The sequence below is a fragment of the Rhizobium leguminosarum bv. viciae genome, from assembly GCF_012276115.1.
Lineage (GTDB): Bacteria > Pseudomonadota > Alphaproteobacteria > Rhizobiales > Rhizobiaceae > Rhizobium > Rhizobium leguminosarum_T.
This window is the reverse complement of record NZ_WIEU01000029.1, coordinates 1-55,995: the sequence shown is the minus strand read 5'-3', so window position 1 is coordinate 55,995 and position 55,995 is coordinate 1. Positions and strand designations below refer to the sequence as shown.

51 protein-coding genes and 9 pseudogenes (1 of these 60 only partly in view) are annotated in these 55,995 nt (G+C 60.7%); 22 read left to right on the top strand and 38 right to left on the bottom strand.

Annotated elements, in window-relative coordinates; all coding sequences use genetic code 11:
- On the top strand, positions 1–262 hold the 3' portion of the coding sequence (locus GFM02_RS31690) for a WGR domain-containing protein (protein WP_432444458.1). Its footprint begins 8 nt before the window's first position; only the last 262 of its 270 coding nucleotides appear in the window; its start codon lies beyond the left edge, outside the window; it ends in the stop codon at positions 260–262.
- 203 nt (positions 263–465) lie between these two features.
- On the opposite strand, the pseudogene GFM02_RS35320 reads toward GFM02_RS31690, so the two are convergent.
- The 5 genes and pseudogenes from GFM02_RS35320 to GFM02_RS31665 all read right to left on the bottom strand — a co-directional run bounded on the left by GFM02_RS35320 (position 466) and on the right by GFM02_RS31665 (position 4,099).
- A pseudogene (locus GFM02_RS35320) lies at positions 466–722 on the bottom strand (antitoxin of toxin-antitoxin stability system).
- 195 nt (positions 723–917) lie between these two features.
- On the bottom strand, positions 918–1,289 hold the full coding sequence (locus tag GFM02_RS31680; protein ID WP_348644002.1) for a hypothetical protein: 372 nt from the start codon (positions 1,287–1,289) through the stop codon (positions 918–920).
- A gap of 146 nt (positions 1,290–1,435) precedes the next feature.
- Entirely contained in the window at positions 1,436–1,720 is a 285-nt protein-coding gene (locus GFM02_RS31675; protein WP_168323870.1) for a DUF1778 domain-containing protein, read from the bottom strand.
- An 81-nt stretch (positions 1,721–1,801) separates the two neighbouring features.
- Positions 1,802–2,743: a DUF2493 domain-containing protein gene (locus GFM02_RS31670; protein WP_168323869.1), complete on the bottom strand. Its 942-nt coding sequence runs from the start codon at positions 2,741–2,743 to the stop codon at positions 1,802–1,804.
- Between the two features lie 318 nt (positions 2,744–3,061).
- Positions 3,062–4,099, bottom strand: coding sequence for a DUF7146 domain-containing protein (locus GFM02_RS31665; protein ID WP_168323868.1), 1,038 nt, complete (start codon positions 4,097–4,099; stop codon positions 3,062–3,064).
- Between the two features lie 330 nt (positions 4,100–4,429).
- Here GFM02_RS31665 and GFM02_RS31660 point away from each other — a divergent pair, with 330 nt between their 5' ends.
- On the top strand, positions 4,430–5,620 hold the full coding sequence (locus tag GFM02_RS31660) for a DUF1173 domain-containing protein (RefSeq protein WP_168323881.1): 1,191 nt from the start codon (positions 4,430–4,432) through the stop codon (positions 5,618–5,620).
- Between the two features lie 169 nt (positions 5,621–5,789).
- On the opposite strand, the gene GFM02_RS31655 is transcribed toward GFM02_RS31660, so the two are convergent.
- The 10 genes and pseudogenes from GFM02_RS31655 to GFM02_RS31610 form a co-directional block, all read right to left on the bottom strand.
- Complete coding sequence (locus tag GFM02_RS31655) at positions 5,790–6,233, bottom strand: DUF3846 domain-containing protein (RefSeq protein WP_168323867.1); 444 nt, start codon at positions 6,231–6,233, stop codon at positions 5,790–5,792.
- A gap of 247 nt (positions 6,234–6,480) precedes the next feature.
- Positions 6,481–7,671 carry a DUF932 domain-containing protein gene (locus GFM02_RS31650; protein WP_168323866.1) on the bottom strand — a complete coding sequence of 397 codons (1,191 nt, stop codon included), beginning with the start codon at positions 7,669–7,671 and terminating at the stop codon, positions 6,481–6,483.
- Positions 7,672–7,786: 115 nt separating this feature from the next.
- Positions 7,787–9,934 carry a ParB/RepB/Spo0J family partition protein gene (locus tag GFM02_RS31645; protein ID WP_168323865.1) on the bottom strand — a complete coding sequence of 716 codons (2,148 nt, stop codon included), beginning with the start codon at positions 9,932–9,934 and terminating at the stop codon, positions 7,787–7,789.
- Positions 9,935–10,212: 278 nt separating this feature from the next.
- The gene (virB11, locus tag GFM02_RS31640) at positions 10,213–11,292 is read right to left on the bottom strand and encodes a P-type DNA transfer ATPase VirB11 (RefSeq protein WP_168323864.1); all 1,080 of its coding nucleotides are present in this window, start codon (positions 11,290–11,292) and stop codon (positions 10,213–10,215) included.
- An 8-nt stretch (positions 11,293–11,300) separates the two neighbouring features.
- Positions 11,301–12,389 (bottom strand): annotated as a pseudogene (gene virB10 / locus GFM02_RS31635) (type IV secretion system protein VirB10); the annotation flags it as partial.
- Positions 12,388–12,870 (bottom strand): annotated as a pseudogene (locus GFM02_RS31630) (transporter); the annotation flags it as partial. The pseudogenes GFM02_RS31630 and virB10, both read right to left, overlap by 2 nt.
- Positions 12,863–13,201 carry a type IV secretion system protein VirB3 gene (locus GFM02_RS31625; protein ID WP_168323863.1) on the bottom strand — a complete coding sequence of 113 codons (339 nt, stop codon included), beginning with the start codon at positions 13,199–13,201 and terminating at the stop codon, positions 12,863–12,865. The pseudogene GFM02_RS31630 and the gene GFM02_RS31625, both read right to left, overlap by 8 nt.
- A gap of 4 nt (positions 13,202–13,205) precedes the next feature.
- On the bottom strand, positions 13,206–13,505 hold the full coding sequence (locus tag GFM02_RS31620; RefSeq protein ID WP_168323862.1) for a TrbC/VirB2 family protein: 300 nt from the start codon (positions 13,503–13,505) through the stop codon (positions 13,206–13,208).
- Positions 13,502–14,164 carry a lytic transglycosylase domain-containing protein gene (locus tag GFM02_RS31615; protein ID WP_168323861.1) on the bottom strand — a complete coding sequence of 221 codons (663 nt, stop codon included), beginning with the start codon at positions 14,162–14,164 and terminating at the stop codon, positions 13,502–13,504. Before GFM02_RS31615 ends, GFM02_RS31620 begins: the two co-directional genes overlap by 4 nt.
- A gap of 3 nt (positions 14,165–14,167) precedes the next feature.
- Positions 14,168–14,707, bottom strand: a complete 540-nt coding sequence (locus GFM02_RS31610; RefSeq protein WP_168323860.1) for a hypothetical protein — start codon at positions 14,705–14,707, stop codon at positions 14,168–14,170.
- A gap of 91 nt (positions 14,708–14,798) precedes the next feature.
- On the opposite strand from GFM02_RS31610, the gene GFM02_RS31605 reads away from it, so the two are divergent.
- Positions 14,799–15,152 carry a MarR family transcriptional regulator gene (locus tag GFM02_RS31605; RefSeq protein WP_168323859.1) on the top strand — a complete coding sequence of 118 codons (354 nt, stop codon included), beginning with the start codon at positions 14,799–14,801 and terminating at the stop codon, positions 15,150–15,152.
- Between the two features lie 391 nt (positions 15,153–15,543).
- On the opposite strand, the gene GFM02_RS31600 is transcribed toward GFM02_RS31605, so the two are convergent.
- Positions 15,544–15,834, bottom strand: coding sequence for a hypothetical protein (locus GFM02_RS31600; RefSeq protein ID WP_168323858.1), 291 nt, complete (start codon positions 15,832–15,834; stop codon positions 15,544–15,546).
- Between the two features lie 371 nt (positions 15,835–16,205).
- On the opposite strand from GFM02_RS31600, the gene GFM02_RS35315 reads away from it, so the two are divergent.
- Genes GFM02_RS35315 through GFM02_RS31580 form a run of 4 tightly spaced genes read left to right on the top strand, consistent with a single transcriptional unit; the run spans position 16,206 to position 18,470 of the window.
- Entirely contained in the window at positions 16,206–16,391 is a 186-nt protein-coding gene (locus tag GFM02_RS35315; protein ID WP_246792518.1) for a hypothetical protein, read from the top strand.
- Positions 16,392–16,420: 29 nt separating this feature from the next.
- Positions 16,421–17,407, top strand: a complete 987-nt coding sequence (locus GFM02_RS31590) for a UbiA family prenyltransferase (protein ID WP_168323857.1) — start codon at positions 16,421–16,423, stop codon at positions 17,405–17,407.
- Positions 17,404–18,108, top strand: a complete 705-nt coding sequence (locus GFM02_RS31585; RefSeq protein WP_077980774.1) for an HAD family hydrolase — start codon at positions 17,404–17,406, stop codon at positions 18,106–18,108. Before GFM02_RS31590 ends, GFM02_RS31585 begins: the two co-directional genes overlap by 4 nt.
- On the top strand, positions 18,105–18,470 hold the full coding sequence (locus GFM02_RS31580; protein WP_168323856.1) for a GtrA family protein: 366 nt from the start codon (positions 18,105–18,107) through the stop codon (positions 18,468–18,470). The genes GFM02_RS31585 and GFM02_RS31580 overlap by 4 nt, the downstream gene beginning before the upstream one ends.
- A 489-nt stretch (positions 18,471–18,959) precedes the next feature.
- On the opposite strand, the gene GFM02_RS31575 is transcribed toward GFM02_RS31580, so the two are convergent.
- Genes GFM02_RS31575 through GFM02_RS31555 form a run of 5 tightly spaced genes read right to left on the bottom strand, consistent with a single transcriptional unit; the run spans position 18,960 to position 25,288 of the window.
- The gene (locus GFM02_RS31575; protein WP_168323855.1) at positions 18,960–20,192 is read right to left on the bottom strand and encodes an amidohydrolase family protein; all 1,233 of its coding nucleotides are present in this window, start codon (positions 20,190–20,192) and stop codon (positions 18,960–18,962) included.
- Between the two features lie 9 nt (positions 20,193–20,201).
- A complete protein-coding gene (locus GFM02_RS31570) occupies positions 20,202–21,551 on the bottom strand; it encodes an 8-oxoguanine deaminase (protein ID WP_020047925.1) in 1,350 nt (449 codons plus the stop codon).
- Positions 21,552–21,587: 36 nt separating this feature from the next.
- Positions 21,588–22,784, bottom strand: coding sequence for an amidohydrolase (locus GFM02_RS31565; RefSeq protein ID WP_020047926.1), 1,197 nt, complete (start codon positions 22,782–22,784; stop codon positions 21,588–21,590).
- An 18-nt stretch (positions 22,785–22,802) separates the two neighbouring features.
- Positions 22,803–23,840 carry a questin oxidase family protein gene (locus GFM02_RS31560; protein WP_168323854.1) on the bottom strand — a complete coding sequence of 346 codons (1,038 nt, stop codon included), beginning with the start codon at positions 23,838–23,840 and terminating at the stop codon, positions 22,803–22,805.
- Positions 23,837–25,288: an NAD(P)-binding domain-containing protein gene (locus GFM02_RS31555; RefSeq protein WP_168323853.1), complete on the bottom strand. Its 1,452-nt coding sequence runs from the start codon at positions 25,286–25,288 to the stop codon at positions 23,837–23,839. The genes GFM02_RS31560 and GFM02_RS31555 overlap by 4 nt, the downstream gene beginning before the upstream one ends.
- Positions 25,289–25,506: 218 nt before the next feature.
- Here GFM02_RS31555 and GFM02_RS31550 point away from each other — a divergent pair, with 218 nt between their 5' ends.
- The 3 genes from GFM02_RS31550 to GFM02_RS31540 all read left to right on the top strand — a co-directional run bounded on the left by GFM02_RS31550 (position 25,507) and on the right by GFM02_RS31540 (position 28,700).
- Positions 25,507–26,793, top strand: a complete 1,287-nt coding sequence (locus tag GFM02_RS31550; protein WP_020047929.1) for an ABC transporter substrate-binding protein — start codon at positions 25,507–25,509, stop codon at positions 26,791–26,793.
- A 150-nt stretch (positions 26,794–26,943) separates the two neighbouring features.
- Entirely contained in the window at positions 26,944–27,885 is a 942-nt protein-coding gene (locus GFM02_RS31545; protein ID WP_026264731.1) for a carbohydrate ABC transporter permease, read from the top strand.
- Positions 27,882–28,700, top strand: a complete 819-nt coding sequence (locus GFM02_RS31540; RefSeq protein WP_168323852.1) for a carbohydrate ABC transporter permease — start codon at positions 27,882–27,884, stop codon at positions 28,698–28,700. Before GFM02_RS31545 ends, GFM02_RS31540 begins: the two co-directional genes overlap by 4 nt.
- Positions 28,701–28,713: 13 nt before the next feature.
- On the opposite strand, the gene GFM02_RS31535 is transcribed toward GFM02_RS31540, so the two are convergent.
- Positions 28,714–29,862 carry an ABC transporter ATP-binding protein gene (locus GFM02_RS31535; protein WP_168323851.1) on the bottom strand — a complete coding sequence of 383 codons (1,149 nt, stop codon included), beginning with the start codon at positions 29,860–29,862 and terminating at the stop codon, positions 28,714–28,716.
- 46 nt (positions 29,863–29,908) lie between these two features.
- Positions 29,909–30,694 carry an SDR family NAD(P)-dependent oxidoreductase gene (locus GFM02_RS31530; protein ID WP_168323850.1) on the bottom strand — a complete coding sequence of 262 codons (786 nt, stop codon included), beginning with the start codon at positions 30,692–30,694 and terminating at the stop codon, positions 29,909–29,911.
- Positions 30,695–30,858: 164 nt separating this feature from the next.
- Between GFM02_RS31530 and GFM02_RS31525 the strand changes: the two genes are divergently transcribed.
- From GFM02_RS31525 to GFM02_RS31510, 4 genes are all read left to right on the top strand, one after another.
- Positions 30,859–31,710: a DeoR/GlpR family DNA-binding transcription regulator gene (locus tag GFM02_RS31525; protein WP_168323849.1), complete on the top strand. Its 852-nt coding sequence runs from the start codon at positions 30,859–30,861 to the stop codon at positions 31,708–31,710.
- Positions 31,711–31,780: 70 nt separating this feature from the next.
- Positions 31,781–32,581, top strand: a complete 801-nt coding sequence (locus GFM02_RS31520; protein ID WP_168269417.1) for a BtpA/SgcQ family protein — start codon at positions 31,781–31,783, stop codon at positions 32,579–32,581.
- Between the two features lie 15 nt (positions 32,582–32,596).
- A complete protein-coding gene (locus GFM02_RS31515; protein WP_168323848.1) occupies positions 32,597–34,078 on the top strand; it encodes an FGGY-family carbohydrate kinase in 1,482 nt (493 codons plus the stop codon).
- 72 nt (positions 34,079–34,150) lie between these two features.
- The gene (locus GFM02_RS31510; RefSeq protein WP_168323880.1) at positions 34,151–35,710 is read left to right on the top strand and encodes a gamma-glutamyltransferase family protein; all 1,560 of its coding nucleotides are present in this window, start codon (positions 34,151–34,153) and stop codon (positions 35,708–35,710) included.
- A gap of 437 nt (positions 35,711–36,147) precedes the next feature.
- Here GFM02_RS31510 and GFM02_RS31505 read toward each other — a convergent pair.
- Positions 36,148–38,108 (bottom strand): annotated as a pseudogene (locus GFM02_RS31505) (elongation factor G).
- Between the two features lie 170 nt (positions 38,109–38,278).
- Between GFM02_RS31505 and GFM02_RS31500 the strand changes: the two are divergent.
- A pseudogene (locus GFM02_RS31500) lies at positions 38,279–38,512 on the top strand (hypothetical protein); the annotation flags it as partial.
- Between the two features lie 165 nt (positions 38,513–38,677).
- Here the strand turns inward: GFM02_RS31500 and GFM02_RS31495 are convergent.
- The 5 genes from GFM02_RS31495 to GFM02_RS31475 all read right to left on the bottom strand — a co-directional run bounded on the left by GFM02_RS31495 (position 38,678) and on the right by GFM02_RS31475 (position 44,063).
- A complete protein-coding gene (locus GFM02_RS31495; RefSeq protein ID WP_168269424.1) occupies positions 38,678–39,859 on the bottom strand; it encodes a Fic family protein in 1,182 nt (393 codons plus the stop codon).
- A 563-nt stretch (positions 39,860–40,422) separates the two neighbouring features.
- The gene (locus GFM02_RS31490) at positions 40,423–41,853 is read right to left on the bottom strand and encodes a pyridoxal phosphate-dependent decarboxylase family protein (RefSeq protein WP_168323847.1); all 1,431 of its coding nucleotides are present in this window, start codon (positions 41,851–41,853) and stop codon (positions 40,423–40,425) included.
- A 305-nt stretch (positions 41,854–42,158) separates the two neighbouring features.
- Positions 42,159–42,794 (bottom strand): NrsF family protein, encoded by a 636-nt coding sequence (locus GFM02_RS31485; protein WP_168323846.1) that lies wholly within the window; start codon positions 42,792–42,794, stop codon positions 42,159–42,161.
- Positions 42,791–43,348: a sigma-70 family RNA polymerase sigma factor gene (locus tag GFM02_RS31480; RefSeq protein WP_018069676.1), complete on the bottom strand. Its 558-nt coding sequence runs from the start codon at positions 43,346–43,348 to the stop codon at positions 42,791–42,793. The genes GFM02_RS31485 and GFM02_RS31480 overlap by 4 nt, the downstream gene beginning before the upstream one ends.
- Positions 43,349–43,454: 106 nt before the next feature.
- Positions 43,455–44,063, bottom strand: a complete 609-nt coding sequence (locus GFM02_RS31475) for a TetR/AcrR family transcriptional regulator (RefSeq protein WP_168323845.1) — start codon at positions 44,061–44,063, stop codon at positions 43,455–43,457.
- 158 nt (positions 44,064–44,221) lie between these two features.
- Here GFM02_RS31475 and GFM02_RS31470 point away from each other — a divergent pair, with 158 nt between their 5' ends.
- The 4 genes from GFM02_RS31470 to GFM02_RS31455 all read left to right on the top strand — a co-directional run bounded on the left by GFM02_RS31470 (position 44,222) and on the right by GFM02_RS31455 (position 46,823).
- Positions 44,222–44,875, top strand: a complete 654-nt coding sequence (locus tag GFM02_RS31470) for a peroxiredoxin-like family protein (RefSeq protein WP_168323844.1) — start codon at positions 44,222–44,224, stop codon at positions 44,873–44,875.
- A 35-nt stretch (positions 44,876–44,910) separates the two neighbouring features.
- Entirely contained in the window at positions 44,911–45,717 is an 807-nt protein-coding gene (locus tag GFM02_RS31465; RefSeq protein ID WP_168323843.1) for an SDR family NAD(P)-dependent oxidoreductase, read from the top strand.
- A gap of 14 nt (positions 45,718–45,731) precedes the next feature.
- Entirely contained in the window at positions 45,732–46,034 is a 303-nt protein-coding gene (locus GFM02_RS31460; RefSeq protein WP_168323879.1) for a putative quinol monooxygenase, read from the top strand.
- Between the two features lie 84 nt (positions 46,035–46,118).
- The gene (locus GFM02_RS31455; RefSeq protein WP_168323842.1) at positions 46,119–46,823 is read left to right on the top strand and encodes a glutathione S-transferase family protein; all 705 of its coding nucleotides are present in this window, start codon (positions 46,119–46,121) and stop codon (positions 46,821–46,823) included.
- A gap of 122 nt (positions 46,824–46,945) precedes the next feature.
- On the opposite strand, the gene GFM02_RS31450 is transcribed toward GFM02_RS31455, so the two are convergent.
- Positions 46,946–47,644, bottom strand: a complete 699-nt coding sequence (locus GFM02_RS31450) for a DUF1223 domain-containing protein (protein ID WP_168323841.1) — start codon at positions 47,642–47,644, stop codon at positions 46,946–46,948.
- A 107-nt stretch (positions 47,645–47,751) separates the two neighbouring features.
- On the opposite strand from GFM02_RS31450, the gene GFM02_RS31445 reads away from it, so the two are divergent.
- Positions 47,752–48,597 carry an alpha/beta hydrolase gene (locus tag GFM02_RS31445; RefSeq protein WP_205930547.1) on the top strand — a complete coding sequence of 282 codons (846 nt, stop codon included), beginning with the start codon at positions 47,752–47,754 and terminating at the stop codon, positions 48,595–48,597.
- 60 nt (positions 48,598–48,657) lie between these two features.
- Here the strand turns inward: GFM02_RS31445 and GFM02_RS35305 are convergent, their stop codons facing one another.
- Positions 48,658–48,984 carry a redoxin domain-containing protein gene (locus GFM02_RS35305; RefSeq protein WP_348644001.1) on the bottom strand — a complete coding sequence of 109 codons (327 nt, stop codon included), beginning with the start codon at positions 48,982–48,984 and terminating at the stop codon, positions 48,658–48,660.
- Between the two features lie 410 nt (positions 48,985–49,394).
- Here GFM02_RS35305 and msrP point away from each other — a divergent pair.
- Positions 49,395–50,289 (top strand): annotated as a pseudogene (gene msrP / locus GFM02_RS31435) (protein-methionine-sulfoxide reductase catalytic subunit MsrP); the annotation flags it as partial.
- A 48-nt stretch (positions 50,290–50,337) separates the two neighbouring features.
- On the opposite strand, the pseudogene GFM02_RS35300 reads toward msrP, so the two are convergent.
- From GFM02_RS35300 to GFM02_RS31415, 5 genes and pseudogenes are all read right to left on the bottom strand, one after another.
- Positions 50,338–50,493, bottom strand: a pseudogene (locus GFM02_RS35300) (ABC transporter permease); the annotation flags it as partial.
- Positions 50,494–50,602: 109 nt separating this feature from the next.
- Positions 50,603–50,869: a hypothetical protein gene (locus GFM02_RS31425; protein WP_168323840.1), complete on the bottom strand. Its 267-nt coding sequence runs from the start codon at positions 50,867–50,869 to the stop codon at positions 50,603–50,605.
- A gap of 24 nt (positions 50,870–50,893) precedes the next feature.
- Positions 50,894–51,838 (bottom strand): AraC family transcriptional regulator, encoded by a 945-nt coding sequence (locus GFM02_RS31420; RefSeq protein WP_168323839.1) that lies wholly within the window; start codon positions 51,836–51,838, stop codon positions 50,894–50,896.
- A 268-nt stretch (positions 51,839–52,106) separates the two neighbouring features.
- Positions 52,107–52,265, bottom strand: a pseudogene (locus GFM02_RS35295) (alpha/beta hydrolase); the annotation flags it as partial.
- Positions 52,266–52,378: 113 nt separating this feature from the next.
- On the bottom strand, positions 52,379–53,335 hold the full coding sequence (locus GFM02_RS31415) for an NmrA/HSCARG family protein (RefSeq protein WP_168323838.1): 957 nt from the start codon (positions 53,333–53,335) through the stop codon (positions 52,379–52,381).
- Positions 53,336–53,452: 117 nt separating this feature from the next.
- On the opposite strand from GFM02_RS31415, the gene GFM02_RS31410 reads away from it, so the two are divergent.
- Positions 53,453–54,346 carry a LysR family transcriptional regulator gene (locus tag GFM02_RS31410; protein ID WP_168323837.1) on the top strand — a complete coding sequence of 298 codons (894 nt, stop codon included), beginning with the start codon at positions 53,453–53,455 and terminating at the stop codon, positions 54,344–54,346.
- 43 nt (positions 54,347–54,389) lie between these two features.
- Here the strand turns inward: GFM02_RS31410 and GFM02_RS35290 are convergent.
- Both GFM02_RS35290 and tnpC read right to left on the bottom strand, forming a co-directional pair.
- Positions 54,390–54,647, bottom strand: a pseudogene (locus GFM02_RS35290) (hypothetical protein).
- Positions 54,648–54,700: 53 nt separating this feature from the next.
- On the bottom strand, positions 54,701–55,995 hold a 1,295-nt coding region (gene tnpC / locus GFM02_RS31400; RefSeq protein ID WP_168323836.1), incomplete at its 5' end, for an IS66 family transposase.

Genomic DNA, 55,995 nt, shown 5'->3' with positions numbered 1-55,995 from the left:
AATGTCGTTCCACTTCCATTGCCAGCGCATCGATGCCAACCGCAACATGGCGCGCTATTACACGCTTGCAATCGAGCCGACCTTGTTCGGCGAAGCCGCGGTCTTGCGCAGTTGGGGACGGATCGGCAGACGTGGCGGCGAGAGGACCGACGCGTTCGGGACCGAGGAGGAAGCCGTCGCGCATTTTCTTGATCTTGCACGCCGGAAGCGCCGGAAGGGCTACAGGCCGACCAAGGCTGCGATGCCGCCGGTGATGGCCTGATGCGCGCGAAAACAGCGCGGCGATCGCCGCGCAAGGGGTCGTCACGTCCCAGACGCGAAGTCTGTACCACAGGCTTCGTGGAGCTGGCTCGCCGGTGAAATGGAGCGCGGTCGGCGAATACGCCGGATGCGCCCACACCCTGCTCACGCTTGAGGCGGATACCACAAAACTATTGCCCAGGTGGGGCTGGCGAAATTGAAGCTTCACCTTCCGTCTTCCAGCGCTTTCAGGACGACTGCGGGCAGGTTATCGAAATCGTCGGAAACTTTGATCTTGCTGCGCAAAGCGCCGGGTTGTGCACGGCCACGTCAACTGACGGCGGGCCGATTTCGGCAATGGCTTTGTGATGAGACGTCAGAACGAACCTCTGTCCATCCTGAACCTGCTTCAGGAAGGATGTCAGATTGCCGCGAAACTCCCGCACGCCCACACGGCGGGGAGATGATCGAGGTTCAGACATTGAATGGCTCCATGTTCGGCGGACTTGTGTACACAAGTTCATCGAAATGCCAGCTTTCTGTTCTCCGGATAGGATGAATTGGCCGACCGGAGGCTGCGATGTTGCCGGCGATCCGACAATATCGCTCGACGCGGAACGTCTATGCATAATCCTTCTCTCACGCATGATGGGACCGAGCTGGTCGCATGGCAACACTCAGACGGAGGCGCGGTCGGTCGAATAGGAGACCATCCATGCTCTGATGTCCGTCATCGGCCTCAGAAGGAGGGACTGGTTGTCGAGGGACGGAATGAAGCCCCAGCTCTGCCAGAAGCGCTCCGCCTCTTCATCGACGGCGCGAACGACGATCGCTCGCCCGCCGACCAGATCGGCGCCGGCGACGCAGCGACGAAAGACATACTTGGCAAGCGCCGTGCCGACACCGCGACCGACCTGGCGGTGATCAACGGCAAGCTGACCGATGAGCAGACACGGGGATCGGTTGGGCGACCCGTTCGGATCTTTCGGGTCACGACATTGGCGCGATGCGGGCAAGTCCCTAATAGCCGACGACCACGTCGTCGTCATGGATGACGAACACCCTCGTAAAATTATGCTGGTGGTTCGATCGGGCAAAGGTCGCAAGCCAGGCGTCGAGGGCAGGCTTGCTACAGCTGAACGACTCCAGGCGATGACGCTCCGCAAGCGGCTCGATCTGCGACAGGCCCAAAGCTTCAATGTTCCCAGGGTGCTTGACGCCGCAGGCGCTCGGCCACCTTGGCTGGCGCCGCGACTGACGGCGCTTCAATCGCCGCAACAAAAGCTTCGAAGGCATCAGTGGAAACGCGAATGACACTCTCGTTGAGGATCGCCGTCTGCGCCCCCTGCACCGCAGCCCGGCGGATGAACTCGGTTCGGGATAACCCAGTCAGGGCCGCTCCCATATCGATGATTGCGAGATCATCATCGCGGAAGCGTATGGAGACGGGCGTTTCCTTTCGAGCACTGGTAGCGGCCATGTTGGTTTCCTTGCTAGATGACGCAGAATGTAATGCAGAGCGCATTACTTGCAACGGTCGTCAGGCACAGAGAAGCGGCGCTCACGCGCCATCCTCCGCAGCCTGCCAGACCGGGATACCGAGCCGACGGGCCTTGTCGGCGAGATTGCCGGTGATGCCGGAGCCGGGAAAGATGACGACACCGGTCGGCATGACCGAGAGCATTTCGTCGTTGCGGCGAAACGGAGCGGCCTTGGCGTGCTTCGTCCAGTTCGGTTTGAAGGTGATCTGCGTCACCTTGCGGGCTTCCGCCCAGCAGGCGGCGATGCGTTCGGCGCCCTTCGGTGAGCCGCCGTGGAGCAGGACCATATCCGGATGTTTTGCATGGGCTTGATCGAGCTTCGCCCAGATGCGTTCGTGATCGTTGTAATCCATGCCGCCCGAGAAGGCGATCTTGGTCCCGGTCGGGATCAGCACCTCGGTCTCGGCGCGGCGGCGCGCAGAGAGGAAGTCCCTGGAGTCGATCATCGCCGCAGTCATGTTGGCGTGGCTGACCTTGGAGCCGGTGCGCGGCCGCCATGCCGATCCGGTCTGAGCCTCGAAGAGGTCGGCCGCGTAGTCGCGCATGAACTCGAAGGCGTTGCGGCGTTCGAGAAGCGTGATGCCTTCGGCGATCAGGCGCTCGAGTTCGACGCTCTTGACCTCCGAGCCGTCCTGCTCCCGCTGTCCGGTACGTTGTGCGTCCTCGTTGCGTTGCAGCTCGCGCTGGATGCGCTCGCCGGCCCGGTGGAAGAGATTGACCGTCGACCAGAGCAGATCTTCGAGATCAGGTTCCAGCCGCGTGTCGCCAAGCATCTCGAATAGCGCGTCGAAGATCGCAGTCAGCGCCGACTGGACGACCGGCTCTTCCGGGAGCGGCCGGGGGTCGGGCTCGTCCTGAAAGGGGCGATGGCCGTGGATCTGCATTTCGTAGATGAAGCGGTCGGTCGGAGAGGAGGCGTGGTGGGGCTCGTGAGCGTCGTCGATGGGAAGGGTCAAGTTCATGATGGTCTCCGTCGGTTGCGGCCGCGCCTCTCGCGGCCTGACGGCGAACCTGCTCTCGCGGAGAGGGGCCGGAACCGCGGCGCGAAGCGCTGCGGCCCAGCGCAGCGCCGGGCGGCGGAAGGAAGGTTTCTTGACCCGCGAGGAGCGCCGGCAAAGCCGGCGCGGGGAAGAAACCTGACTGACCCGCTGAAGGCCCGGTCGCCGCGTGATAAGGGTCGCTTCTCGGCAGGCCCGCGGGCGCGCCCACTGGGAGGAAGTGCCCATGGAACGGACTTCCCAGCTGCGACGACCGCCACTATTGCCGGCCGTTTCGCCCATTCACGCCGGCAGAAAAGCCATCGCATCTTCCGGAACGAGTTGAGCCCGCAGGCTCCCAATCAGCCGCTCCGGGCCGAGCCAGCGCAGATCCTCGTTGAAGTCGCCGAGCTCGGGGGCGAGCACGAGCGGCAAGATCCCAAGCGCTTGCGCTCGGCGGCTCAACCCCTCGATCCCATGCCGACCGGCGGCATCGGCGTCACCGGCGATATAAAGGCGTAGACACCCGACCGGAGGCGATAAAGCCCCGAGGTGGTTGGCGGTGAGTGCGGCAGCCATAGGCAGGCCGGGCATCACGTGAGACAGCGAAAGCATGGTTTCGAGGCCTTCGCCCGCCACCACGAGCGGCACAGGTCCGTTGATCGGAAAATGAAGGCGCACGGCGTTGCCGAGAAGACCGCCAAGGGCGCGGCGGGGGTCCTCGACCTTGGCCTTTCCCTCGCCGCCAGGATCCAGCCAAGTGCGGTGCACGCCGGTGATCTGCCCATGAGGATCGGTGACGGCCGCGATCAGGGCTGGATAGCTGGTCGTTCGGGAGGACCCCAGATCCCGATAGTAGCAGGACGGATGGAAGCCAAGCGCCGCATGCGTCGATGCCTGCAGGATGCCCCGCTCGCGCAGATAGGCATCTGCAAGGGTGCCTGCCAACGGCTGCGTCATGGCGAACAGGCGCCTCGCGCGTTCCGCCGCCGGTTTCTCGACCGGCGGATAGTCGGGGGCGCCGCCCCTGCGGGACGTCGCCGGTTCGGATTGCGGAAGGCTCAGGAAATGCCGTGCTTCATCGGCAACATCGCGAAAGTCGACAAGACCGCAGGTTTCCCGAACGAGATCGAGCAGATCGCCATATTGTCCGGTCGCCGCGTCCGTCCATCTGCCGGCACGAGGGCCGAAGAGGTAGACGTAAAGCGATCGGCCTTTGCTGTTGGCGACATCGCCAACAATCCAGTAATTGCCGGCCCGACGGCCGGCGGAGAGGTAGTGGCGGCAGACCGCCTCGGCGTCGCGCGCGAGACGGTCCGCCAGCTCGGAGGCGGATAACATCGCAGAAAATCCTAGCAAGAGTGAGAACGAACCGACCTGCCCAGGCGCTCTCCAAGCGCTGCCAGGTCAAGCCTTCCCAGCCGCTCTCTCGCTCTTCCGCCAAGCCTACCGCCGATTCCTCCTGCAACCGACAGGTTCCTGACCTCCAATTATCATGTCGAATAGTTCCAATTTTCAGTAGGCAGAAACGGCAGCCTATTCGCTTCCTGCCGATGCGAAGCGCCGCAGCCAGCCTATTATACTGATTAATTTACGCTAGTATTATCCCGCGAGTTTGTGCTACGTCCTATCCGGCTTGATCAGCGTTCGGTGACCGAAGCGAGGGACGATGTGCGACAATTTTTGATCGGCAAAGAGCCGTTGGACGAAACCACTCCAGAGTTTCAGTCGCAGCTCGAACGTGCTTATGAACAGAAGCTCAGGCCACTTTGCAGGTGCAAGGAACCGCCGGTTCCGATGTACATCGCTCGGGTCGACGGTCAATTTCTGGTCAAGCGAATGCCGTTTTCCGGACGTGATCATGACGCGTCCTGCCCGTCCTACGAGCCGCCCTACGAGTTGTCGGGCCTCGGCCCTCTCATTGGAAACGCCATTCAGATCGATGCGACCACGGGCTCGGCAGTCTTGAAACTTGACTTTTCGCTATCGAAACGGAGCAATCGAACGGTGGCGGCATCGCCGACGGAACCCTCCGAGAGCGTCCGCAACGAACCGAAGAAGCTGTCGCTGAAGGCGATGCTTCATTATCTGTGGGATGTCGGGGAACTGACGGAATGGACGTCGTTATGGGCGGGAAAGCGCGGATGGGGCCGGGTTCGCAGCGGCCTGCTCAGTGCCGCGCGGCAGATGACGGTCCGCGGCAACCTACTCTATGACGTCTTGTTCGTGCCGGAGGTGTTTCATCAGGAAGACCGGGAGAAAATAGCATCCCGCCGGGCTGCAGCACTCGCCGGCGCCCAGGCATCCGCTTCAGGACCGCGGCGGCTGATGATCGCCGTGGCTGAGGTCAAAGAGTTCGCTCCCACGCGAGATGGACAGAAAATTATCGTCCGCCACCTGCCCTTCCCCTTTGTGGTCGAGCAAGGGACGTGGAAGCGACTGAGCGCCAGATATGAGACGGAACTCGAATTGTGGCGGTCGAGCGATGGACTCCATTTGATCCTGATTGCGACATTTGGAATTTCCGGCGCGGGAATCGCCGCGATCGAGGAAATTGCGATGATGGTCGTCAATGAGAACTGGATTCCGTTCGAAAGCGTTCATGAGCAGCGTCTCCTGGAGAGGCTGTCAGGTTTGAGACGCAAGAGCGTCAAAGGCTTGCGTTTCAATCTTTCGCGAGAGCAGCCGATCGTATCCGTGACACTGCCTGAACAACGACCTGCACCGGTCGCCATGTTTATCGTGCCGGCATGCTCCAATGGCGAGTACGAGGCTGCGCTGGCCGAGATGATCGAAGGCCGCCCGGAGATGACGCCGTGGATTTGGCGTGTCTCCGCGGGCGATATGCCTTCCCTGCCCTGACGGAGCCGGGACACCCGCAACCGGTCGCACAGAAGGCATTGATGAAACCCTGCAGGTCATGACGACGGTGATTGCCATCGCTCGGCAATCACCGTCGAAGCCAGGTATCGTGCTGGATCCGCGACAAGGGTCGCAAACAGAAAGCCCCCAGCTGAATTGTGCAATGAACTCAGTGGGTCGCCTCATCGATAACGGTTGGTCGCCGGTGCTCGAGGCGCACCTCCATAGCGCTCAAGCGTGTGCCAAAGATGCGGGGACCGTTCAAAGCTTCGAAGACCGGATGAAACACCGGCCTGACGATGGTGAGCCGTCCGGCAACCTCGTCGATTACATTCGCCACATCGACGATCTCGCCATTCTCATCGGTACCGATGATAAGCAGTATGCCGCCGAGAGGAGATGGGTAGCCATCGAGCTGCGTAAAGCTGGGCAGCGTTTCCTCCAAACCGTTGTCATCGACGACGATCGCCTGCTGATCGTCGATACGAACCATGTCGATGAGATCGCATCCGATCAGGGTTCTGATGCTATCGAGGCGGTTTTCCTCCGGAATGGCGACCATACGGATCGTGCCGGTCATCGGTTCGACGAGATAGGCCTTGGTGGTTTTCATTGTGGTTCTCCTGAGCGCGGACAGTTTCGCCGGCACCGGAGCACGCGCTCCCACCTCCGATCGGGCGCGCCGGCTAGGCCCGCCTCTACCTCTCTCCGCAATCTCGCGCTCGCGCAGACGGAAACCTCGAATTTCGAGGTTTCCCATTCGAGCGCCTCTCCAAAAAACAAGAGAGTCCGGCACGGGGCCGGACAAATGGTCGAAACCAGAAATTATGAGACTGCAGCCTCAGGCGGCCGCATGGTTGTTAGGAGGCGCTTTCGAGCAGCCTTTTCGCCTTGCCTTCGAGTTCCAGCCGAGTGTCCTGATGGGTCTTGTCACGCGCAAGCGCGGTGATCCCCTGGACAAAATCGAAGATCGATTCCGGCGGGCGGCCCTCTTCGGAGAGAACCGTCTCGATGATCCTGCCGGTTTCGCTTTTGGAAAATCCGCGCTGGCGCAGGAAGGTGTGGCGATCCTCGTCGTTGCGGGCGACGATCCGTTCGCGGGCTGCCCGAATGCCGGCAACGAAGGCCGCTGGCGAGGAATTGGCGAAGCTCGTCAACGCCGGCGCAGCCTCGTGCGCGAAACGCTCGGCCGCAAACTTCGAATGGCGGATAGTGATCTCCTCAAAGTTTTCCGAGCCCCAAATATTGCGGTTGGCGCACACTGCGCGGAGGTAGAAGGAAGCGATGCCGAGAGTCTTCGATCCAACCTCGGAATTCCACGCATAGAAGCCGCGGAAGAACAGATCCGGCTCGCCGTTGGGCAGACGTCCCGCCTCGATCGGGTGGGTATCGTCGACCAGGAACACGAAGACATCGCGATCGGAGGCAAAGAGCGTCGTCGTGTCCTTGCTGATGTCGACAAACGGATTGTGGGTCATGCTCGCCCAGTCGAGGAGACCGGGGACCTTCCAAATCGTGTCGCCGGTTCCATCGCCGGCAATCTTCATCACAGCTGCCACCAGTTCGTGGTCCCAGATACGGCCGTATTCCGGGCCGGTCACGGCCCGAAGCTCGATGCGACCGTCATCCATTTCCAGAGTCTTCACCAGTTCAGCCCGATGGTTGAGAAGACCATGCTGCAGATTGATGGCGGCAAGCGGCGCAGGAACCTGACGCATGTAGGTCGCCGGGGCTCCGACTAAGCTGCAGAGCTGGCCATAGCTCCAGTGCGTCGGCGCGATCGGCTGCCGGTCGCCGGGAACGATCAGCTCGAGGCGCTCGACGTTGTCGCGTGTCGCCTCGACCCGGATCGCCGAACTTTCGACGGTTCGCGCTCGAGCATGGTCGGCTCGGCTCTTCACCGCATGGTGGAGCTCGGAAAGCGACAGATATCGCTCGTCGTCGGGACGCGAGAACCATTCGGACGAGACGCGGCCAATGCGTTGCCCGCGCGAAATATCGACCTTGAAGCTGGATGAAACCGGGCTGGAAATGGAAAGCGTGGCGTTCATTATGATGTCTCCTGAAACGAAAGAGCCCGGCGCGATGGCCGGGCGGTGTTGAGATTGAAGTGGGATTGGTGAGAGCCCGGCGACGATGCCGGGCTACGATGATCAACTGCGGAGATTATTCGGCAGCGTCGAGATGGCTGTAACCATCGTCGTCATGCGCGTCCCGATGCTGATCGGAGAGATCGGCGGCGTCGGCCGGAAAGGCTGGAAGGTCGCCTACCTTGGCCTCGTCGACGGGATCGTCTCCGGCTTCATCAGCCGCAGGAGAAACGTCATGGGAAGCAGCCTCCTCGCCGATGGTCCGCAACGGCTCGGCGAGCCAGCCGCTGCCATCGAGCAGACGCTCGGCCTCACGGGCCATGTCCTGCTTCTTCAGGTGATCGATCAGCTGGGCCGACTGCTCACCCTTGGCTTCACCCACGGCTTGCAGGATATGCGCCTTGGTGACGCGGCCGAGATAATTGTCGACCGTCGGCACCCATCCGGCCGTGACCATGTCGAAGCCGATCGAGCGAGCAACCTGATCGGCATGGGCGATGGCGCTTGTGCGCTTGTTCCACGGCTCGATCACGACGTTGACGGAGAGCGATGCGCAATGGGCGAAGAGCGCCTGCCGGCTGACGCTGTCGAGCGCGACCAGATAGCCCCAGAGCTCCTCGGGCTTCTTCGGCAGATCCTGACCCCATGCCTCCTGCCGCTGATCGATCTCCTTGGCCCAGAGCGTGTCGCCAAGGCCCTGCGACTGGCTGAACTTCGCACTCTGCAGGGTCAGCTCCAGACATGATTCCGAGCCGTAGAGATAAAAGATCTTCAGGACGAAGGCGTGCAGCACCGCGACGAAGGCGATGACCGGATCATTGGCGAGCGCGTTGCGCAGCGCCACAGTGCGGGTCGCCGTGAGATCCATGACAAGGCGATCGGAGAGCGGCCGAACGGTGTCGTCCTCCTCCGCCAGCGGGTCATCGGAGACGGGCTTGCCGTTCACCGAGATGTCGTCGGCAGAAGACGAAACATCGTCAGCCTCGCCGATATCGCCATCGGCATCCCCCGGATCGTTACCCTCTGTTTTCACCTGCGGCTCGTCATCGGGCCGGATAAAGCCACGTTCGATCTTCAGCTCGCCGTTGGCGGCAAGAGAGATGAAGGCGCCGCCGCGAGCAACCTCGTCCGGGTCGAAGATATAAGGCCGGTCATTGAGTTGGTCGAGCTCATTTCCCAGTTCTTCAAGCCGGCGCTCGATCTCCTCAGAATAGCTTTCGGCTTCGGCATAGTCCGCGTCGAGCTTGTCGTACTCGACCTTCAGCGTATCACGACGGGTAAGCTCCTCCTCGCTGAACTCCTGCTGCTCGCCATAGAAACGACGAAGACCGGACGTGTGGCCGTAGGGGAAGTCGAAAGCGGCTTCGACCCACTTCCAGCCTTCTTCCATTTTCAACGCTTCGGCATCTGCCCTCAGCTTCTCGACCCCGAGCTGCTCAAGCAGCACCGGATCCTGCAGCCAGCCGCCATTGTCCTCATCGAAGAGGTCGCGCATCACTACGCCGCCGGCCGCTTCATAGGCCTTGACGCCGGCATAGATGGCACGGCGATCGCCTGCGCGGATCGCCGTCTCCGTCAGCAGCCTGCGAATATAATACGGGTCTTGGGCGTGCTGACGCGAGAGCGTATCCCAGACCTGTTCCTGCCGGATATGGTCGTTGGTGATCGAGAAAGCCATGATCTGTTCGAGCTTCATCTCATCATTGGCGTAGAGGTCGAGTAGCCGCGGCGACACGGAAGCGAGCCTCAGCCGCTGCCGGACGGTCGCGACCGAGACGAAGAAGCGAGCGGCGATTTCCTCCTCGCCCAGGCCCTGCTCGCGAAGCGTCTGGAAGGCACGGTATTGGTCGAGCGGGTGAAGGTCGACACGCTGGACGTTCTCAGCGAGAGAATCGTCTTCGGCCGAGGTCTCGTCGCCACGCTTGACGATGCAGGGAACAGGTTCCGTCTTCGCCATGCGCTTCTGCAAAACCAGCAGTTCGAGCGCGCGGTATCGCCTGCCGCCGGCGGGAATATGAAACCTGCCGGTTTCCTCCCCGTTTTCGCCGAGGATCGGGCGAACGCTGAGGCTCTGCAGAAGCTTGCGACGGGCGATATCGTCGGCAAGATCCTCGATCGAAACACCCGCCTTGACGTTGCGGACGTTTTGCTGCGAGAGTTCGAGCTTGTCGAAGGGGATATCCTCCGAACGGTTCAGGGTGATCTTCTGAACGGCTTTGGCCATTTCATTTCTCCGTGGCGGGCCGGCTGGAGCCTCTCTCCAAACCTCCTAACCCGTCACGGAAAGCCCTTCCCGCCTCTCCCTCTCTCCCAGCCCGCTCCCTCAAGTTTTGCGCCCTGCACCTGGCGGGATGTTGGTTCGCCGCGACCTTCCCCTTGTTCCACATGCTTTCGGGCTTCTGCCGCCAATCGATTGGGAGGGAGATAGAGGCTACTCTCGCAACTCCATCGAGTGGCGATTGCGATGGTTTGCCTTGAAGCGAATCGAACCGCAGGCCCTGTCTATCCGTTCAAGCGGCCCGTCCGACTGCTCGGCGTAACGCTTTCATCGCTGACGACCCCCCGAACAACATCACCGACCTTGGTCCCCGCTGCGGCCTGATAGTAGATTTCAGTCACCCGAAACCGCCCATCGATGCGTTTGCACTGGACGATGACGTCGATGGCGATCTTCAGCATCTCGCGTATGTCATCTCGTTCCAGGTCCCTTCCGCCCTCCGACTCCTTCACCAGCAATGTCAGCTGTTCGAATGCCAGTTTGGCCGAGTCGGCGTGGACGGTGGTGATCGAGCCCGGATGGCCTGAGTTCACATTGCGAATGTAGTAGAAAGCGGTGCCGTCGCGCAGCTCCTGCAGAAGGATGCGATCCGGTCGCATGCGCAGGCAGGATTCGAGCAGATCCTTCGCCCCGACTTTCGCCAGCCCCTGGCCACCCTTGGAGTAGAAGAGGCGGACATGGTTCGGTTGCGGGATGACCAGCTCTGGCGTGTCTTCGATGGAAATGATGCGCTCGCTCGATGGAATATAGCGGATCAATGCCTTCGAAAGCGTCGTCTTGCCAGAGCCGGTCGCGCCCGAGATGATAATGTTCTTGCGGGCGTATACCGCTTCTCGGAGAAAGGCCTGGTAGGATCCATTTCGGTAAAATTCCAGGAGCTTGCGGTCCACCGGTGAGACCTCCGCTTCCGTCCTTGCCACCTCGGCAAAGAGACCGCCTTGATCAAGACTGTCGAGGCCCAGCGACACCGACGACGGCTTTCTGATGGTGATGCTGACGGTTTCCTTCGTCGTCGCCGGCGGGATCACGATCTGGATGCGTTCATCGCCCGGCAATGTCGCCGAGAGGATCGGCCGTGTTTCGTCGATCGATTGGTTGGAATAGCTGGCAACAGCGCGCGCCAGACGCATCAGTTTGTCGAAGGATAGCTCAGGCAGATCATGGGTTTGCCAACCGGCCATGCCCTCGGTGACCACCTGAGTTGGCCAGTTGATGATGATCTCATAGAGGGACTTGTCGCGCAGAAAGGGCGCCAGAGGCGCAAGCAGCTCGCGCACGACACCGGAGTCGGTTCCTTCCGTCATGGGCGGACCTATTTCGTGACCAGGGTCGACGCTGGACTGAAGTCGCCGAGAACCGCCCGATCGTAGATGCGATCGCCCGGTTCCGTCACGCGAAGCCGATAGACGCTAGAGAAATCGAGATCACGCGCCACGAAGATCGAGACCAGCTCTCCTTGATGCTTCAACAGGGTCGGCGGAATGTTGATCGACTGCTCGACGGCGATGGCCGCAGCCTGCTTGCCGGCGCTCGTCGTGTTGTCTGCCTCGACATCGCTATCCTGCAGCTGGCTGTTGACATAGGAGGTCGCGTCGCCGACGATCGACAGCAGGATCGCGCTGCCGAAACGTTCCCACCAATGTGTATCGACGTAGCCGTCGACACCGGCACGTCCAAGGGCATCGGTTGCCGGCGACGCCAAGGTGATGATCACGCCTTTTGGCGTCTTTGCCCGGCTCCAGAGGACAAACAGCCGTTTCTGGCCACGCCGAAGTCCGCCGCGATATTCTCCGACCACCTGTGTGCCCTTTTCCATCAGCACGACGCGGCCGTTATCCGACAGGACGTCCCGGTTGATGACGCAGCTCGTGAATCCAGGCTGGTCGGAGGACAGCGCCGTCTCCAGGACACAAGGAATGGAGGTTCCCATGGCAACGATGAAATCGCGGTTTCCAAGCGTGCCGGCGCGTGAGCCCTGTAACTGCGTCGGCGTCAGCATGCGATCGAAGCGCTGGTCCTCGTTTTCCGCCTGGGCACCGAGACCGCCCGGGTTGTTTCCGAACGGAACGTAATTCGACGCGGCATCGGTGCTGGCATTCAGGTCTCGGGGATGAGACTGGGGAGACTTTTCACCACCATAAGCGATGACCGGAGCGCGGCGGGCAGCGTCGAGAAGCTTCTCATCCTCGCCTGCCTGCTCGGGCATTCCGGGCGTCGGCAGGAGCGTTTCCGGCGGCGTCGCGACCGGTTGGACCGGCTCCTTCGCCGGCTCGAAATCGGATGTCTGCCGGATGACGACGCGTTCGGGCTGGACCCCGTCGGCGGGCTTATCCTGGCCACTCATCGACCAGAGCGCGAAGCCGACGAAGGCGATGATTGCCAGCGCCACCGCACCACGTCTGCAGGTGCTTCAGGGCATCCTCGTCGACTTCGACGCCGGCGCGGTCTGCCCTGCGTAGGCGCGAAACAAGGTTGGCGGCTTTTTCGGCGCGATCCCGGCCCGGATGCCAGACGAGCGAGAGGTAGAGATCGTTTCGAAACAGATCCTCATCGATCATGCGTTCGCGGTACTTTGAGTTCAGCCCTTGCGAGAAAGGATTGGCGAACTGCCCTTCCGGATAGTCATTGTCGCGACGGCGAATGACATGTGCCCAGAGCGCCAAGCGCTCATCGGCGATGTTCCGATAGAGCGTATTGAGGTCGCGGTGCAGGCTGTTCAAGTCCAGGACATCGGCGGTCTCGAAGGATACACCTTCGAGTGCGATGATCACCATCAGCGCCCTGGACTCGAGCGCAATCGTTGTCTCGTCGACATGGCGCGACTGCGGAATGAAGGTTTCGGGGCCGAGTTCGCGTGAGCGAAGCGTTGCGATGCTATGCAAGGCTCAGATCCCTTTCGTCATAGTGCCGGATGAGCGTCAGCGGCGAGAGCGTGGCGCCGCCCCAATAGGCGGTGTTGCGGGACCGGCCGCGGGTGTCGATCCACGCAATCAGGATCCGGAACATGTTATGGTCGTGCTTGACGAGCGTCCGGAATAAGAAATGAAAGACGACGCCGACCAGTGCGTAGGCGATCGATCCGGCCGTGATGTAAAGGATCGTCGTCAGCATGACGTTCACGCCCATCGCTTCCATCGTCACACCGGCGATCATCACCGGGCGGGTGCAGGCAAGGAACAGGGTGTCTTCCTCGATGGCGGCAGTTGTCGGCATGTCATCAGCTTCCGACGATCGTATTGACGAGTTCCGTCGCCCCGAAAATCCCGCCGATGCCGATGATCCAGAAGCCGGCGCGGCGCAGATCCATGTAGCCGAACATCCAGGCGATGCAGATGATGATGACCGCGATGACGGCAAGAAGCCGGGCGATGTTGCCGGTCAGCATGTCGACGATGTTCTGCAAGACGGTTTCAACGCCGGCTGCCTGGGCAAAAGCCGGTTCTGCCAGGCAGGCGACAATGGCGACTGCCATCAACGCGCGAGCCGCGACAGGGCGAAAGGTTGCTGTTGAGATCATTGACTTTGCTCCGATCGTTCATTCTGAAACACGAGAACCTGGGTCTGCCGCCGGGCATTGAAGACGTCCCACGATGCGGCTTCGTCGGGCTGCGGATTGGATTCTGTGATTGCTGACGCCGCTCGGCTGTCTGCCGGTTCATCAAGAGGGATGTCTTCGCGCGGTTCGCCGATGGCGACAGAGGCCGGGTTGGAAGACAGGCGGACCGTTTCATGGCGGACCTGCTCGTCGTATTTGACCATCTCGCCGACCGAGGGATCGTTCCGGCCATAATAGGATTGGAGCATGACCTTCTCGGCCTGCGTCGTATCGGCGCCGGCGCGCAAGGCGATGCGATAGTAGCTGTCGAGCAGAGTAGCCGTGGCCTTGAGGTTCAGGCAGGGATCGAACGCATCCGAAATCGAAAGCTTCAGCTTGCGCAACTCTTCCATGCCGATACCACCAAGGCCGATCTGGATGTCCTGATGATCAGCGGCAAGCGAGGTCGCGAGCTCAATGGCTTCCGCTTTCGACGCGGGTTGACGCTCAAGCGGCGGGCCACTGTTGATACGAATGGCGAAGGGCTTGAAACGGCTCTCGAGACTGATGACGGCGGCAAGCGTTCTGACCTCCACCATGGGCGCGCAGTTCAGCGCGAGATCCACGAAAGTGACGGCCATCGTTCAGTACCAGACCCGCTGCGTTGACGCGCCGTTGATGGTGACGTCGACGTAGTGGGGCTGCGGGCGCACGTTCGGGCGAGCCGTCGAATAGCCCATGCACTGGCGACGCCCATCCTCCCGCTGCCAGTGTGGTGACCGCACCGAATCCTCGTTGAAATTGTAGTCTTCTCCAACATTGGGGCAGTATGCGTCGCTTACCGGCTGGAGGGAGGTCGACACGCAGGTAGTTTCCTGTCCGCGCGGACCATAATCGCTTTCCAACCGGTAACCCGCTTCGCAGTAATAGGGCTCATAGCCCGGGCGCGAACTGCGGAAGCCGACGCCGCTGCATGTCGGGAACGAATGTCCCTCGGCAAGCTCCCGCCACAGCTTCTGGATCGGGGGCCGGCATGCCGCGAACTGCGTCGCACCTCCAGGGTTGGAAAGGCACAGGATAACCTCGCAGCCCCATTCATTTGCTTGCGCCTGGCCAGGTGAAGTAAGGTAGGGTGGCAATATGCAGCAGGCGGCAACGACCGCGTTGAGCAGAAGGTTTTTCATGAGTACGACCCTCCAGAGGACATCCTATTGCGAAAGAGGCGGCTTGCCCGTAAAGGCGTTTATACTGATTTATATAACACAGTAAAAGAGCATGACAAGAGCACTCACAACCCAATGGCGTAATCTGGCTTTCTCAGGTCTCATCCTGCACGAAATCCTCGATCATCCACTCGAAGACGAGACGCCTCAGGCAAGGTTGAAGCAGGTCGGCATGATGACGATCCTCTACAGCATGAACCAGGCGCATCAGAAGCTAACGCTTTCCAGCATTATGGAAATTACGGCTCTGACGCGCAGCGGCGTCAAGGAGACGGTGGATCTTCTGGTGAGACGCGGGATGTTGGACGAGACGATCATCAAGAATTCGATGGGTCGTGGAACAGCACGCCAGTTCGAGATTTCGGAGGCGCTTCTGGAGAAGTTGAGCTCCTTCGGAGCCGGATGAGCTAGGATTTAAGTGAGGAATTTTGACGCTGTGTATCAGCAGGCGAGCGAATCATCGCCGATCTTGCTCTGCGGGCTCTCGCGCGATGCCCGAATGTCAAATCCCAGAGGCGGATAACATTGTACTGACCAGTGACTTCAATTACCTTCGGCTGCTCAACATCGCGAGCTATAGGTTTGCCGATGATTGAGTGTACCACCGCAGGGCGTTTTGCGCGCGCAGCGCCTATCCGATCTTCCTCAGCTGATGTCGCGTCGCCGTTTCGTCGAACGCGTCATAAGAGCATACGTAAGTTGCCGATGAGGGCCGTCTTGCGAGGTGATAGCGAACATCGGAAGTCCTAGTCCAAACACTAGGGATAGTCCTATGACCAAGCATCCGATTGAAATGATCATGTCTGTCGAGCGGCGCCGGCGCTGGTCTCGCGAAGATAGGGAACGGTTGGTTGCAGCCTGCCTTGTACCAGGGGCGGTGCTTCCGAGATTGCTCGTGCGGCCGGCATCCATGTCAGCCAGCTCTTCCGTTGGCGCAAGGAGCTTTGCCGAGTTGATGAGTCGTCGACATCGGCGGCGGGCACATTGGTGCCTGTGATCGTGTCCGAGACCGCATCGACAGCCCAGCCGATGCCCTTGAAGCCACCCGCCCCATCACGTTCTTGCCGGAAGCGCAGCGATGTGACCATTGCGCTGGGTCGGGCCGTCGTGTCCGGGTGGACAGTGGCATCGACACGGACGCATTGGGCCGCATTCTCAATGTTGTACTGGGACGGCGCTCGTCACTAAAAACCGGATTTGGACCCCAACTCCACCTTGACACCAAACACAGATGCTCATCCGCTCGCGGCCTGAACCCGCCAAGGCAACCATCGTTGCCGAACCGGAATATCTCGCCGAAACCCTGCCATACTACATCGACAATCCAATATATCTGACTCGCGAGCACATATTCTGACCTACGTCCGCTTCACCAAGGAGGCTCAGTTCGACGGGGATCTTGGAGAGACGCTGAAAACCAGCCAGGACCTGCGCGCCCAGGTCTCCAGTGGTAATCCTGATGCAGCACAAGCTGAAGAGAATAGATCCGGAGCAGATTTATCGGAAGGATTACAACTGGACCTTCCATGCCTCGCGCCAGCAGATAGACGATTTCCTGTCGACGACGACGCTGCTCGCCGAATTCGACCCTGCGAATTATTTCGAAACCTATGATGTGTATCTGTTGGACGGTGATCGGAAATAGACCGTCTGAGGATGAAGGAGGCGTCCGGCATGAACACAAGCTTGGGTGACCGCAGGGTGACCGCATCAGGCCGAGCGGGCTTGCGCGACTATATCGCCATTGCACGGCTCGATCACAGTACGAAGCATGTCTTCATCGTTCCCGGCATCGTCCTCGCCTATCTTCTGCGGGGGGTCAGAACCGACGACCTGGCGTCCTCAATCCTGCTCGGATTTGTGACCGCGCTCTGCATCGCATCCGCGAACTACTGCATTAACGAGTGGTTCGACCGCGAGTTTGACCGACATCATCCGACGAAATCGCAGCGGTCCGCCGTGCAAAGCGCGATGAACGGCAGGCTGGTTCAGCTCGAATGGACCGTGTTGCTCATCGTCGGCCTCGGCTGCGCCATCCTCTCGAGCAAGCTTCTGTTCTTCGTCGCCTGCCTGTTTGCGATTCAGGGAATCGTCTACAATCTCGATCCGATCAGAAGCAAGGACAAGGTCTATCTCGACGTCATCTCAGAATCGATCAATAATCCGATCCGCCTGGTGATCGGCTGGTCGATGATCGACCCAACGAGCCTCCCGCCGGGATCGATCATTCTGGCATACTGGTTCGGCGGCGCGTTCCTTATGGCGGCAAAGCGCTTGTCGGAATATGACGAGATCGTCGCGTCGCATGGCAAGGATCTGCTGTCGCGCTACCGGGCGAGTTTCGCCCAGTATACGCAGGTCTCGCTGACCGCCTCCTGCATTGCCTATTCACTGTTTTCGATTGCCTTTCTGTCCGTCTTCCTGGTCAAGTATCGCATCGAGTACATGCTCGTCCTGCCCTTCGTCGTTGCCCTATTCACGGCCTATTTCGTGATGGCGACGAAACCGGGCTCTACGGCGCAGAAACCGGAAACGCTGTTCCGCGAGCCCGGCCTGATCGCGATCGTCGCGGCCCTGCTGGCGGCCTTCATCTTCACCACATTCGTCGACATTCCGCTTCTCGTGACTCTGACCGAGCAGCACTACATCACCGTCCAATGATCGCGAGCAATGTCGACTGGGGCACTATCCGATTTGTCGTCTTCGACGTCGACGGAACGCTATACAACCAGCGGAGGCTGCGCCTTCGGATGGCCGGCGAGTTGCTTGCTGATGCGGTGGCGAGAGGCAGCCTGATCAATCTGCGTGTGCTACGCGCATATCGTTTCCTCCGTGAAGCTATCGGCGAGGAGGAGATCGACGATTTTCAGACGAGCCTGATGGCGCGAATCGTCGCGCGAACCGGCCAGCCAGCCGAAAAGATCGAGGCTGTCGTCAGCGAATGGATCGGGCGCCGTCCGCTCGCCTATATCGCATCCTGCAGGTATGATGGGCTGGTGGAATTGTTTGCCGGGCTCAGACGGCAGAACAAGGCGATCGGGATCTATTCTGATTATCCTGCCGACGAGAAGCTGCAGAGGATGACATTGTCGGCCGACTACGTATTGGCCGCAAGCGACCCCGGTGTCGGCATCCTGAAACCTCATCCGCGCGGCCTGCAGATGCTGATGCAGCGCGCCGGTGTCGGCCCCGCGCAAACCGTTCTGATAGGCGACAGGCCCGAGCGGGATGGCCTTGCGGCGCGCCGCGCCGGTGTCCTGCCGCTCATTCGCTCCGACGGGGCGCGGGAGGGCTGGCTGACCTTTTCGACCTATTCGGACCCGGTGTTCGCAGCGCTGCGGGCAGAGGAAGCGTCCGGATGATCTTGTCAAAGGCTATCCGCTATGTGTTCACCGGAGGTCTGGCTGCGGTCGTCGACCTCGCGGTGTTTCGTGGCCTGTTGGCGTTTGGCGTGCCCCTCGGCCTTTCGGCGACATTAAGCTGGCTGATTGCGGCCGCCGTCAACTACAGCGTCACCAGCCGCTATGTCTTCAATCAGGCAATAAGCCGCAAGCGCGCTTCACTGTTCCTGACCGGCGCGCTGCTCGGCCTCTCGATCAATGTCTGCGTGACGTTGATCCTCGTGCAGCAGGTCGGGCTCCCGCCCTTGTGGGCAAAGCTTTTCGGCATCGGCACGGCCTTCGTCTTCAATTTCCTAATAAACCTTCTCTGGGTGTTCAGGTAGAGCCAGCGCGTGGCGGCACCATATCTTTCCGCCTTTGGACTGTGCCCAGAATAAGAGAGGTTCAGCGGAGCCTTGTTGGAAGGCTTGTTCGAGAGCGGCGCGATATGAACCATGCCTGAGATAAGCGTCCGCCAGCAGCGTCTAATCAATATGTGCCTAATGTCCGCTGCGGAGAGAAAGCAGAGATGTTGCAGCTCTTGATGGAAGCAGGATTCAGAGCTCGTCATTCGAGGTCCGGGCAGTTGAGGGGATCTGAACCGACGACCATGCATTTGATCAGCAATCGCTTCGAAGTCGGGCACGGTCGCATTGGTCGGCGCCATCGCTCGTTGGGATGAGGGCGGCCGGCCCTACTGGAAAGGCGACATTAAGGAATGCATCAACCGCCGGACCGCTGCCGATAGGGCCCAATCAATCTGCGGAAGTTGCAGGCAGGTCTCGACGGCTGCTGGAGGAGACTGCCCGCCTAGCGCAAAGCGTATGTGGTGCCTAGCCTGGGTCCAGGAAAAGCCGTGGCCGCGGGCGAAGGAAGCTCCGGCGACCATTTTTCCACCCGGCGCTCGCCGGCGCGATTGTCGCGACGGCATCGGCAGCCGAGGGGGCGTCGAAGAGGACGATATCTGCCGCGCTGCCGATCGCAATGCCGTAAGCCTTTCTTCCCAGGAGGGTGGCAGCCTGTGTCGTGATCATGGCGAAGACACAGTCGAAGCCATCAGCGGTGCCGATCTGGGCGACGTTGGCGTAGAGATTGGCCATGCGCATCAGGTTGACGTCGCCGAAGGGCGTGAACGGATTCAGGACATTGTTGGTGGAGATGGTCGTGACGACGCCGAGCCCTGCCAACCGGTGAGCGGGTGTCACGCCGCGCGGGACGAGATGGGTCGAACTCCGACCGGTCAGGAAGAGATCGGTGGCCGGCAGGACAGTCAATGCGATGCCGGCCTCGGCGAGACGGCGGCCGATCGGCTCCAGTTCTTCCGGCGGCAAAGCAGAGAGCTTGGTAACATGGCCGACCGAGACGCGCCCTTGGTACCGGCGCGCGACGGTCTCGGCGATGACGACAGGGAGATTGGAGCCTGCGGGGTCGAGGTCGAAATCGAGGTGGAAATCGACAGCGACGTCGTGGCGCACGGCGAGGTCGAAGATGCGGCGGATGTGTTCGACGGGCTTCGGATCGGTGTAGGGGCAGCCGCCCACCAGATCGGCACCCATTTTCATCGCCTGTTCGAGCATCTCCTCAGTGCCGGGGTCATTCGTCAGACCTTCCTGCGCGAATGCGCAGATTTCGATGTCGATGAGGCTGGTATGGTCGGCCTTCAATTTTCGGATCGCCTCAAAGGAGCGGAAGCCGGCGCGCGGGTCGATCTCGACGAAGGTGCGCAGGCGGGTCGTGCCGTGGAGGATCGCCTTTTCGATGACCGCGGCAGCGCGGGCATAGACATCTTCTTCGGTGAAGGCGGCCTTGGCTCGAGAGGTTTCGCTGACGGCCTCCACAAGTGTCCCGGTGCAGAGATTGCAGCGGCTGATGATACCGGCCTTGTCGAGGTGGATATGGGTCTCGATCAGGCCGGCGCAGGCGAATTTCCCTCCGGCATCATGGTGCGGCGCGTCGCAGACGAAGCGAGGTGCGATTGCCGCGACGCGGCCTGCCTCGAAGGCGATGTCGGTCGGCTCGGTCAAGCCGGCCATACGGGCATTGCGGATGACGAAATCGATCGCCATGGGGCCTCCTCAGACCGACAGAAGAAAATTGCGGGCGACGCGGTTGTGATCGGCAATCAGCGCCTCGATATCGACACCCTCCGGCATGCCGTCGGTGACGCGCCATTCGCCTGCGATCATGACGCGATCAGCCGTGGTGGCGCCGCAGAGCACGAGGGCTGCCAGCGGATCGCCGGCACCGGAGAAACGCAATTCGTCGAGCTTGTAGAAGGCCAGATCCGCCTCGCGGCCCGGCGCGATGATCCCGATGTCGTCGCGGCCGAGCAGCCTTGCCGAGCCAGCGGTTCCCCAACGCAGCGCGTCGAGATGGGTAACGGCTTCGGCGCCATAGGTCAGGCGGTTCAGCATCAGGGCATGGCGCACGCTTTCCATCAGGTTGGAATTATCGTTGGAAGCCGAGCCGTCGACGCCGAGGCCGACTGGCACTCCTGCGGCTTCCAGCTCGCAGGTGCGGCACATGCCTGATGCAAGCACCATGTTGGAGGTCGGGCAATGGCAGATGCCGACGCCGTGCCGGCCGAGTTCGACGATCTCGGCATCGTCGAAATGAATGCCGTGGGCGAGCCAAGTGCGGGCACTCAGCCAGTTGCAGCGGTCGAGATATTCCACCGGCGTGCAGGCGAATTTGCTGCGGCAGAATTCTGCTTCCGCCCTGGTCTCGACCAGATGGGTATGAAGACGGCAATCGTAGCGTTTCGCCAGCGCCGCCGTTTCGCGCATCAGTTCCAGCGTGACGTCGAAGGGCGCACATGGCGCGAGCGCCACCTGTGTCATCGCCCCTTCGGATCGGTCATGATAGCGCCGGAGCACACGCTCGCTGTCGGCAAGGATCACGTCGTCATCCTGCACGACATTGGCGGGCGAAATCACGCCTTGCTGGTCCTTGATATTGAGACTGCCCCGCGTCAGCGTGATGCGCATGCCGAGGCGAGCCGCCTCCTCGGCTTCGACATCCATCGCGTCTTCGAGACCGGCGGCATAGAGATAGTGGTGGTCGGAGGTGGTGGTGCAGCCGGAGAGGAGGAGCTCGGTCAGCGCGAGACGGACGGCAAGACGGAAGGCTTCGGGCGTCATGTGTCTTGCCCAGATCGGATAGAGCGCGCGGATCCATGGCCAGAGCGACCTGTTGATCGCGGCCGGATGGGCGCGCGTCAGCGTCTGGAACATATGGTGATGGGTGTTGACGAGACCGGGAATGACGACATGCCGGCCGGCGTCGAAGCGTGCATCGACGGGGGTCGAAGGCTGCCGTCCAGCCGCGACCAGTTCGACGATGCGGCCATTCTCGATGACGATGCCGCCCTCGGCGCCCTCAGCCATGATGGCGAGCGGCGATTGGATCCAAAGTCGGCCCTTCATCTGCGGTGCTCCCAGCGCCATGCGTTAATGGAAAAATCAGACGATGAGCCGGCCGCCGCGGGCGATGATAGCGCCGCCGCGAAAGACGGTACGATCGAGAGGACGGGTAGCGACGGCCTCTGCCAGCGACGCGGCAGGCAGGATGACAAAATCGGCACGCGAACCGGCCTGAAGCGCCTCGACGGGATGGCCGAGGATTTCGGCCGGCGCCTGCGTCGCCAGGCGGAAGGCTGCTGCCAGATCCTTATCCGAACGGAAATCCTGGCGATCGCAGAGGATGCCGACACGCTCCAGCATGTCGCCATTGCCGAACGGCGACCAGGCGTCGCGGATATTGTCGTTGGCGCAGAAGTGCCGGACGCCAGCGGCGGCAAGCCGCTTGACTGGTGGCATCGGCACGGCTCCTGGCGCGCTGGTCATGATCGCCACGCCCGATCTGGCGAGTGCGGCGGCAGTGCGGCCGAATTCGGCATCGTCCAACTCGCCGAGGCAGAAAGCGTGGCTGACGACCACCTTGCCTTTAAGGCCGAGTGCTGCCGTGCGATCGGCGATCTGGCGAAGTTCGAAGGCGCCGAGTGCACCGCCATCATGCAGATGGATATCGAGCCCGACACCGTATTTGCCGGCGACGGAAAAGATCGCATCGAGATGGCCGGTCACATCGTTGTCGATGCCGGCGGGATCGAGGCCGCCGACGAGATCGGCGCCAGCGGCGATGGCCGTATCGAGCAACCCGGCCGTGCCGGGATCGCGCAGCACGCCGGATTGCGGGAAGGCAACGGTCTGGATATCGACGAGATGACCATGGCTCTGCTTCAGCGAGAGCACGGCCTCGAGGCCTTTCAGGCCGACTTCGGTATCGATGTCGACGTGGCTGCGAACGGAAAGTGTGCCGTAGGCTGCGAGCTTCTCCAGCAGGGCGCCGCCGCGGGCTTCGACCGGCAGCGCCACGGTGCGCCGCAGGGATTTTTCCGCCTCGATGCGCTTGGCGACCGTATCACCCGGGATATGCGGGATGAATGGCAGGCCGATCAACGTCTTGTCGAGATGAATATGGCCATCGACGAAGGGAAGGCAGAGCAGGCCGCCGGCAGCATCGAAACGCGGCACTGCGGGGTCGATGCCGGCGGCCGCATTCGGGCCGATCGCGGCGATCCGGTCATTGTTCAGAATAAGCGAGACGATCTCGCCGGCTTCTGTCCTGGCGTTTTCGACTACGAGGCTCGGCGTCATTAATACTTCCGTCATCCGCTATGCAATCAGCCCGACCCGGCGCGCCGCGACGACGCGATAGAGCGGATCCTTCCACACCTCTTCCTCCTGCAGGGCAGAAAAGACCAGGCTGACATCGTGTTCGTCGTCCGAGGATACCGCGGCGCGTTTGATTTCCGCCCAGGCGGGCGCCTGTCGTCTGCGCATTTCTTCCAGCGCCCCGGCGGTGGGGAGTGCTGGAAAACCGATCTTCGGCACCAGTGAGGCGATCACCTGCCAGAAGGCGCGGTAGAAAGGCTCGGCATTTTCGAGGTGCGGAGAGACGAGGCGCAGCCAGTGCATACCGGTGACGGAATGGAGTGCGGAGAAATCCATGGTTCCGGCAAAGAGGGCAAGCGAGGTCGCGGCCATACGGCGCGGTGTATCGGCATTGAAGGCAAGGCGGTCGATAACGGGACGGAAGCCCGGAAGTGCGGCGACGGCGCGGATATTATGCCAGAGCAGATCGGTTTCCGGCTCATAATCGCGGATGCCTTCAATATTGCCGACATCGGCAAGCACCCTCCCCGGATCATCCGTATCGGGCGCGGCACCGGTCGCGGATGGCAGCGGCAGATAGCAGGCCGCCCAATAGCCGAGCGCAGTGCCAACCTCCTGGTCGTCCTTCTTGAGCACACCATAGGCAAGGCGCATCAGCGGATGCGTGGCGCTGCCGGCAAGGCCGTTCACCATGGCGGGCAAATAGGTACGGATGACGGCATCGATGCCGAGCCGGCGGGTTTCGGCGATGAAGAAGGCACGGTAATCCGCCTCGCGCGTACGATCGCCAAGCGCCTCGGCCCAGGCCGCCCTGATAATCGGGGCAACCGGCGGCGGCATCAGCGGAAGTGCATGGCTCTCGCGATACTGCTCGTACCATTGTTCCAACCGCTCCGCCGAGGCGCCGAGGCGATCGAGCGCGATCAGCACCATCGGAACATGGTTGGCCAACAGATAGGGAAATTCGACGCTATCCTCGCGGGCCCGCAAAAGGACGGCCTCCAATCCCGAAAATTGAACGGCGGCAGCCTGTCTCATGCCAAAACCTCCCTTGATGTCGTGACGTCCTCGTCTATGCCAGGATCGAAATGCGGTTCGTCATAGGCGGCCAATGCCTCAAGATACCGGTTGGAGTCCTCGATGAACAGCGCTTTCACCAAGGCGCTGACGATGCGCGGCACGCCGTATTTGAGACCGGTGACGCCATTGCTGATCGGGCCAAGGCTCGCCAGCGCGCCGGCATTGAACATATGGATGCGCGAGACCCAGCCGGCTTCGGCATACCTGGGCGTGAGTTCGAAACCGGGCCCGAGATAGGGATAGTCGGCAAGCATGGCGTTCTCCTCCCCCTGCGGCGGCTCGAAACGGTCCTTCCAAAACGCTGCGGCGTCGACGAGGCCGGCAAGCTCGGGCCTGAGCGCGAGATTAATCTCGTAACCGGTGCCGAGCAGGAGATGATCGGCATAGTGGCTACCATTTGCGGTCGCCAGCCTGATCCTGCCGCCGTCCATCGAGAGTTCGCGGACGCCACAGCCGAGCTGCATGGTGAAAGCGGAGTGGCGGCGGGCCCGGTCATATTGCTCCTGGGTCGGCGGCACCTTGAAATTGAAGTAGAGGTGGGCGAACCGCCAGCGCTCCAGATCCGGCAGGTCGGCGAAATGGCCGAGAAAGCCGGGGAAATTTGTCCAGGCGAGAACCTCGGTGCGCGGCATATCGGTGCTTCGCGCAAACATCGTCACCTCTCGGGCGCCGGTTTCGAGAGCCGCCACCGCCCAGTCGAAGCTCGACGTGCCGCCGCCAAGGATCGCGACATCCCTGCCCTTGAGAAAATCGATCGGTATCGGCTCATTGCTGTGCGTCCAGGTGGATTTCGGCAGCGCCTTGACCATTGTGGGTATGCGCGGGCCGCCGCAGCCGTCGATGCCGGTCGCCATCACCAGTTGGCGGCAGGTGATCGTGCGGCTGGTGCCGTCACCCTTTGACAGCGTGAGAGCAAGTCCGCCTTCCGCCTGATTGATCGAGGAAAGCGTCGTGTCGTTTTCGACGTCGATGCCGACGGTCCTTCGAAACCAGATGAGATAGGCCATCCAGTCCTCGCGGCCGATCTTGTCGAGCGCTTCCCAGGCGTCGGCGCCATTCAGCGCCTCGTACCAGGAACGCAGCGTCAAGCTCGGGATGCCGAGATCCGGGCCTGAGAGATATTTCGGCGAACGCAGGGTCTGCATGCGGGCGCAGGTGATCCAGGGGCCTTCGCGGCCCTCCTCGCTCTGATCGATCACATGAACGGACCTGATACCGCGCCGCTTCAGGGCGAAGGCGATCGACAGGCCGGAGAGGCCAGCGCCGCAGATCACAACGGAATGCAGGTCGTCGCGGTCTTCATCGCCCAGCGTCGGCCAGCCGGCACAGAGCGCCTCAATGCGCGCCATTTCATCATGGGCGCGGCGTTCCAACTCTCTCAGGCGCTCATCCGGTGTGGTCTTCATGAACGTGCAGCTCGCCGCGTTGGACAGGACAGTATAGACGCGCAGGGAATGATCAACTTCCTGCTATTTTTTATGCAACGCGCACAAAATATGGACATTTATGCGCGAATATGTTCTAATTTGTGATTTTTAATGTTTGTGCTTTTTTGTCAAGTGCGCTTGAGTGCGATTTTGTTTGATGTATAGTGCCTCAAGCCAATCAAAAAAGGGGAGCAAATATGAAATCGCTCAACAGTCTCACACGGAAATTGGCGATCGCGGGCCTCGTCTCGGTCGCATTTGTGGGCTCCGCCATCGGCGCCGACAAAAAATATGAGGGCATCACGCTCACGCTTGCCTCGCAGAACGACCAATTCGCCGCTGTTCTGGCTGCCATCGCCCCTAAGTTCACCGAGGAGACCGGCGCCACCGTCAAGGTCGACATTCTCGATTACGGTTCGCTGCTGACCAAGACCACGACCGATTTCGTCGGCGGCACCGGCGGCTACGACCTGGTGACGATGGATATCGTCTGGGCGGGCCAATATGCCGAAAACAAATACACCGTCGATCTGACCGAGTGGATGCAGCGCGACGCCGCCGAACTGAAGCTCGACGACATCTATCCGACGCTTCTCAACGCGCTTGGCCACTGGGGAGACAAGCAGGTCGCCTTTCCCTTTGCCGGTTATGCCAACGTGCTTGCCTATCGCAAGGATCTCTTCGACGCCGCCGGCCTGAAGGCGCCGACGACGATGGAGGAAATGGTCGAGGCCGCCTACAAACTGACCGACCCCAGCAAGAAGATCTACGGATTCGTCGCCAACGGCCAGAAGGGCCCGGCGGTCGCCCAGGATTGGATGCAGTACAATACCGAGATGGGCGGCTCGATCCTCGGCTCCGACGGCAAGCCGGCGCTGAATTCCGAAGCCAATATCAAGAGCCTGATCGTCTATAAGGACCTCTTCATGAAAGCGGCACCTCCCGGCGCCGTCAATTATGACTGGGGCGGACGCGAGGAAAGCTTCCGCCAGGGCATTGCCGCGACCATGCAGACATGGTCGGTCGGCGCGCCCGGCTATTATGATCCTTCGATTTCCAAGATCGTCGACAAGGTGGCGATCACGACGGCGCCCCGCGGCGCCGGTCTGCCGAAGGTCTATGGGATCGGCGGCTGGGGCATGGCGATCAACGCCGGCATCAAGGACACGCAGAAGGAAGCCGCCTGGGCCTTCATCAAGTGGCTGGTCAGTCCGCCGGTGCACAAGGAATTCAACATGATGGGCGCCGGCAGCTTCCTGCGCAAGAGCGAGATGACCGATCCCGATCTGCTCAAGAAGTTCCCCTTCCTGCCCGTCATCGCCGAAACCTTCGAGCATGGTGACGGCGAATATCGTCCGCGCATCCCGCAATATCCGGAGATTCAGGACCTGCTCGGCACCGCCGTCAACGACGTGCTGGTCGGCAATGCCGATCCCAAGAAGGCGCTCGACGCCGCTCAGGAAGCCGCTGCAAAGCTCTTCTAAGAACAAAACGGTTCTCCCCGGGGCCGCGGCCTATGTCGCGGCCCTGTCATTTCGAGACCATTGATCCGATGCGCCTCGGGCTTCATGATCGAGTGAGCCCCGGGCTCGATCCCGGTAGCGCGCATCGAACCGGAACCCGATGGACATGACGTGACCCTATCCCTCACTTCCGCGCTGAAGCCCTCCCCGGCCTTGAGCGTTTCCTATCTGGAGCGCAGGCGGCTGTTCTTCATCCTGATGACACTGCCGGCCGTCATCTACGTGCTCGTCATCGGCGTCTGGCCGCTGGCGCAGGGCATCTGGTTCAGCCTCTACGAATATAATTTGCTGAAGCCTGCGCGGACACATTTCGTCGGCCTCGGCAACTATATCGACCTTCTCTCCGACCCGGTGACGCGCGGGGCCTTCGTCAATACCGTCATCTTCACGGTCGGCGCCGTGACTGTCGAACTGCTGCTCGGCTTTGCCATTGCGCTGGCGCTCTGGCGCGATGACCGCTTTAACCGGATCTGCCTGGCGCTGATCCTGATACCGGTGACGATCACGCCGCTGGTGGTCGGACTGATCTTCCGGGCGCTGCTGCTCGCCGATTACGGGCTCATCGGCTATTACCTCGCCGAGTTCGGGCTTTCCGATCCGCGTGGGCTTTTTGCCAATCCGAGTTCGGCTCTGGCGACCCTTATTTTCGTGGACATATGGGAATGGACGCCGCTGGTGGCGCTAATCCTGCTTGCTGGCCTGAAAGCGCTGCCGGGTGATATTCTCGAGGCATCGGAAGTGGATGGGGCAACGGCGCTGCAGCGGCTGAGAATCATCGTCATTCCACTGATGTTGCCTTCCATCCTGCTGGCGCTGACGCTGCGCACCATCGATGCTTTCCGCATCTTCGACAGCGTTTATGTGACGACGGGCGGCGGGCCGGGCAATGCGACCAACACGCTGATGCTGCATGCGGTGAAGCAGGGTCTGGAATTCTTCAATATCGGCCGCGCCTCGGCGATCTCCAACCTGACCCTGATCTGCATCGCCGTAATCGCGGCAGGCTTCATCCTGTTGATCCGCAAGGCGGACAGAAAGGCGAACGGGCGATGAGCACACGCACCTTGAGCCGCATCGGCGAGCGCGCCTTCATCCTTGTCATGCTCGGCTTTTTCCTGCTGCCCTTCCTGTGGCTGGCATCGACCGCCTACAAGCCGTCGCGCGACATCTTCTCGATCCCACCAAAACTGACTTTTACACCGACCCTCGAGCAGTTCGCGACGGTCTTCCACCTGTTCGACGTCTGGAGCCTCGTATCGTCGAGCCTGCTGATCGCCGGCGGTTCGGTGATCCTGTCGCTGCTTCTCGGCGTACCGGCGGGCTATGCGCTGGCACGCTCGACCAGCCGCTATGCCATTGCCGTTGCCTATTTCTTCATGGCAATCCGCATGGTGCCGGCGGTGGCGGCGCTGATCCCCTTCTATCTGATGATGCGCGATGTCGGGCTGCTCGGCAGCTGGGTCGCCGTCGTGCTCATCAACGCGATGCTGAATTCGGCCTTCGTCACCTGGATGATGTTTTCCTATTTCCGCAGCCTGCCGAAGGAGCTGGAAGAGGCGGCGCTAACGGATGGGTGTACGCTGTTCGGCTCCTTCCGGCGCGTGGCGCTGCCGGCGGTGCGCTCAGGCGTCGTCGCCTCCACGCTGTTCTGCCTGATGTTTTCCTGGAACGACTTCCTCTACCCGATGTTCCTCACCCGGCTCGATTCCAAGCCGATCTCGGTGGCGCTGCTTTCAGCCTATGGCACGAAGGACATCACCTGGGGCACGCTCGGCGCACTGGCGCATTTTTCGACGATCCCGATCGTACTGATCGTGCTCTTCCTCAACCGTTATTTCGTGCAAGGCCTGACAAAAGGCATTCACTAAAGAGACGATGCGCTCAAGCGCCGATCGCCGCTTCGGTCGCGGCATCGAAGACGTGGACGCGGGCGGGGTCGGCGGCAAGCGACAGGCGCTCGCCGATCTTGACGCGGCGGGTAGCGTCAATGATGACGCGCAGGCGCGGGGCGGACAGCGCCACATCGTCCTCTTCGGCCGAAAGCGACTTCAACCGGTCGGCAGCTTCGACATCGACATGAACGAGCAGGTTGGCGCCGAGATCCTCGACGAACGCAACGGCTCCAGTGAGACCGCCTGCGTCGACCGGCTGGAATGCTTCCGGTCGGATGCCGAGCAAAACGGCACGCCCGGCGGCGGAGGCAATGCGCGGCCGCTCGGCGAGCACCTCGCCCGAGAAAAGGATGGAGGCCTGACCGAAGCGGGCCTCTGGGCCGTTCTCCGTCGCGAACAGATCGGCCGCCAGCAGGTTCATCGCCGGCGAGCCCATGAAGCTCGCGACGAACAGATTGGCCGGCTGATCATAGAGGCTGCGCGGCGTGCCGAGCTGCTGCAGGACGCCGCTTTTCATGACGGCGACGCGATCGCCCATGGTCATGGCTTCGACCTGATCGTGGGTGACATAGACCGTAGTAATGCCCGACATCTTCTGCATGCGGGCGATTTCGGCGCGCATCTGGCCACGCAGGCGAGCATCGAGGTTGGAAAGCGGCTCGTCCATCAGGAAGGCCTGAGGGCTGCGGGCGAGCGCCCTGCCCATGGCGACGCGCTGGCGCTGGCCGCCGGAGAGTTGGGCGGGCTTGCGGGCGAGATAGTCCTCGAGCTCCAGGAGCTTTGCCGTCTCCTGCACCTTGCGGGCGATGTCGGCCTTGTCGAGGCCGCGGACGCGAAGGCCGAAGCCGATATTCTCGGCCACCGTCAGATGTGGGTAAAGCGCGTAGGACTGGAAGACCATGGCAATATCGCGATCACGCGGGGCAAGGTCGTTGACGATGGCGCCGTTGATCGTCAGGCGGCCATCGGTGATCTCCTCGAGGCCGGCGATCATACGCAACGCCGTCGACTTGCCGCAGCCGGAGGGGCCGACGAGAACCAGGAATTCGCCGTCGCGGATGGTCATGTCCAGGTTGCGGATCGCCGCATAGCCATCGCCGTAGCTCTTGCTGATCTGGTCGAAGACGATTTCAGCCATGCTCTTTCCTTGCTGAACGGGAGGCCTGCTGCAGGTCCTGGACGGGTCAGGTCGTGTAGACGCCGCCGGTGACGTTGACGCCCTGCCCGGTCATGAAGCGGGCCGAATTCGAGCAGAGGAAAACGACGACATCGGCCACGTCTTCAGGCGTTTCCAACCGGCCGAGCGGCGTCTGGGCGATATAGTCCGCAACGACGCGTTCGGGCGTGACGCCGCGCAGGCTCGCCTCCCAGGCGATCTCGCGCTCCTGCATGCCGGTCTTGACGAAACCGGGGCAGACGGCGTTGACGCGAACGCCTGAAGCTGCGAGCTCGCGGGCGAGCGCCTGCGTCCAGCCGAGCACGGCAAACTTGCTGGCGGAATAATGAGCCAGCAACGGTGCGCCGATCTTTGCGGCAAGCGAGGCGGTGTTGACGATGACGCCGGTGCCGGTGCTCGTAAAGCGCCGGGCGGCAATCTGGTTGCTCAGGAAGATGCCGCGAATGTTGACGTCGAAATTATAGTCCCACTCCTCGTCGGTCAGTTCCAGCGCATGCTGCATCGTGGAGACACCAGCATTGGCGCAGAGGATCTCGTAACCGCCTGTCCTCTCGACCACCTCGGAAAAGGTCGCCTCGACGGAGGTGCGCTTGCGAACGTCGATCGCATAGGCAGTGGCGCCGTTGCCGATCTCGGCCGCCGTCTGTTCGGCGGCGGCCAGGTTGATGTCGCAGATCGCCACCTGGATCGACTGGCGGGAGAGCGCGGTCGCGATCGCGCGCCCTATCCCCGTCGCCCCGCCGGTTACGATCGCACGCTTGCCGGATAGTTCTGGAAAGCTCGGAGACTGCATGTTCGCCCTCATCGACTGGAAACATCAACGATCATATAACAACAAAATCATACACAACAAGAAAAATTTATGTTTGAATTTGTTCGAATCATTCGATACATAGGGAGCAACAATCAGACAATCGTAGCCACGAGTTGCGACGGCGGGAGGACGGGAACGGTATCATGGACGCGGAACAGCAGATGGTCGCCGCAGCGGAAAAACCGAAGGTTCTGGCCCAGGTGCGGCATGCGCGCATCCTGGAGACACTGGCCCGCAAAGGCGCGGTCTCCGTCAGCGATGTCGCCTCCCAGCTTGCCGTTTCCGAAATGACCGTCCGCCGCGACCTGATCGAACTCGAAAAGGATGGCAGGCTGGTGCGCACCCATGGCGGCGCGGTGCGCAGCGGCAAGGCCTTCGAGCCGATCGCCAACGAGGCTGTCGACCGCGAGGAGCCGACTTTCGAATCCCGGCTGACGCGCAATGCCGCCGCGAAGCGGACCATCGCGATGGCGGCGGCAGGCGTTGCCGCCGGAGCACGCACCCTGGCACTCGACGTCGGCACCACGACCTATCTGCTGTCCGGCCTGCTGCTCAACCAGCCGCATACGAAGATCTTCACCAACGGCGTGCGCAACGCCATGCAACTCGGCACCGGCTTTGGCGAGGTCTACCTGCCTGGCGGGCGCATCCGTGGCGAGGAAATGGCGATTAGCAGCCAATCGGCCGTTTCGCAATTCAAGGAACTCTGGTTCGACATCGCCTTCGTTGGCGTGTCCGGGATTACGGCGCAGGGAATTTACGACTATTCCTTCGAGGACACCGACATGAAGCGGGTCTATCTGCGCCGCGCCACGCAGAAGGTGGTGCTTTGCGATTCCACCAAGTTCAAGCGTATGTCGCTGGTGCATATCGCGCCGCTGCAGCAATTCGACATGCTGATCACCGATGCCATGCCGCCGGCCGATCTTGCCGATGCGCTCGCCGCCGCTGGGGTCGATGTGCGCATCGCGCCCGAGAAGCAGCCGCTGTTTTGATTTGCCCTTTCCCGCATCCGTCCCCCGGCGGATGACTGTTCCACTCGATTTCGCTTCAGGGAGTTCCCGCATGGTCTTCGACTTTTTTGGCGTCAAGAAGAAGGCGGTCATCGCGATGGCGCATATCGGAGCCCTGCCCGGCTCGCCCGCCTATGACGCCGCCGCCGGTGTGAACAAGCTCGTCGACGACGTGCTTTCCGACATCGAGAAGCTGCAGGCGGGCGGCGTCGACGCCATCATGTTCGGCAACGAGAACGACCGGCCCTACGTCTTCCAGGCGCCGCCGGAAGGGCTGGCGGCGATGACCGCGATCGTCGAGCGGGTGAAACCGCAACTGACCGTACCGTTCGGGGTCAACTATCTCTGGGATCCCTCGGCAAGCGTTGCTATCGGCGCAGTGACGGGCGCGAGCTTCGTTCGCGAGATCTTCACCGGCGTCTTTGCCTCCGACATGGGCATCTGGCAGCCGGATTGCGCCAAGGCAGCACGGCTGCGACATAGCCTCGGCCGCGACGACATGAAGATGCTCTTCAACATCAACGCGGAATTTGCCCATTCGCTGGACCAGCGATCGATTGAACTCAGGGCGAAGAGTGCCGTGTTCTCGTCGCTCGCCGATGCCATCCTGGTGTCGGGACCGCTGACCGGACAGGCGGTCGATCAATCGGACCTCAGGCGTGTCTGCGAGACGGTCAGGGATGTCCCTGTCTTTGCCAATACCGGCGTCAACAAGGACAATGTGCGCGACATATTGAGCGTTGCCAGCGGCGTCATCATCGGCACGCATTTCAAGGTGGACGGCAATACCTGGAACCCGGTCGACGGCGACCGGGTCAAGCGCTTCATGGAGATCGTCGAGGCGCTGCGCTAAGTGAAGGGAGCCGCCATGTCCATCACGCTTGGTCTCGATATCGGCACCACCTCCACCATCGGCATCCTGATCGAACTGCCGAACCGCGTGCTCGGGCTCACCTCACGGCCGTCGACGCTTCAGTCGCCGCAGCACGGCTGGGCCGAGGAAGACCCGGCGGAATGGTGGGCGAATGTCTGTGAGATCACCAGAGAACTGATTGCAACGACCGGGATCGAGGCCGGGCAAATCTCGGCCGTCGGCGTTACCGGCATGCTGCCGACCGTCGTGTTGCTCGATGACGCCGGCTACGTGCTGAGGCCGAGCATCCAGCAGAGCGACGGGCGCTGCGGTGAGCAGGTCGAGGAACTTAGGGCCGAGTGGAATGAGGCGGATTTTCTCGCGAAGGCGGGAAACGGCATCAACCAGCAGCTGGTGACGGCGAAGCTGCGCTGGATCGCCCGGCATGAGCCCGCTGTTTTCGAGCGCATTGCCACAGTCATGGGGTCCTATGATTTCATCAACTGGAAACTGACCGGAGAAAAGGCGATCGAGCAGAACTGGGCGCTGGAAGCTGGCTTCGTCGATATCAACACCGACAGGCTCGACGACGAACTGATCGAGCTTGCGAGGGTCCGGCGGGACGCTATTCCCAGGAAGGCCGCTTCGCATGAGGTGCTTGGCCATGTGACCGATGAGGCGTCCAAGGCGACGGGGCTCGCACCCGGAACGCCTGTTATCGGCGGAGCAGCCGACATGATCGCCTCGGCCTTCGGCGCGGGGATCAACAAGGCGGGCGACGTGCTGCTGAAATTCGGGGGTGCCGTCGACATCCTGACGGCAACGGATGTCGTGCGGCCCGATCCGCGCATGTTTCTCGATTATCATCTGGTTCCGGGGCTCTATATGCCGAACGGCTGCATGTCGACCGGCGGCTCGGGGCTCAACTGGTTCATCAGCACCTTCGCCGGACGCGAGCAGATCGCGGCAAAGACGGAGGGAATTTCCGTGCACCACTATCTCGATCGGCTAGCGGCGGCATGCGCGCCCGGCGCGGACGGGCTGACGATCCTGCCTTACTTCCTCGGCGAGAAGACGCCGATCCATGATGCCGGTGCGCGCGGCCTGATTGACGGGCTGACTCTGTCGCATCATGTCGGCCATCTCTGGCGGGCGATGCTGGAAGCCTACGCCTATGCGCTGCGCCATCATATCGACGTGCTGAACGACATCGGCCATCCGACGACGCGTTTCATCGTTTCCGACGGGGGATCGCAGAGCCGTATCTGGATGCAGATCGTTTCCGACGTGCTGCAGCAGCCACTGCAAGGTCTCACCGGCCATCCCGGCTCCTGCCTCGGTGTCGCCTGGGCCGCGGCGATCGGTGCGGGGTTGACCAAGGATTGGTCCGGTGTGACCGCCTTTGTCGGCCAAGGTGACAGAATCGCCCCCGACCCCGACAATGCAGCGGTTTATGATCGGGGTTATCGGACCTATCGTGCGCTTTACAGGCCATAGATCCAGCGAGATTTGAGCGTGACGACACCGACAGAACGGGATTCCATGAGACAGGCAGCCGGGCGCGGCGGCATGATAACAAGCCCGCATGCGCTGGCGAGCGAGGCAGGCGCGGCGATCCTGCGAGCCGGCGGCAATGCGCTGGAAGCTGCGATCGCCATCGGCAGCACCATTGCCGTAGTCTACCCGCATTTCTGCGGTCTTGGCGGCGATTCCGTCTGGATCGTTGCTGATCGCAGCGGGCGGAAGACATGTTTTCTTGGCATCGGACAGGCGGCGCGGAAATTGCCGGATTTCGACGGCAGCATTCCGCTGCGCGGGCCGCTTTCGGCGCTGACCTCGGCCTGCGCCGTCGATGCATGGCGGCACGCGCATGACTATTCCGCGCGGCACTGGGGCGGAAAGATCGATTTTTCCGTCTTGCTGGCCAATGCGATCCGCCACGCGGAAGACGGCTTTCCTATTACGCGCTCGCAGAGCTTCTGGCTTGCCTTCCGGCAAGAGGAGGCGGCCGGCTGGCCGGGTTTTGCCGCGCTCTTCATGCCGGATGGCGCGGCGCCGGAAACAGGCAGCCTGTTTCGACAGGAGAATTTGGCGCGGTCGCTGTCGCTGATTGCCCGCAACGGACCGCGCTCCTTCTACGAGGGCGAACTCGGCACGAGGATTGCTGCGGGCCTGCAGGCCGCGGGCTCTCCGCTGACCAGCGACGATCTTAAGACAACCCGAACGCGCGAAGTGCCACCCGTCAGTCTCTCGTATCGCGGCTTCGAGCTGCTTGCGCCGCCGCCGCCGACACAGGGTCTGTCGACACTGGCGATCATGGGCATTCTCGCCCATTTCGATCTTGCCAGCCAAACGGCCGGCAGCGCCAACCATCTGCATCTCTGCGTCGAAGCCGTCAAACGCGCCTTCCTAGACCGCGGCGGCATTGCCGATCCCGATCTCGTGCCGCAGCCGGTGGAGGAATGGCTGAGCGCGCAGCATCTTGCGCAGGCGGCAGCCTCCATTGATCCAGCACGAGCGCTTGAATGGCCGGCGCCCTTTCGCAGCGGCGACACCGTGTTCTTTGCCGCAACCGACGCAGAGGGCGGCAGCGTCAGCGTCTTGCAGAGCACCTATTTCGACTGGGGCAGCGGCGTGGTGGTCGGCGATACGGGTATTCTCTGGCAGAACCGCGGGGCGGCCTTTTCGTCCGACCCCAAACATGTCAATGCCATCGCACCCGGCAAACGGCCTTTCTATACTTTGAATCCCGGCCTCGGCCTGCGCAACGGCAAGCCCGCCCTGCTCTACGGCACGCAGGGCGCCGACGGCCAGCCGCAGACGCTGGCGATGCTGCTGACCCGGCTGATCGACTTCGACGAGGAACCAGCAGCCGCGCTGGCCGGTCCACGCTTTCTTCTCGGCAAGACCTTTTCCGACAGTCGTGACACCCTGAAGCTGGAAAGCGACGCCGGCGAAGCGGTGCTTGCCGAACTGGCCGCACGAGGCCACGTGCTGTCACCGATCGAGGCGCAGAGCCCGCTTGCAGGGCAGGCAGGTGTGATCGCTATCGACGAGGACGGCATGGCGACCGGCGCGCATGATCCACGTGGCGACGGACTGGCGATCGGGATCTCTTCGGGGGCATGAGTTCGGCGAGAGGCGTTCAAACGCAAGGAAGCCGGAAAAGGCTAATAATTGATCAGACGGACCGCTGATGACACTTCCCGAGCATCGTGCTCCCAGCAGATCGGCGACGTTCTCCGCACTGGGTATCATTCCGCTATGGATTCGAAAGTCGCCGAGGATTCCAGTGGGAGGCCTTAGCGCTTCAGGGGGAATGGACCGCTGGGGGATATCCAGGTACTTGCGGGCGATCTTCGCGAGAGACGCCGGTGGTCACTGGATATAGACGGTCCGAATATGCTGTCGGCCACCGCCGTTGTGATCTCGGCACTATCGACCTCGCTCATCCCCGAAGCAAACCCCAACCGCGGGCCTGTGCTACTACAACTGCAAACGTTCCAGGCACGTAAGGGCGGGCGTGAGCCCGGCTCTGCGAACGAGCATGAAGTGGCGCGAACGTTTCAGTGTGCGGTGCCTGGTTTGTCTTTTGCCCTCACAACGGTGTCCGCTTCCTTGCCGTATAGTTCCTCGAAGTGATCGAAGGTTTTGGAAAAATAACCAATGCCCTGCGTCGCCGAGCGCAGCGCCCGCGCCAGATCGTTAAGTGCGCCACCCGGAACGAGCGCCCGGAAGATATCCCATCCCTTGGCGGTTTCATCACGGTCGAAGCCGAGAACCTGACCGTTGAGAGCGGAGACGATCTGGACAAGGCTGCCTGAATAGACCGCCGGGATGTGGAACTCGCCGCGGAAGACCGGCTGCATCAAGACGGTCGATCCTTCGGAAAGCGCCTGTCGCACCCCCATTTTCGACGCTGTCCGGAAGGCGTGTTCCGAACTGTCGACAGTATGGTGCTGACCATCTAACAGCGTTACGCCGACATCGATGACTTCGAAGCCTAGCGGTCCTTTCTCCATCGCTTCGCGCGCGCCCGCTTCGACGGCAGGGATGTAATTGCGCGGAACGGCGCCGCCTTTGATGGTTTCGCCAAAGGTGAAGCCCTGGCCGCGCTCGTTGGGTGAATGCTCAACTTCACATCCGCGAATTGCCCGGCACCGCCGGTCTGTTTGCGATGCCGGTAGTGAACCTCGGACGGCTTCGCGATTGTCTCGCGGTAGATCGGGCTGGGCATTCGCTCGGTTACGTCGATGTGGAAGACGTCGGACAGGGTTCGGCAGAGATCGCGCAGATGTACCGGGCCCTGGGCGCGGATGAGCTGGGCGCCGGTGCCTTCCTCCTGCAAAACGACAAGACCGCGATCTGTCTCGGAAAGTTTTGCCAGCGTTTCGGAGAGCTTGTTTTCATCGCGTTCGCTGCCCGGGACCAGGATCCTTTCAAGCATCGGCGTAGGTGGCTCGGTCCATTCGGGCGAGGCGACCGGCGCGTGTGATGTCAACAGCGACGGGACGGGCAAGTGGTCGGACTTGACTGTTGCGAAGACATCCCCCGGTGCAGGCACGATCGCCGAGTTGGACCGTCCGTTTGCGGGATCCTGCACGGCGCCGAGGCTGGAGCCGCCCAGTAATGCGCCTTGCCGCAGTCCCTCACCAAACGCACGCACCAGCACCGTCTTGCCGATATTCTGACGATGATAGGCATGGAAGCTCACAGCGATCAGCTTGTTTTCATCGACATTGCCCGCACGAGCCAGGCGCTGTCGAAGAACCCCTACCGGCGGCGCCTCGTGGCGCAGCGCCTTCATCAGCCTCATCATGCCGTTACCGTGACTTGCGGCACCGATCAGGACCGGAATAATTCTATTTTCCCTGAGAACCCGCGATGAAATGGCATAGAGGGCGTCGCTGGGCGGCTCGCGATCTTCGACCAGTTCCTCGAGAAGCCAGTCATCGAATTCGGACAGGTGTTCCAGGAGCTCGCTGCGCGCTTCGTGCTCGCGCTCGGCGGCGCTTTCGGGGATTGCGATCAGCGCCGAAGTCTGGCCTTCCCGGTATCGCCACGCCCGTTCCGAAATCAGATCGCAACTGCCAATGATCCTATCCCCCTCGCGGATCGGGATCTGGCGAAGCAAAAGCGCGTGGTTGGCGTAGTCTTGAAGCGCGGCGATCACGTCCCTCAATCGCCCTCTCGGTTCGTCCATCCGGTTGACGAAGAGGATGCACGGCGTCTCCGAGGCCGCGATTACGCGCAGATAGGGCGCTGCGAGCACAGCCTCCTCGGGTGCCGATGAAACGCACAGGATGCAGGCGTCGCTGGCAAGAAGCGCGTGCTGTGCATGCGCCAACGCTTCGTTGGGTCCTGGCGCATCCAGCGCACACCACGCCTCGTTTGCGAAGGTGAATTCTGTGAGGTTCAATCCATAAGGGGAGCTGGATTTTCTCGGCGTCCCCTCCAGGGAGCCGAGCTTTTCCACGACGGTTGATTTTCCGGTCTGCGAGGGTCCAAGTACGGTAAAGCAGCGCATCGGCCTTCCTCCAACTGCCATAAACACGACTTTCAGCCATCATAAGATGCCCTGAACCGCCGCAAGGCGCCAGAGGTGTTCAGTGTCACAACGCTTGACCTGGACTTGCATTTGAGACTGATCCATTCAGTGGCTGAGAACGCATTGACGAATTTGCGATATCGACGTCTATGCGCGACGAACCACTGCCATTGTTTGCAGCCGCGGCCGAACGGGCGATCGCCAGGCAGCAGGAGCCGGAGGTCGCACTTCGGCAGATGACGGACGGGCATAACCTCATCGAGGACTATAGCCATACCGGGCTGACATTGCGGCAGCATCCGATCGCCTTCCTGGGCAAGGATTTGTCAGTGCGCAACATCACCACCTGCGCCGAGGCCATGAATTCGAGGGACGGGCGATGGTGAACCGCCCCCAAACGTTGGACCAGCGGAGCAAGAGTTTTCCGGCTTTTCTCAGTGACAGGTCATAACACCTATGTCGTGGGCAGGGGTTAAAGGTTGATCCGAATCGTGCGACTTGAGCGCCTTGATGGGACTCGAACCGCAGACCGGTGAATTAGTTGGTTTTCAAACTGCTGCGGGAAGAGGATCGGTGCCTTCACTAAGGATCGCGAGATACCGTCTATAGCTGAAAACGCGACCACGCTTGCGGCCGGTCACCTCCTCAACTATGCCGAACCGCTCCAGGTCGGTGAGTGCCGCATTGACGGTAGGGGGCGATAGACCCGTCTTTTGAACAAGCTGATTTGCCGTCAGGAACGGATTTTGCTGAAAAAGATCATGGATGCGAAGCGCTGAACCGGCTCGGTCGCTTTCAGTTGTGATGCGCTCGCGGTCTTCCTTGAACACCTCGACGATCCGAGTGGCGGCGTCAAACGCCTGGTTGGCGGTGTCGGCGACGCCAGTGAGGAAGAAGTCGAGCCAACCTTCCCAACTGCCGTGTTCGCGGACCTCCTGGAGCAGTCGATAGTATTCCGTCCGATGGGTCTTCAGGTAAAGACTTAGATACAGTAGCGGCTTACGCAGAACCCCATTCATGCAAAGGTAGAGCGTGACTAACAGGCGGCCGATACGACCGTTGCCATCCAGGAATGGATGGATCGTTTCGAACTGAACGTGCAGAAGGCCGGCCTTGATTAGTGCAGGCAGCCGCGACCGATCTTCATGCATGAAACGTTCGAGCGCATCCAAGCAGGTGTCCATCTCCGTGACAGGCGGCGGCACGAAGAGTGCATTGCCGGGTCGTGTTCCCCCGATCCAATTCTGCGAGCGCCGGAATTCGCCGGGATTCTTGGTACCGCCGCGCCCACTTTGCAGCAATCGCGCATGCATTTCACGGATCAGGCGCAGAGACATTGGCAGAGCTTCCAGTCGCTCCAGACCATACATCATGGCGTCGACGTAGTTCGAAACTTCGCGGATATCGTCGACAGGTTGTCCCGCCTTCGCTTCCGTCTCAAAACGCAGAAGATCGGAGAGCGTCGACTGTGTTCCTTCGATCTGTGAAGAAAGAACAGCTTCCTTCCTGACATACATGTAAAGAAAGAGCTCCTGACGAGGGAGAAGCATCGTGATACCATCTAGCCGTCCGAGAGCTCGCTCTGCCAAGCTAAGACGCTCCAGAAGTGAAAGCACATCAATGGCAGGCATAGGCGGCAATGGCGGAGGTACGAATGCCCGCACGGTTTCGCCAGCAACGGCTGTTTCGACAAAGCGGCCGAACCGCTGATTTAGTTCGGAATCAGACATGGGCTGATTATGATTTTCAGCTGCTATTTAAGCAAGCGGGCCTTCGCTTAAATAACGAAGCAGCTAAGGTAAGCGCTCTTAAATAAGCGTAGGTACGCCCCAGTCGAGCGCCTTGAAAGAATACGACCCGCAGACCTGATCATCGGTTCGAGTTGGATAACCGTTATTTATGGAACTGAAATAGGTGGCCGGAAATTAATCCAGCATCCGCCTATCGCCAGCATCTGCTGACGTGGGCTCGTCTCCGGAGATGAAAAGTCGGCTGCTTGGCGCCCCCCACCGGCGGCGATAGGCGCCTGGAGTGCGATACAACTTCCCCAATGGCTCTCCAGATAAACAAGATCCGTTCGGTGTCTTAAACGAGCGCAGCTGGGTGAAGCGACGGGTTGATCGCGGCCTAGGATCGGAAAAATTGCGGCCGAACACGAAGAACCTCGCGGAAGCATCCGCGAGCGCCACCGGGAGGCCGACGCTCACCCCGCCCGTCAGCTAGACCCGTCGAGGTCGTGATTCATCAAGAGCGCGTTCGCCGGAGACTGTGGCAACACCCCCTCTCCAGCCGTTCACGAAAATTCCGGGACGAGCGAGGCAGCCGCTTCCTGTATTGCCCGCCAGACCATTTCTATATCGCTCGCTGCCGTCGCTATTGTACCGATCGAGACGCGGACCATCCAATGCCCTGCCGCCGTTGCCGGCGTGATATAGGCCTGGCCTGACGTATTGACCGCATGCGCCCAGGCGCAAGTGAAATCATCGAGACGGTCGGGCGGAACAGCCTTCGGCCGATAAACAATACAGACGGTCTGCAGAACGACGGGGGCGATGACCTCCCAATCAGGGGCGGCTTCCACTTTCGACCGAAGATCCTGAGCCAGGCTAATGTCTCGCCGCAACCTGGCTTGCAACCCGGACACGCCCTGTTCGCGTATGGCGAACCAGAGTTTCAAAGCCCTGAACCTTCGTCCCAGAGGAATGCCGGCGTTGCGTAGGTTACGCACTTTTTCGTCGGCACTCGATTGAAGGAAGCTCGGATCGGCAGACATCACCCGAAGCAGATGAGGCTCGTCTCGAACGAAATAGAGCGAGCAATCAAATGGGACGCCCAGCCATTTGTGCGCGTTTATTACCACGCTGTCTGCGTCCTCGATACCGTCCCACATCCAACGCAACTCCGGCAGGATCATCGCGTTACCGGCCATGGCGGCATCGACGTGCAGCCACAAGCCGTGTCTGCGCGCGATGTCAGCGATGTTGGACAGTGGATCGATCGACACGGTAGCGGTCCCACCGACGGCGGCTACGATCGCACAGGGAGTGGAACCGGATTGGATGTCCGCGACGATGGCATGCTCGAGTGCCTCAGGACGCATCGCGAAATTGCGGTCGGTATCCACCATGCGGACATTCTCACGACCGAATCCCGCCAGCAGTGCCGCTTTTTCCACCGATGAATGGGCGCTCGCCGACGTGTAGATTGTGAGTGGCCGGTGTTCAGCCTGCAGGCCGCGCCCGGCAAGAGAAAATCTCGTCGTTTTCTCCCGCGCGCACAGCAAAGCAACCAATGTGCTCGTCGACGCAGTGTCGTTGATAACTCCGAACCACGCCGATGACAGGCCGACCATTTGCCTGAACCAATCTACCGCGACTTCCTCAATTTCAGTCACGGCGGGAGATGACTGCCAGGACAGGCCGAGCACGCCAAGTCCGCTACTTACGAGGTCACCCAAGATACCAGAGCCTAGCGAGTTCGAGGGGAAGTAGCCAAAGAACCGTGGGTGTTGCCAATGCGAGATGTTCGGGAGAACGACCTTGTCTAGATCAGCGATGATCTGGTCAAAACCCTCAGCTTCTACCGGCGGTACGGCAGGAAGCATCGCTTTGACATCACCCGGCTGTGTCGCAGGTTGAACCGGATAGTCAGATATCTTCGCATGATAGTCCGCGAGCCAGTCAATGATTTCATGACCTCTCTGTCGGAATTCTTCGGGCGTCATGTAGATCTCCTGCTTGTGCTTAAAAATTCGTCGTATAATTGCGAGCTTTCGAAAATGTATCTCACGCGACTCCGTGTGTTCATTGCCTTGGAAGTTCCAGTATCAGTCGTGCTCAGGTGCCTGATCCTGCACAAAACCTGCCTGTTCCTGCTGTAGCGGGGTCTAGGTCGGCCGGGTGTCCTGCTACTTACTCCCACGCCCATAGCAGTCCGTAGGTCTTCTTGTAGCTTGAGGGTCCAACAAAACGCATAGGAGGTTCCGTAGGGACACAGCTAGTCGCGAAACTGAAGCACCAATTCAAAGATCTACCACCGCAATAGTTTATGGCCGGCCAGAGCGCCAATTCCTGTAACAACGGATATGGCGATCGGATACCAGAGGAGGACGAAGAGCGGGCTGTCGTCATTGCAATTTGCGGCATAGAATGTGGCAGCGATTCCGGCTGACGCTAGGCCCGCCGCGGCTCCCGCAATTCCCGGCCGAGCCGGCGCTCCGTGCCTAAGGGCCACAAGAAAACATGCAAGAGGCCCGGCCGACAAGGAAGGAATGATTGTCAGACAGAGCCGGGAATTGTGCCCGATCATGCGCGGCACCCAGATTTCAGGGGGCATGACCGAAAGCTCGAATACTGCCGCGCCAACGGCCAATGCCAACGGCACCAGCAAAGCCCAGGCCCACCACAGCAACGGGACGCCCGGCCTACCAACACGGTACATGACAAGGCTACCGGTGACTGCGAGCGCGATCGTGATAACGAATTTGAACAGGAAGCGACCGGTGTCCATTGCGGTGCCGATGTCCGGCCGGAAACCGATCGCCGAAAAAAAGGCGATCGCAACGATCAGAACGGCCGCGATGCTCGCCTGCTGGAGCATATGACTGAGATTAGACCTTACAGGCGCGTCCTGCGCAAGCAGCTCTATGAGATGATCTGTCTTCACTTCAGCGGCTCCGAATAAAGGGCCGACAACGCCTTGAGCGCCCGGTGGAGCGACACACGCACCGCCACCTCCGTCATCTTCAGACGCTCTGCCGTCTCGCGGACGCTCGACCCCTCTATCGAAATGGATTGAACGATTGTTCGCTGAGGATCCTTCAGCCGGCCCAATATCTGTTCGATGTCCATCCTGTCAGCGGCCCCTGCTCCGTCATCGCTTTCGAGGATCGCGATCACGTCTTCGAGGGGAACGGCGGCCTGCTTGCCTCTCCGCCTCAGGCTATCGATCAATTTGTTGCGCACGAGAGCGGCCATCCACGGACCCAGGGGCCGGGATGGATCCCATGTGCCGCGTTTGAGATGGATAGCCAGCAATACTTCCTGAACCACGTCCTCAGCCTCACTTGCCGGCGCACCGAACTGTTCGCAGCGCTTGCGAGCGATCACGCGAAGATGAGGCGTGACAGCTGTCAGCAGTCTGTGGTAGGCGCGTCCGTCGCCCGCGATCGCAGATCGCATCCAGGAGGCCCACTCTTCTTCGCGCGCCGAATTCTTCATCCGACATGTTCCAGTTCGAAGAAAAGGCTCCAGTCGTTACATGAGAGGATGGAAATTTCCTGCCAAGCTGCCGTATCAGCCTGCATGCTGCGCAACTCGTTCATTTTCAAGCAGGTTCCAGCAGCTTCGTGCTGTCGGGCTCAAGGAGCGCGAAAACGGGCTTTATCAATCCTTCGAGCAACTCCTTTTCCGGGCGGGCACGTGCCAGGACACGGATGCCAAGCAGGGTTCCAAGCAGCGTTCCGGCCAGATCGGCGGCCCGTTGGCGCCGCCCGATGGAGCCATCTTCCTGGCCTCTTTCCACGCAGCGTAGAAAGAAGGCCTCGACTTGCACAAGCACGCTGGCGACGACACGCTGAAACTCTTCGTCATGCGGCGCTACTTCAAGTGCCGAATTGACGAGCATGCAGCCTTTGCGCTTTGAATCGGCCAAGGATCGCTCAATGATTTCGCCAAAGAAGGCATTGATCGCCTGCCGTGGCGGTTTCGATTCGAAACGCCCGACCCGATCCCCAAAGCTTCGCTCGACGTAAAAATCGAGCGCCCTGCGATAAACGGCCCGCTTGTCGCCGAATGCGTTATAGATGCTGGCGGTCGTCAGCCCCATAGCTTGGGCAAGGTCCCGGATCGAGGTCGTTTCATATCCCCGTTCCCAAAACTGCTCCACCGCGAGCTCCAGCACTTTTTCTTCGTCAAATTCTCTGGGCCGGGCCATGGGTTTGTCTCCCGTGAATGTGATCAGGGCTCCACGCTAACGGGGAACTTTATGCGATACATTTTATAACAAGTGATTTAAAACACAACCGCCTGCCGTCCGGCGCAGGCGTTTTCGCTATCGCGCTAACGCGTCCAACACAGGGAGATGAATGATAAATGGGTCTTGAGCAGCAGCTTGCTGATTTCAACGCGAAGTTCGAGGCAAGCGCACCTACCGGTGCAGCAGCATTTCTGAACTCGAAGATCGAGGAACTGACGGCCGGCTTTCCGTTGGTCCGCGTTCCCAAGCCCGGTGATCTGGCCCCTGAATTCTCCTTGCCGGGTGTAGCGGGCGAAACGATCTCGTTGCTTGAAACGCTGGCCAGGGGTCCGGTTGTTCTCACCTTCTATCGTGGCGCTTGGTGCCCGTACTGCAATATTCAGCTGGCGGCCTACCAGCGTGTCCTCCCCGCGCTTGCGGAAGCCGGCGGCTCCCTTATCGCGGTTTCACCGCAAAAGCCGGATGGCTCCCTTTCGATGACGGAGAAGAATAATCTCACTTTCGACGTCCTCAGCGACACCGGCAATGTGGTCGCGCGGAAATTTGGCCTCGTCTACAAACTGCCCGACGATCTCAAGGCAGCTTATTCCTCGTTCAGCGTCGATCTCGCAGCGATCAATGGAGATGACAGCTGGGAGCTGCCGATACCCGCGACGTTCGTGATCGGCCGCAATGGCCGTGTGCAGCTTGCCCACGCCGAAGCAGACTACCGCAAGCGTCTTGCACCGGAAGCAATTGTTGACGCGTTGCGGGCGGCTGAAGGCGCCTAAGCTGAACCGCACTCAAGAAGAAGCGAGATAGATGCATGATTCTCGAAGGTAAGCGTGTTCTCATCACCGGTGGCTCCAGTGGCATCGGCTTCGCCATTGCTCGCGCCATGCTGGCGAAAGGGGCTCGGGTCGCCATTACCGGGCGAAACTCCGAGCGGCTGGCTCAGGCTGTCAGGGATCTTCGGGGGAATGGGTTGCCGGTTACCGGCGTTCAGGCGGATGTCGCCACCCCTGAAGGCCGGTCCCAATCTCTCGACAAGGCCATCGAGGTCCTTGGCGGGCTCGATGTCCTCGTAAACAACGCTGGCGGCGTGCGCGCCGGTCGTCTCGAAAAGACGACGGAGGTGGAGATAAGGACGATGGTCGAGGTCGACCTTGTTGCTCCCATTCTCTTGACGCAGGCTGCTCTTCCCCACCTGCGCGCAACTGGCGATGGACTTGTCGTCAACGTCACATCCGGCATCGCGCTGATCGGTGCGCCATTTTACGCTACCTATGCTGCGGTAAAGGCGGGGCTTGCCCGCTTTGGCGAGGCGCTACGCCGAGAATTGAAGGGGGAAGGGGTCCGCGTCTTGACGCTCTATCCGGGCGCGACGGATACCCCGATGATGCAGTCCTCGAAGGCGGGGCCTGAACTTGGGTTCACCCGAGAGCCGCCCGAAGCGGTCGCCAATGCGCTGATCGAAGGAATTCAAGCCAGTTCCTTCGAGGTGATCCGCGGTGGAGAAGCCCGCGCAAAGATGATCGCGGCCAACAGGGATGATCCGGGCGCGGTGGATGAACGTTTTCTGACGATGAAATCCGCACTTGAAGAGGCGGTCAGCGGCCATTCGGCGCTCTAGAAGAGGAAGTGATCATGACCAAGGTAGCATTGTTCGTACAATTGAAGGCGAAGCCCGGAAAAGAAGAGGAAGTCGCAGGGTTTCTCAAAAGCGCGCAAGCCCTGCTCGCCCAGGAACCGCTCACCGTCGCATGGTTCGCGGTTCGCTTCGACACGTCCACCTTCGGCATCTTCGATGCTTTCGACGGAGAAGACGGTCGCCAGGCCCACCTCAAGGGGCAGATCGCTGCCGCCCTGATGGCAAAATATGACGAGCTCTTTGAGGGGCCGCTCGACATAAAGCAACCGGACGTGCTCGCCGATCGCCTGCCCGGCTAACCAAAAGTCGATCCGGAGCCGGGCTAGGCCCGGCTCCGGAGGCCTCAGTAACGCCGTCGATCTCCCATTTCTGACGGAGGACCTATGATCCGCTTCTATTTTCATCCGACGCCCAATCCTGCGAAAGTGGCCCTCTTCCTGGAAGAGGCAGGGCTGCCCTATGAGACGGTTCCCGTCGACACCAGTAAGGGCGAGCAGCATATGCCGGCGTTCCGCGCCATCAATCCGAATGGCAAGGTGCCGGCCATCGTCGATACGGAGGGCCCTGGCGGAAAAGAGACGCGCGTCTTCGATTCTACAGCCATCCTGATCTATCTCGCTGAGAAAACCGGCCAATTTCTGGGCTCGCCCCAAGATCGGCCTGAGCTTCTCTCGTGGCTGCTGTTTCTTGCTTCCGGCCTGGGGCCATTCTCCGGCCAGGCGGTCCATTTCCAGCACGCGGCGCCAGGAGGCCTTGATTACGCCGTCAACCGCTATCGGCATGAGGCCGAGCGTCACTACCAGGTCCTCGACGATCACCTCGAGGGCCGGACCTTCATCGTCGGAAATACTTACACGATCGCCGACATGTCGGCCTGGGGATGGCTCGATCGGGCGTCGCGCGTCCTCAAGGGGCTCGAGGATCCGCTCGCCGCATATCCAAACCTGAAGCAGCTCTTCGAAGCCGTCGATGCGCGCCCGGCTGTTTCTCGCGCCCGGGAGGTCGGCAAGGATCATTCCTTCAAACGCGTCAACGACGAAGAAACCAAGCGGGCGCTTTTCCCGTCGAATTACCCGCCTGCGGCGTAAACGGGGTAGTCGATCATTGAGAACGAGATGTCAGAGACAGTGGGATACAGTCCTCCGGCCCCCGACCGGCCTGACGAGGTTCAGGCCGGCTCTTTAAGTTGCGACGGCTGAGGCTTTTACGATCAGTTGGTAATGGCAGAAAGGATTGCCCCTCCATTGGGGCGTTGTATCAGCACTGCTGTCTTCAAGCCCTTGTCGGCCTGTGGCAGCGGAAAGGAGGTTTTGCTTCCATTCCAGATGCCCAGCTTGTCCAGACGACGAACGACGTGGGTATGCTGCAAGGTTGTCCCGCCGTTTTCCCCTCGCGCAACCGGCACGGCTTCGACCCGCGGATCATAGCGTACGATCCAGACATCAGCATTCCCGGGTTCAGAGCCGGCGCCGATTTCGATCCGGTCATTGTTAAAGGCCAGCGCGGGGCCATTCAGCGAAGGCGTTTCGGCAAGCAGGGATTCGACCTCGGGCAGGCTGTTCCCGACGGCGGTCGCCGTGCCGTTGAAGACCATCTGGGGGGTATACGGGCCGGCCTGCCTCAAGGCAGGCTCATAGGTGACCTGGCGCTCGGTAAACTCAGGCTTCCCGTATGTATCCTTCCAGCCGAGATAGTCCCAGTAGGTCACGGAGAAGCTCAGCGCGAGAACATTCTTCCGGTTGCTGATCTTGATGAGATTGGCGTTGGCGGGAGGGCATGACGAGCAGCCCTGGCTGGTGAACAGTTCCACGACGGTTAACTGCCGGTCCGCTGCCGCCACAGGCAGCGCCGAAGCTGCTGCCAATGAAGAAAAAAGCACAAACCAGCTGATCCTACCCGGGTATTTCATGGTGCGACTCCCAATCAAGGCCGCGCCGGACAATCCGGACGGTTAGCGGGAATTCGCCCCCACGGTGAATATCGTTACAGCCTCACGACCAAGTGATCGGCAGAGCGATGGGAGACGGCGCTTCTGCTTTCGGACTGCACCGATGTAACAGCGGATCACCCTCTTGCGTATTAGGAACGTCACAACGAACGTCCAAGGGAGAAATCATGATTCCGCTTCGATCCATGTTCCTCGCCGCCGCTATAGCGCTCTTCCCGGCCATGGCTATTCCGGCAGTTGCCGAACCGGTCTCCTTCGATGAGCAGGATGGCGTGAAGATTTATGGAGACTTTCGCCGAGCCGAGGGACAGTCGCGCGCAACCATTCTGCTGTTTCACATGGCAGGTTCCAATAAGAGTGAGTATGCGCCCCTTGCGCCCATTCTCAACAAGGCCGGATTTACTACCCTGGCCATCGATCAGCGCTCGGGCGGCGGCCTCTGGGGCGACGTCAACGAGACGGCCGCGAAGGCAAGAGGTGGCGCGGATTTCGCCGACGCTATTCCTGATCTTGAGGCTGCGATCGCCTATGGCAGCACGCAGCATTCCGGACCGGTCGCAGTTTGGGGATCGAGCTATTCCTCAGCGCTCGTGTTCATTGCCGCCGCTCGCCATCCCGAAGTAAAGGCACTCCTTGCCTTTTCGCCAGCCGAATACATCCAAGGTTATTCGATCGAGAAGGAGGCGACCAAGCTTACCATTCCCGTCTTCATCACATCCGCGCCTGACGGCGGTGAAATATCGAGCGGTGAGGCGCTGGCAAAAGCGGTGCCCGGCCGCAAAACAGTTCAATATATCCCGAAGCACGGCGTGCATGGATCGGCGACGTTGCGCACTGATCAGGACCCGCAAGGAGCGCCAGAAAACTGGAAGCATGTCATGGCGTTTCTTGACAGCGTCTTTCCACGCGATTGAGGCCGCAGGAGGTCGCCTTGCGGAGCTCGATTACGATCACGCGCCCGCCAAACGGCGACGTTATCGCGGCGGAAGCGATCTCAAGGCATCAAGAACGGCATCCGGCTCGAGCCTGTGGCGGTAGTCGACATCGAAATGGGTCAGAACAACCGTTCCGTCGGTATCGATGACAAATGTCGCCGGAACCGGGAGCTCCCAGCTCTCGTCCCCGTTGATGATTGGCAGAGCCTTGCCGTTGGCAACCAGTATGGCACGCAGTTCCGCAGGCAAGCTGAACACGAGACCAAAGCGTTTTGCCACCGCATTGCCGAGATCGCTCAAAACGGTGAAGGAAAAGGCGCTCTCTTCAGCCGTAGTCAGCGACTGAAATGGCGATCGACTGTGCACCGAGAGCTAGGACCTGCGGCAAGATTGCCTGGTCGGCTCTTAGCTGAATGTTACAACAGGGACATCAGCCACCTCGATACAAGGTCAGGAGCCGGGCCGGATTGCGGTATCTGAGGAAGAGATAGGAGAAAACCGGGAACATCCCGCAGCTCGAAATTTGGGGCGCGGGCGGTGACACAGGCTGCCTGATCGAAAAGGGAAGTACGACCTCAGTTCCTCGATCTCCGCCTCGTAGAGTGCGACGCGGCCTGCCGGTGCCGTCCGCCCGAACTCTTCTCTGATGGCGGCCAGTCGTCCTTCAACTGGAGCCGATGGCCTCGATCGGAGATTTTTTTGGACCGCTTGTAACAGTGACGTCGTCTACTGCGTATGCCGATACGGAGTGCATAATTTATAAAAGGAAACCGCCCATGCCTGCCTATCGCCCTCCCAAGATTCCGTCGTCCGAGATAACGCCGCGATCGGTCTATCTGCGACGGCGGGAATTTCTGACTGCTGCCATGGCCGGCGCCGGAACGGCGGCCGTCGGCGGAAAGAGTGTGCTTGCCGATACGCTGAATGCGAGGAAGAGCAATTATACGGTCAAGGAAAAGCTGACGCCGGTCAAAGCTGACGCCGGTCAAGGATGTCACGACCTACAATAATTTCTACGAGTTCGGCCTCGACAAGTCCGATCCGGCCAATCTCTCTGGCAAGTTCAAGCCACGTCCCTGGACGGTGAAGGTCGACGGCATGGTCAACAAGCCCGGCACGTTCGATATCGACGCGCTGATCAGGGAATTTCCGCCGGAAGAGCGCGTCTACCGCATGCGCTGCGTCGAAGCGTGGTCGATGGTCATTCCCTGGGACGGTTTCCCGCTGTCGGCACTGCTAGACAAGGTGGAGCCGCAGGGTAGCGCCAAGTTCGTCGCTTTCGAGACGGTCGTGCGTCCTTCCCAAATGCCCGGTCAATCCGGGGTTTTCCAGTCCCTGAACTGGCCCTATGTCGAAGGCCTGCGCCTGGATGAGGCGCGTAATCCGCTGACACTACTGGCTGTCGGCCTCTACGGTGAAACCTTGCCGAACCAGAACGGCGCACCAATCCGCCTCGTCGTGCCGTGGAAATACGGCTTCAAAGGCATCAAATCGATCGTCCGCATCACGCTGACCGACAAGCAGCCGATGAACACCTGGCAGGTCACCAACCCGCAGGAATATGGCTTCTATGGCAATGTCAATCCGGCCGTGGACCATCCGCGCTGGAGCCAGGCGACGGAGCGGCGCATTGGCGAAGGCGGTTTCTTTGGCGCTAGTCGTCACGGTACGCGAGACGTGGGCGATCAGAATGATCGAGATGACGCAGATCGGCAGAGCGAGATGGGAGATGCCATCGACGAAATTCTCCGTCAGCGGCACGTAGCCGGTCGGCGGCAGCCATTTCATCCAGTCGGCGAAGATCAGCACGGCAAGCGTTGCAGTGACGAATTCGGGAAGCGCCACGCCGGCATAGGAGATCAGGCTCACCACCATGTCGGCGATTTTGCCGCGACGGATGGCGGCAATGATGCCGAGCGGAATGGCAAGCACCAGCATCAGCCCGATCGACAGCAGAGCCAGAAGCAGCGAGCGACCGAGGGCTTCAAACATCACCGGGCCGACGGGCTGGCCGGTGCGCAGCCGTGAACAGCTGATAGGCCTGTTCGGATGCAATGTCGGGCATACCGCTCGCGCCAATATCACGCACGATCTCAAGCGCCTTGAGGCCGGCCTCGTCCGAAAAGGCAAGGGCCGCCCCGTCAGGGCTCGCAAGCTTTGCGCCCAGTCCCTGCAGCAGCGCTTGGAAAGTCCAGAGACTGGTCTGATCGTAGTAGGTGAAGAACAGTCCTACATTGCCTTGATCGATCAACCTGATCCTGCTGGCAAGAGCAAATCACAAATGAAGCGTTCGTCCTCCAGCGGCGCGACCTTTGGCGCGGCCGGTACGGGGGAGATCATTTCGAGGGGGCGCGCCGAATTTACGCGAATACTCCCGGCTGAACTGGCTGGCGCTTTCGTAGCCGACCTCTAACGCGACGGACGTGACAGTGCGACCACCGAGCGACAACAAACGCTTCGCCTCGATCATGCGAAAGTCCTTTTGATATTGAAGCGGACTTGTCCCAGCGATCGATCTGAAGTGATGGTGAAACGACGACAGACCCATTCCCACTGCGCTGGCCAGCGAGGACAACGACAGTCTCTCGCGAGCGCCATCCTGGATCAGCGCGATAGCTTTGGCGATCTTGCTGGCATGGCTGCCCGGCAACAAAAGGTTGCGCAGCATCCCGCCATGCCTGCCGACCAAAATACGAAAATGGACTTCTCGGCGGATCAAGGGGATTATGACGTTCGCCGCGACCGAATTTTCCGGGAGCGACAGATATCGATCAACGGCTTCAATCAAAGCCGGTTCGGCCGATCCCGCCTCCAGCGTTTGAGCGTGTTTGTTCTCCCCCCCGTTCTCGCCGATCTGCTCAGCAAGGCTCCTTATGATTGTCAAATCGACAGAAATTAAAACCGCAAGATAAGGAGCAAAGGGAGCGGCATGTGTGACGCGTGTGGCGACCGGCAAGTCATGGCTGACGACCAATAGGTCGCCCGACGCAATTGACAGGGATTGCATGCCGGCAGAAATCTCCGTCGATCCCTGCAGAACTAACCCAAAGACGGGGCCGCAGATCGGCGCCTCAAATTGACCAGGGTGCGTCCTACACATTACCACCAACCCCGGCAGGTGGCTCCGTTTCTTCTCCTCCATGAGGGAGGCGCAACCCGAGGGTTCGTCCGCAAGCCGGGCAAGATGTTGCGCCTTGGAAATAAGTTGTTCAATCCGCATCTAGTGCTCCGCCGCATCCTGATCGGGGTAGGGCGCCGCGCACGGCAAAACGTGTGCCTTATGCAATGTCGAATATTTCGCTATCCGGTGCTGCTCATTTAACTGTGCTGACATCGCGTTGTTTCTCGCCGTGTCGTCCATCCAATCCACATCGAGAGGACTAAGGCTCGCAACCACGTCCTCCAGCGTCTGGTCAATTACCTGCATCAGCGTCCCAGGATCAGATATTCGGTCACTTTCGCGCGTTCCACTCCTTCATGAGTTCCGAGGTTGGTGACGTCGCCAACCACTCTGCGACCTGCCCCCCGGTCATGTGTGTCCGCGGATGTCCGTGGAGGAGAAGGACGGGCGGCCCCTCCCCTCCCTTCCTCAGCCGGATCTGACCGCGTGATGTTTGGATGGTTGTGAGCTCGAAGCCTGTGAACATCGGATGCTTTTTTGGGGTTTTCCAGGGGGACCTTTCTAGTCGAAAGCCGCTTTGTCGATAAAGTTTCCGGCGCTCGACGTGCGAGTAAACGACCGGCGAGCGCCCGAGGTTCACTAGCTGAGACCAAAAGCCCTTTTTTCGCCGTCCCAACCGGTCTTGATCAGGAACTGCTCCCAGGTGAGACTGGAGGGATTGATCCGCCTGCTCCACGAGAGATCCCGGTCTTTCCGGAAATATCCGTATTCGACCGCGTATTCCGCCATGCCGATGTTTTCTCGAACGAGCTCGGGATTTTCACCGAACTCCGGAAAATGACGAACCAACTCATCAGAGGAGTAGGCGGATGCATACACAGCCTTCCGGCCCGTGACGCGCTTGAAGGTCTCGATCATCTCGGCCGGCGATAGGATGTCGCCGATAATCGGGAGCGTTTGCCCGGCATAGGTTTCGGGGTGGTCGAAGATTTCCATAACGGCTGGCCCTGTCGCCGTCAGCGGATCGACAAAGGGTGCTCGGAAATGCTCCGGCAGATAGATTGGAAAGACGAGCGTATCACCCTCCTTGCGTGGCGTATAGTATTCGAGAAGGTTGGTGTAGAAGAACGCGAGCTCGACGAATGAGCTGCGAACAGGAAGGCCCCGGATGTAAGCCTCGACGCGCGCCTTGTCCGTGAAATGCGGCGCGAACTTCGAACCTCCGGTGATCTCATCGACGTTTTCCAGCGTGCTGAAGACGATGTGCTCGACACCCGCCTCGACGGCGGTGTCCGCGAGATCCCTACCGATATCGAACTCGTAGGTTGCCGGCGGGGCGACGACTGGGGTCATCAGGAAGGCGCCCTGCGCTCCCCGAAACGCTTTCAAAAAATCGCTCCTGTGGTTGATCGCAAGCGGCACGGCAATGAGCTCAGCGCCCCGCTCGGCCAGCTTGAGGGCCGCAGGCGAGTCTGTACGACTTGTCAGGGCACGAACGTGATACCGTCCACTCCCCAACAACGACTCCGTCACGCTCCGGCCCTGCTTGCTCAGGCTGCCTGCGACAACAATGGTAGGCTTTTGATCAACCGACATGTGTATCTCCATTACTTGCCGGAGCAGCCAGACCGACGCTCCTTGGAGATTAAAATCGCAATCCAACTGCCATATGTGAAATCGATTGATTTATGAGCTACTATCCATTCGATGGATATGAAACGCATCGATCTCAACCTTCTTGTCAGTCTCGAAGCTCTGCTTGTCGAGCGCAATGTCACAAGAGCCGCAGCCCGGCTACATATGAGCCAGCCGGCGCTCAGCGCCCAACTGAACCGCCTTCGCGACCTGTTCAAGGATCCCCTGCTCGTGCCGGCACATCGTGGCATGGTGCCGACCGCCAAGGCGCTCGAGCTGATCGGACCGCTCCGCGCCTCGCTGGATCAGCTCCGCGGCACGCTTCAGGGTCATGACAGCTTTTCCCCCGCCACAGCCGAGCTGACGATCTCGATCGCCTGCACCGACTACGTCGAAACTGTGGTGGTAGCACCCCTGATCGCGGCGCTGCGCGGAAGGGCTCCGAAGATACGCCTGGCGGTGCACCGCTTTTCGCCGACAAGGTTAGCGCGGCAACTGGGAGATGGCGATGTCGATCTGGCCATCGCCACACCGGATGCCGGGCAGGCTCACCTGCGTACACGGCACCTGTTTGAGGAAAGCTATATTCTGATCGGCCGTCCCGGGCACCCACGGATCGCGGAAGGGGCGACTGCAGCCGGGTTCGCCCGGCTTGAACAGGTGATCGTCTCGCCTTCTGGCGGAGTATTTTCCACGCCGGTGGACGTCACCCTGGAGGCACTCGGTCACTCCCGCGTCACTGTCGCGTCTGCCGCCTCTTTCCTTGTGGTTCCGAGCATTGTCGCCAGCAGCGACCTTGTCGCACTGGTGCCGCGCCGTCTGATGCGGGATCGCTTGGCTGAGGTCGCATGGATAGACGTACCGTGGCTTCCGGAACGGTTCCAGGTAGAGCTCATATGGCATGAGCGGACGCACGGGCACCGGGGTCAGCAATGGATCCGCGACCTGATTCACGATCTTGTCGCTCGCTGACGCGCGCTAACTCGAGGGATAGAGAGATGTCCCGGTCATTCGCTCAACGGCATTCCCTGACTGGAAACATGTCTTCGCCGTATTGATGGAGCCGGGTGTGATGGCGGCGGCACAACCATCGGATCATCAACGGCTCCTCGTATTGATCGTGAGGGGCGTCGACGGATTCGACACCGCAAACTTCACAAGTTTGCCTATCAATCTCGCCTGCCTTTAGGGCTCGCTGAACCGCGAGATGGGCTTCGTATTTGCCGGGATTGGCCCGTCGTCAGTTAGCCTGGCGGGTATCCGTCTTGAGCATGTTTCGCTCCGCCTGCTTTGTGCTGATCGTTCGATAGCACGTAAGCGGTGTTTTCAGGCCACGGCTTTGAGTTCGGGCTTTGCGGCATAGACCCACGGCAGCAGATCGTCGATCTGGCTATTTAGATGCCCGTTGACGATCCTGGTGAGGACGTCTGAGAGATAGGCCAGTGGCTCGACATCGTTGAGCTTGGCAGTCTCGATGAGCGAGGCGATGGTCGCCCAGTGTTCGGCCCCGGCGTCGGACCCGGCAAACAGCGCATTCTTGCGATTGAGGGCAATTGGCCTGATGGATCGTTCGACGGTGTTGGAGTCGATCTCGATCCGGCCGTCGTCGATGAAGCGGGTCAAGCCGTCCCAGCGTGACAAGGCATAACGGATGGCTTCAGCGAGCTTTGTCTTTTGGCTGATGTAGCCGAGTTGTTCACGCAGCCAGGGAGCGAGGCTGTCGGTAATCGGACGACTTTTATCCTGACGGGCGACACGACGCTCCTCGTGCGTCCGGCCACGTATCTCGTCTTCGATCTTGTAAAGTTCGGCGATGCGTTCGAGCGCCTCGCTGGCGATGGGCGCGGGACCGGCGGCAGCCAGCTCATAGAAGCGGCGTCGAACGTGGGACCAGCAGAAGGCCAGCGACACGGTGTTCCTTGCCGCGAGCGGGCGATATCCACTGTAGCCGTCTACTTGCAGGATACCGGCGAAGCCATCGAGATGGACCATAGGCCGTTCACCTTTGCGGTCCGGCGCATAGACATAGGCGACGCCTGGTGGATCATTGCCCTGCCACGGCCTGTCATCACGCGCATAGGCCCAAAGCTGCCCGGTCTTGGTTTTGCCACGTCCCGGATCGAGCACCGGGGCTGTCGTCTCGTCGGCGAAGAGCTTGGACGACGACTTCAAATGATCAAGCAGCCGCTGATGGACTGGGCGCAGATGCCAGGCGGCACGGCCGACCCAGTCGGCGAGCGTCGAACGATCAAGATCGATGCCCTGGCGCTTGTAGATTTGCGCCTGGCGGTACAGCGGCAGGTGATCGGCATATTTAGAGACCAGAACCTGGGCGACGGTTGTTTCAGTCGGAATGCCGCCTTCAATAAGCCTTGCTGGGGCCGGAGCCTGAACAACGACCTCCTCGCAGGCTCGGCAAGCATACTTTGGGCGGCGCACCACAAGAACGCGGAATTGGGCGGGCACAAGGTCCAGCTTCTCGCTGACATCTTCGCCGATCCGATGCAGGTTATTGCGGCAGCAAGGACAGGCATGGTCATCGATATCGACCACGACCTCGATGCGCGGCAGGTGCGCTGGCAGCGAGCCCCGGTTCGTGCGCCGTTTGGCGACCTGCGCCT

Excerpts from the sequence above, each read along its gene's own strand:
- GFM02_RS31550 (WP_020047929.1), top strand. The coding sequence starts at position 25,507 with ATGAAATCGCTCAACAGTCTCACACGGAAATTGGCGATCGCGGGCCTC.
- GFM02_RS31410 (WP_168323837.1), top strand. The coding sequence starts at position 53,453 with ATGAAACGCATCGATCTCAACCTTCTTGTCAGTCTCGAAGCTCTGCTT.
- GFM02_RS31650 (WP_168323866.1), bottom strand. The coding sequence starts at position 7,671 with ATGAACGCCACGCTTTCCATTTCCAGCCCGGTTTCATCCAGCTTCAAG.
- GFM02_RS31570 (WP_020047925.1), bottom strand. The coding sequence starts at position 21,551 with ATGAAGGGCCGACTTTGGATCCAATCGCCGCTCGCCATCATGGCTGAG.
- GFM02_RS31510 (WP_168323880.1), top strand. The coding sequence starts at position 34,151 with ATGATAACAAGCCCGCATGCGCTGGCGAGCGAGGCAGGCGCGGCGATC.
- GFM02_RS31420 (WP_168323839.1), bottom strand. The coding sequence starts at position 51,838 with ATGCGGATTGAACAACTTATTTCCAAGGCGCAACATCTTGCCCGGCTT.
- GFM02_RS31645 (WP_168323865.1), bottom strand. The coding sequence starts at position 9,934 with ATGGCCAAAGCCGTTCAGAAGATCACCCTGAACCGTTCGGAGGATATC.
- GFM02_RS31575 (WP_168323855.1), bottom strand. The coding sequence starts at position 20,192 with ATGGCGATCGATTTCGTCATCCGCAATGCCCGTATGGCCGGCTTGACC.
- GFM02_RS31465 (WP_168323843.1), top strand. The coding sequence starts at position 44,911 with ATGATTCTCGAAGGTAAGCGTGTTCTCATCACCGGTGGCTCCAGTGGC.
- GFM02_RS31480 (WP_018069676.1), bottom strand. The coding sequence starts at position 43,348 with ATGAAGAATTCGGCGCGCGAAGAAGAGTGGGCCTCCTGGATGCGATCT.
- GFM02_RS31675 (WP_168323870.1), bottom strand. The coding sequence starts at position 1,720 with ATGGCCGCTACCAGTGCTCGAAAGGAAACGCCCGTCTCCATACGCTTC.
- GFM02_RS31610 (WP_168323860.1), bottom strand. The coding sequence starts at position 14,707 with ATGAAAAACCTTCTGCTCAACGCGGTCGTTGCCGCCTGCTGCATATTG.
- GFM02_RS31520 (WP_168269417.1), top strand. The coding sequence starts at position 31,781 with ATGGTCTTCGACTTTTTTGGCGTCAAGAAGAAGGCGGTCATCGCGATG.
- GFM02_RS31490 (WP_168323847.1), bottom strand. The coding sequence starts at position 41,853 with ATGACGCCCGAAGAATTCCGACAGAGAGGTCATGAAATCATTGACTGG.
- GFM02_RS31525 (WP_168323849.1), top strand. The coding sequence starts at position 30,859 with ATGGACGCGGAACAGCAGATGGTCGCCGCAGCGGAAAAACCGAAGGTT.
- GFM02_RS31535 (WP_168323851.1), bottom strand. The coding sequence starts at position 29,862 with ATGGCTGAAATCGTCTTCGACCAGATCAGCAAGAGCTACGGCGATGGC.
- GFM02_RS31590 (WP_168323857.1), top strand. The coding sequence starts at position 16,421 with ATGAACACAAGCTTGGGTGACCGCAGGGTGACCGCATCAGGCCGAGCG.
- virB11 (WP_168323864.1), bottom strand. The coding sequence starts at position 11,292 with ATGACGGAAGGAACCGACTCCGGTGTCGTGCGCGAGCTGCTTGCGCCT.
- GFM02_RS31455 (WP_168323842.1), top strand. The coding sequence starts at position 46,119 with ATGATCCGCTTCTATTTTCATCCGACGCCCAATCCTGCGAAAGTGGCC.
- GFM02_RS31565 (WP_020047926.1), bottom strand. The coding sequence starts at position 22,784 with ATGACGCCGAGCCTCGTAGTCGAAAACGCCAGGACAGAAGCCGGCGAG.
- GFM02_RS31530 (WP_168323850.1), bottom strand. The coding sequence starts at position 30,694 with ATGCAGTCTCCGAGCTTTCCAGAACTATCCGGCAAGCGTGCGATCGTA.
- GFM02_RS31475 (WP_168323845.1), bottom strand. The coding sequence starts at position 44,063 with ATGGCCCGGCCCAGAGAATTTGACGAAGAAAAAGTGCTGGAGCTCGCG.
- GFM02_RS31620 (WP_168323862.1), bottom strand. The coding sequence starts at position 13,505 with ATGATCTCAACAGCAACCTTTCGCCCTGTCGCGGCTCGCGCGTTGATG.
- GFM02_RS31670 (WP_168323869.1), bottom strand. The coding sequence starts at position 2,743 with ATGAACTTGACCCTTCCCATCGACGACGCTCACGAGCCCCACCACGCC.
- GFM02_RS31585 (WP_077980774.1), top strand. The coding sequence starts at position 17,404 with ATGATCGCGAGCAATGTCGACTGGGGCACTATCCGATTTGTCGTCTTC.
- GFM02_RS31580 (WP_168323856.1), top strand. The coding sequence starts at position 18,105 with ATGATCTTGTCAAAGGCTATCCGCTATGTGTTCACCGGAGGTCTGGCT.
- GFM02_RS31470 (WP_168323844.1), top strand. The coding sequence starts at position 44,222 with ATGGGTCTTGAGCAGCAGCTTGCTGATTTCAACGCGAAGTTCGAGGCA.
- GFM02_RS31615 (WP_168323861.1), bottom strand. The coding sequence starts at position 14,164 with ATGGCCGTCACTTTCGTGGATCTCGCGCTGAACTGCGCGCCCATGGTG.
- GFM02_RS31460 (WP_168323879.1), top strand. The coding sequence starts at position 45,732 with ATGACCAAGGTAGCATTGTTCGTACAATTGAAGGCGAAGCCCGGAAAA.
- GFM02_RS31560 (WP_168323854.1), bottom strand. The coding sequence starts at position 23,840 with ATGAGACAGGCTGCCGCCGTTCAATTTTCGGGATTGGAGGCCGTCCTT.
- GFM02_RS31625 (WP_168323863.1), bottom strand. The coding sequence starts at position 13,201 with ATGCCGACAACTGCCGCCATCGAGGAAGACACCCTGTTCCTTGCCTGC.
- GFM02_RS31555 (WP_168323853.1), bottom strand. The coding sequence starts at position 25,288 with ATGAAGACCACACCGGATGAGCGCCTGAGAGAGTTGGAACGCCGCGCC.
- GFM02_RS31600 (WP_168323858.1), bottom strand. The coding sequence starts at position 15,834 with ATGGTCACATCGCTGCGCTTCCGGCAAGAACGTGATGGGGCGGGTGGC.
- GFM02_RS31680 (WP_348644002.1), bottom strand. The coding sequence starts at position 1,289 with ATGACGACGACGTGGTCGTCGGCTATTAGGGACTTGCCCGCATCGCGC.
- GFM02_RS31515 (WP_168323848.1), top strand. The coding sequence starts at position 32,597 with ATGTCCATCACGCTTGGTCTCGATATCGGCACCACCTCCACCATCGGC.
- GFM02_RS31665 (WP_168323868.1), bottom strand. The coding sequence starts at position 4,099 with ATGTTATCCGCCTCCGAGCTGGCGGACCGTCTCGCGCGCGACGCCGAG.
- GFM02_RS31605 (WP_168323859.1), top strand. The coding sequence starts at position 14,799 with ATGACAAGAGCACTCACAACCCAATGGCGTAATCTGGCTTTCTCAGGT.
- GFM02_RS35315 (WP_246792518.1), top strand. The coding sequence starts at position 16,206 with ATGCAGCACAAGCTGAAGAGAATAGATCCGGAGCAGATTTATCGGAAG.
- GFM02_RS31495 (WP_168269424.1), bottom strand. The coding sequence starts at position 39,859 with ATGTCTGATTCCGAACTAAATCAGCGGTTCGGCCGCTTTGTCGAAACA.
- GFM02_RS31450 (WP_168323841.1), bottom strand. The coding sequence starts at position 47,644 with ATGAAATACCCGGGTAGGATCAGCTGGTTTGTGCTTTTTTCTTCATTG.
- GFM02_RS31540 (WP_168323852.1), top strand. The coding sequence starts at position 27,882 with ATGAGCACACGCACCTTGAGCCGCATCGGCGAGCGCGCCTTCATCCTT.
- GFM02_RS31445 (WP_205930547.1), top strand. The coding sequence starts at position 47,752 with ATGGGAGACGGCGCTTCTGCTTTCGGACTGCACCGATGTAACAGCGGA.
- GFM02_RS31655 (WP_168323867.1), bottom strand. The coding sequence starts at position 6,233 with ATGAAAACCACCAAGGCCTATCTCGTCGAACCGATGACCGGCACGATC.
- GFM02_RS31415 (WP_168323838.1), bottom strand. The coding sequence starts at position 53,335 with ATGTCGGTTGATCAAAAGCCTACCATTGTTGTCGCAGGCAGCCTGAGC.